Below are 53,130 nucleotides of genomic sequence, written 5' to 3'. Positions count from 1 at the left end.
GTGGTGTCGGTCGGCGCGGCCGTGCCGACCGGGGCGACCAGGATGCGGCCGGTGCCGGCGACGCGGATCTCGTTGGTGTTGTTGCCTGCCATGTGTGACTCCTTGAGAAGAGAAGGTGTGTGGTGGGTGGAGAGGTGCCTGGATATGGCGAAGGCCCTGCCGTGCCTCGGGAGGCGGACAGGGCCTGATCGGGGGAGGGCGCCGGGTGCGGCGAGCTCAGGCTGGTCGGATGACCAGCCGGACCGTGGAGTAGTAGCGGTTCGCCGACGAGCGGTTCCAGTCGGGCGCCCAGCGCGGGCCGTCGGCCTCGACGACGTCGGACACGAGAGTGGTGCCCTGCGTCGTTCCGCGCAGGGTGAGCACCGCGGAACGGACCTTCAGGGCCAGGGTGTGCGCCGCGGTCTTGTCGGGGCCGTAGACCTCGAAGTCGACCAGCGGCTGGTCCAGGTGCTGGTCGTCGATCCATGCCCCGCCGGCGCGGGAGACCAGGACGACCGGCTGGGTGCCGGTGAAGCCGCTCGGTGGAACGTTGCTCACGGTGGCGGTGGAGAGTTCGGTGCGGTCGGTCAGGTAGTCGACGACGAGGTCCTCGACGTCGGGGAAGATGACCGCGGGATCGGCCACGAGGTGGCCTCCCTTCTGTCAGACCGGCTGTCAGACCGGCGGGACCGGCTGGTGCGGACGGGCCGGTGAAAGCGGGCCCATGCGAAACGGCGGGCCGTCACCCGTCGTGGGCACAGCTCCGCCGCTGCACCAACTGTGACATGTTGCGAGCGCGAGCGCAACTTCCGGATCGCGGCCGGTCCGGCTGCCCTCGGCCGGTGCCACCATCGGGCCGGCCGTGGCCGCCCGCCCTTGCCGTGTTCCGCGTCGCGGGCCCCGAGAAGCGGAAAGCCCCGCCGCATCGGTGGGATACGGCAGGGCAAGGGGGACGAGGAGGGTGAGGTGGGCCAGTTGTCAGTCGACGCTTGCGGATGCTCCGGCTCCAGGTCTCGCCTTCGCCTCGCCGGGCAGGAACTGTTCCACGACCCTGACGAACATCTCGCGTCGGTCCGCGGGTACGCCCAGTAGATCGGCGACCTCCTCCAGCGTCGGCCGACGGCCGAGCGCGGCGCTGGGTGTCGGGGGGGCCGGTCGGTCGTGGGGGTCGGCCAGCTCATCAGCGCTCAGCCGGCGGGAACGGATGAGCATCTCGCGCACCGGGACGCCGAGTGCCCTGGCCAGTCGGCGGGTGGTTTCGAGGTCCGGCATGCTCTGCCGCTGCAACAGGCGGGTGACGGCGGCGCGATGCACCCCCGCCTCGTCGGCGATCCTCGACTTCCCGCCACCCCGCGGGCTGTCGATGTCGTAGCCGCGTTCGCGCATCAGGTCTTCGACCCAGGCCGCGAATGCCTCCAGGTCCTGACTGGTCATGTGTTGTTCGCCTCCCTCCGGGAGCACGAGTTTAGCTTGCTTGCGCGCGCGGTATTACGTGCCTCCTGTCGCTGGTGTGAAAATCCAGCGGAGTTTGGGAGGTCCTTGGAGGAATGTGCGTGTTTGGCGGGGCTGGAGGGATCTTCGCTTTCAAATACGTTGCGAGCGCGCGCGCAATCTGTGAGGCTGGTGAGGCATGTCCGACACCCGCCCTCACCAGGGAGAGGTCCCATGTCCGTCGCCGGTCCGTGCCCACCGCACCCCCTGAGCGCGCCCCAGCCCACCCGCTTTTTCACACCTGCCGAACCCGCGGGGTGGCGGTCCGCCGCCGCCTGCGCCGGGCTGCCGCCCGACGTCGTCTTCTCCAAGAAGGTCGAGGAAGCCGCTCCCGCACTACGCGCCTGCGCCGACTGCACAGTGCGTCGTCAGTGCGAGGACGCGGTCATCCCGGCCGACAACTGGTTCGACGGCGTCTGCGGCGGCCGCCTATGGCGCTCCGGCCGAGCGGTGGCAGCCCCCGGAGGTCGCGTTGTCTGAGGCACGCCAACCCTCCGGCCGGACCGACGCCCACCCCGGGTCCGCCGTGTCCGAGGCCCGTCCGTCGTGCGCCGGGTCCGCCGGGTCCGCCGGGTCCGCTGGTTCCGAGGTCCGCCCGACGCCCGCTGAGTCCGGCAGCGCCCCGCCCCCTGACAACCGCCCCGTCGCCCACGCCGCCCTCTGGATCGGCATGCTCCTTCAGCAGTTACCGGAGCTGTCCGCCGAGCTGGTTCCGGGCCGCACCTCGCCGGCCGGCCGTCCCGGCAACATGCCCTCACCGCCGGCGGACCTCGCCGAACGTTTGCGCGAGGAACGTGCCGAGGCCTTGCTTCTCCAGCAGCGGCACGGGCAGGTCGCCCCCGGATACAGCGCGGCTCCGCTGCGCCTGCACGTTTCCGACGCCCTGCGCGACATCACCGACGGGGTGATCGAGCTGGAGGAGGCCGTCCGGGACCGGCTCGGTCTGCCGCGGGCCCGCCGGGCCCCGGTGCCAGAGCGGCTGCACCGGATCGCCGCCCTGCTCGACGGTGTGGCGGCCGACCCCGTCCTGGCCGCCCATGTGCGGGACGAGACGCGCCGCATGGCCCGGCGCTGCGCCCGGGCCCTGGGCGACACCGAGACCGTCGTCCGCATGTCCGGCCGCTGCCCCTGGTGCGACTCGGTCTCCCTGCGCGCCTTTCCCGACCGCGGCGCCGTGCTGTGCGTCAACCCCGCGTGCCGCTGCACGGACGCCCTGTGCGGTTGCCACGACGACCCCGCCTACCGGCACAGCTGGGACGAGGGGGAGTGGCGGCGTGCGGCCACGGAGCGGGAGCACGCCCGATGAGCAGCTGCCCGGACCTGCCGGCCCTGATCCCCGGCCCCCTCGCGGCCCAGGAGGCCGGCGTCGCGCCCGCGACCATCCGCAAGTGGGTCCAGCTGGGCCGCCTCGCCCCGGTCGCCAAGGCCGGGCGGGCCCAGCTCTTCCGCCTGGAGGACGTCTTCGCCGCGGAGCGGGCGGCCCGTGGCGCGACGCACCGGGCCCGCCGAGCGGCCGTACCGGCCGAGGACCCCGGCTCGCCCCACGGCCTCCACGGGATCACCGGGGTCCCCGGGATCAGAGGTCCGAAGATCACGCAGTGAGCGCATGTCGTTCACCTCGGCCTCCACCACAGAGTCGGTGCGTCGTACCCGAAGCCGTCGGCCGCCCCGAGTCGCGGGGCGGCCCCTCCTGTGGTAGAGAGGGGTGACCCGGGTGAAATCCCAGGTCATGGTCGTCCGAGGCTGCCATCCTCCTGCCTCGTTCCATTTGTTTTGACCGGAGTCTGTGCGGTAGGTACGCTCAGACCTTGTGCCTGGGGTGTGCCCTGGCTCTCGTGCGTGCCTTCAACCGCATAGCGAGCTGTGAGCGGCCACCGCAATCTGTGCTCCTTTCGCCTCACGGCGGGAGCCCGCCGGATTCGACACACCCGACCGCGTGGGTCGGCGACGTTCCAGGTTAGCTTCACCTATCGGCACACAGAAACCGGAGAAGTAGTGCCTACGATCCAGCAGCTGGTCCGTAAGGGCCGGCAGGACAAGGTCGAGAAGAACAAGACGCCCGCACTCGAGGGTTCCCCTCAGCGTCGTGGCGTCTGCACGCGTGTGTTCACGACCACCCCGAAGAAGCCGAACTCGGCCCTGCGTAAGGTCGCGCGTGTGCGTCTGACCAGCGGGATCGAGGTCACCGCTTACATTCCGGGTGAGGGACACAACCTGCAGGAGCACTCCATCGTGCTCGTGCGCGGCGGCCGTGTGAAGGACCTGCCGGGTGTTCGCTACAAGATCATCCGCGGCTCGCTCGACACCCAGGGTGTCAAGAACCGCAAGCAGGCCCGCAGCCGCTACGGCGCCAAGAAGGAGAAGTAAGAATGCCTCGTAAGGGCCCCGCCCCGAAGCGCCCGGTCATCATCGACCCGGTCTACGGCTCTCCTCTGGTGACCTCCCTGATCAACAAGGTGCTGCTGAACGGCAAGCGCTCCACCGCCGAGCGCATCGTCTACGGCGCCATGGAGGGTCTGCGTGAGAAGACGGGCAACGACCCGATCATCACGCTGAAGCGCGCGCTGGAGAACATCAAGCCGACCCTTGAGGTCAAGTCCCGCCGTGTCGGTGGTGCGACGTACCAGGTTCCGATCGAGGTCAAGCCCGGTCGTGCCAACACCCTCGCGCTGCGCTGGCTCGTCGGCTACTCCCGCGCCCGTCGCGAGAAGACCATGACCGAGCGTCTGCTCAACGAGCTTCTCGACGCTTCGAACGGCCTCGGTGCGGCCGTCAAGAAGCGCGAGGACACGCACAAGATGGCCGAGTCCAACAAGGCCTTCGCGCACTACCGCTGGTAGTCGCAGTCCACATCGAGACCGAGAGAAGACTGAAGCCTTATGGCTACCACTTCGCTTGACCTGGCCAAGGTGCGCAACATCGGCATCATGGCCCACATCGACGCGGGCAAGACGACCACCACCGAGCGGATCCTGTTCTACACCGGCGTTTCGTACAAGATCGGTGAGGTCCACGACGGCGCCGCCACCATGGACTGGATGGAGCAGGAGCAGGAGCGTGGCATCACGATCACCTCTGCTGCCACCACCTGTCACTGGCCGCTTGAGGACGTCGACCACACCATCAACATCATCGACACCCCGGGGCACGTCGACTTCACCGTCGAGGTGGAGCGCTCCCTGCGCGTGCTCGACGGTGCCGTGACGGTGTTCGACGGTGTCGCCGGTGTCGAGCCGCAGTCCGAGACCGTGTGGCGTCAGGCGGACCGTTACGGCGTTCCGCGTATCTGCTTCGTCAACAAGCTCGACCGCACCGGTGCCGAGTTCCACCGCTGTGTCGACATGATCTCTGACCGCCTGGGCGCTCAGGCGATCGTGATGCAGCTGCCGATCGGCGCCGAGGCCGACTTCAAGGGCGTCGTCGACCTGGTGACGATGAAGGCCCTGGTCTGGTCCGCCGAGGCCACCAAGGGCGAGATGTACGACGTCGTCGACATCCCGGACACGCATACCGAGGCTGCCGAGGAGTACCGCGGCAAGCTGCTCGAGGCCGTGGCCGAGAACGACGAAGAGATCATGGAGCTGTACCTGGAGGGCGCCGAGCCTTCCGTGGAGCAGCTGTACGCCGCGATCCGTCGCATCACCATCGCGTCCGGCAAGTCCAAGGACACCACGGTCACCCCGGTGTTCTGCGGTACCGCGTTCAAGAACAAGGGTGTTCAGCCCCTGCTCGACGCGGTCGTGCGCTACCTCCCCTCCCCCCTGGACGTCGAGGCCATCGAGGGCCACGACGTCAAGGACGCGGAGACGGTCGTCAAGCGCAAGCCGTCCGACGACGAGCCGCTGTCCGCGCTGGCGTTCAAGATCATGAGCGACCCGCACCTCGGCAAGCTCACCTTCGTCCGGGTCTACTCGGGCCGCCTGGAGTCCGGCACCGCCGTGCTGAACTCCGTCAAGGGCAAGAAGGAGCGCATCGGCAAGATCTACCGCATGCACGCGAACAAGCGTGAGGAGATCGAGTCGGTGGGCGCCGGCGACATCATCGCCGTCATGGGTCTGAAGCAGACCACGACCGGTGAGACGCTGTGCGACGACAAGGCCCCGGTCATCCTGGAGTCCATGGACTTCCCGGCGCCGGTCATCCAGGTCGCCATCGAGCCCAAGTCGAAGGGTGACCAGGAGAAGCTGGGCGTCGCGATCCAGCGCCTGGCCGAGGAGGACCCGTCCTTCCAGGTCCACTCGGACGAGGAGACCGGCCAGACCATCATCGGTGGTATGGGCGAGCTGCACCTCGAGGTGCTGGTCGACCGCATGCGCCGTGAGTTCAAGGTCGAGGCCAACGTCGGCAAGCCGCAGGTCGCGTACCGCGAGACGATCCGCAAGGCCGTCGAGCGCGTCGACTACACGCACAAGAAGCAGACTGGTGGTACCGGCCAGTTCGCCAAGGTGCAGATCGCGATCGAGCCCATCGAGGGCGGCGACGCCTCGTACGAGTTCGTGAACAAGGTGACCGGTGGCCGTATCCCGAAGGAGTACATCCCTTCGGTGGACGCCGGTGCTCAGGAGGCCATGCAGTTCGGCATCCTCGCGGGCTACGAGATGACCGGCGTGCGCGTCACGCTGATCGACGGTGGCTACCACGAGGTCGACTCCTCCGAGCTCGCCTTCAAGATCGCCGGTTCGCAGGCCTTCAAGGAGGCCGCGCGCAAGGCTTCGCCCGTGCTCCTCGAGCCGATGATGGCCGTCGAGGTCACCACGCCCGAGGACTACATGGGTGAGGTCATCGGCGACATCAACTCCCGCCGTGGCCAGATCCAGGCCATGGAGGAGCGGGCCGGTGCCCGCGTCGTGAAGGGCCTCGTGCCCCTCTCGGAGATGTTCGGTTACGTCGGCGACCTGCGCAGCAAGACGTCCGGCCGTGCCAGCTACTCCATGCAGTTCGACTCCTACGCCGAGGTTCCGCGGAACGTCGCCGAGGAGATCATCGCGAAGGCCAAGGGCGAGTAACGCACCGCGTTCACACGCCGTAGGCTTGACTCCGGAGCCTCTCGGGGCGAAACACCCGCGAACGTGGATGTTTCCCCCTGGGCCCGGGACTTGACAGCAAAGATCACCTGGCGCCGTCGAAGCAAGGCGTACAGAACCACTCCACAGGAGGATCCCAGTGGCGAAGGCGAAGTTCGAGCGGACTAAGCCGCACGTCAACATCGGCACCATCGGTCACATCGACCACGGTAAGACGACCCTCACGGCCGCCATTACCAAGGTGCTGCACGACGCGTACCCGGACCTGAACGAGGCCACCGCGTTCGACAACATCGACAAGGCTCCTGAGGAGCGCCAGCGCGGTATCACCATCTCCATCGCGCACGTCGAGTACCAGACGGAGACCCGTCACTACGCCCACGTCGACTGCCCGGGTCACGCGGACTACATCAAGAACATGATCACCGGTGCCGCGCAGATGGACGGCGCCATCCTGGTGGTCGCCGCCACCGACGGCCCGATGCCGCAGACCAAGGAGCACGTGCTCCTGGCCCGCCAGGTCGGCGTTCCGTACATCGTGGTCGCCCTGAACAAGGCCGACATGGTGGACGACGAGGAGATCCTGGAGCTCGTCGAGCTCGAGGTCCGTGAGCTGCTCTCCGAGTACGAGTTCCCGGGCGACGACCTGCCGGTCGTCAAGGTCTCCGCGCTCAAGGCCCTCGAGGGTGACCCCGAGTACGTCCAGACCGTCCTCGACCTGATGAAGGCCGTCGACGAGTCCATCCCGGAGCCCGAGCGTGACGTCGACAAGCCGTTCCTGATGCCGATCGAGGACGTCTTCACGATCACCGGTCGTGGCACCGTCGTCACCGGTCGTATCGAGCGTGGTGTCCTCAAGGTCAACGAGACCGTCGACATCATCGGCATCAAGACCGAGAAGACCACCACCACGGTCACCGGCATCGAGATGTTCCGCAAGCTGCTCGACGAGGGCCAGGCCGGTGAGAACGTCGGTCTGCTGCTCCGCGGCATCAAGCGCGAGGACGTCGAGCGCGGCCAGGTCATCATCAAGCCCGGCTCGGTCACCCCGCACACGGACTTCGAGGCCACGGCGTACATCCTGTCCAAGGACGAGGGTGGCCGTCACACGCCGTTCTTCAACAACTACCGCCCGCAGTTCTACTTCCGTACCACGGACGTGACCGGCGTCGTGCACCTCCCCGAGGGCACCGAGATGGTCATGCCGGGCGACAACACCGACATGCGCGTTGAGCTGATCCAGCCCATCGCCATGGAGGAGGGCCTGAAGTTCGCCATCCGTGAGGGTGGCCGGACCGTCGGCGCCGGCCAGGTCACCAAGATCCTCAAGTAAGCTCCGTTTGCCTGAGGGTCGGTTGACCCGGTAGCTCCATCGAGCTCCAGAAGGGGCCCGCACGACTTCGGTCGTGCGGGCCCCTTCGCCGTACCCGGGACCCGGCGAAGGCCGCGCGGGGGCGGCGGGGGTTGCGCGGGGGGCGGGTGAAGTCTTGGGGAACGCTGTGGGGCGCCTGGGCGAGAGGTGGGGCAACATAGGCCCCACGCCCGGGTGAAATGGCCGCTTGTGTCCGCAAGGCGCGGAAGGAGCCCCCGTAGCGTGCTGGTGTGCCCAGACCGTCGATAGCCATGAGCGGTGTCGCCGTCGCCGAGCGGCTCAGGCAGACCCCGAAGGCCCGCACGTCCGATGCCCCCGCCGCGGCCCGTAGGCGCCCCCGGCTGTATCTCGTCGACGGGATCCGGCTCGCCGCCGCCCTGCTGGTGGTGATGCACCACTTCGCGGGCACCAAGCGGGCCAACCAGCCGGGCAACGTGTTCTGGGACCGGCCGGTGCAGGACATCATGCCGACGGTGTTCCGGGTGGCCTCCTTCGGCTGGATCGGCGTCGAGATCTTCTTCGTGATCAGCGGCTTCGTGATCTGCATGTCCTGCTGGGGCCGCACACCCCGGCAGTTCTTCGTCTCGCGGGTGATCCGCCTCTACCCGGCGTACTGGTTCGCCGTCCTGTTCACCACCGGGGTGCTGATAGCCGTCCCCGGCGTCTGGGACCGGCTCGCCGCCCGTGACGTGCTGATGAACCTGACCATGCTCCAGACCGGCTCGCGGGTCCCGCACGTCGACGCCGTCTACTGGACGCTCTGGTCGGAGCTGCGCTTCTATCTGCTGTTCCTGGCCGTCGTCGCCATGGGTCTGACGTACCGCAGAGTCGTCGCCTTCTGCTGCGTGTGGGGCGCCGCCGCGATGCTGGCGCCCATCGCGAAACTCCCGCTCCTGACGCTCGTCGCCCAGCCCGACGGGGCCTGGTACTTCATCGCCGGCCTCGCCCTGTATCTGATGTACCGCTTCGGCCAGGACCTGCTGCTGTGGGGCATCCTCGGCATGAGCTGGCTGATGGCCCAGCACGAGCTGGCCGAGCGCGTCGTGTACGAGGGAGTCTCCAGCTGGCGCGGCGCGGTCGGCATCTACACCGTCTTCCTGCTGGCCATGGTCGCCATAGCCCTGGGCCGGGCGGACCGCTTCCAGTGGCGGTGGCTCGCGACCGCGGGCTGTCTGACGTACCCGCTGTACCTGCTGCACTACGTCGTCGGTACGACGCTGATCAACCGTCTGCGTGACACCATGGACGCGCGTCTGCTGGTCCTCACCCTCACCGCGGGCTTCCTGCTGCTGAGCTGGCTGGTCCACCGGTTCGTGGAGCGGCCGGTGTCGCGGGCGATGAAGCGGGGGCTCGACACCTCGTTCGCACGGCTGAGGCCGGGCAGGACCTGACTCAGGACCTGCGGCGAGCCCGCACAGCAGTGCCGCGGCCGGGGCGGCCCTGACGAGGATGCGGTGCCGGGGCCGCGGCGGCTCCGTCGGCCTGGCGACCGGGCTCCGCGGGGAGTCGCCGTCGGCAGCCGGGTCGAAGCCGGGCCCGCCGCCGCAACCTCCGTCGCCCACCGCCCACCGGACGGCCCGATGACCCTGAACCCGTTGTCCGTGTACCGCCTGCTGCCCGGCTTCGGAGACGTCCGGACGCTGCTGTTCGGCCCGTCGCTCAGCAGCGTCATCCGCCGGCAGATCCGCGGCTCCGCGGGAGAGCCTCCCGCGTCGCTGACGGCCGGGTGGGGCGGCGATCCCCGGCTGCCGCGGGCGGAGTTCCCGTCCGGGTATCCGGGCGTGCCCGTGCTGAGCGCGCGGCTCGCCGAGGCGCTGGGCGACGACCCGCGGAAGGCCGGCACGCTGACACCGGTCGGGATCGAGGGGGCCGCGAAGGACGGGTACCTCTTCTACGCCGTGGAGGCGGTCGTCGACCGCGTGGACGCGAGGAGATCCGCCAAGCCCAAGAAGTCCACGGGCCGGATGAAGCACACGGTCTTCCGTCCGGACGCACTCCCCGCCGGCCTCCCCGCCTTCCGGGTCCCCGGGTTCCCCACCGGCGTCCACTGGAACGGCTGGGCCGTCGAACGCCTCACCGAGTTGCTGGACGAGAGGCTGGAGCCCGTCTGAGCTGGTCCGACGACCCCACCCGCACCCCTGACGCACGGCGGTGCGCTCCCCTGACCTCGCCCGGCACCGGATTACGGCGCGCCACCGCCCGTGACCCCGGTTTGACCTGCGTCACTCCAGGGGTATTCTCTCCGGCTCGATTGGCGTCCGACGTGCCCCGTATGGCAGACTGTCGGAGTTGCTCGGTCGAGTGTTGATGCTGCGCGCCTCCCGCCGGGAGGACCGGAAGCGAGTCCCACAGTACTCGTCGCCCTAACTGCCTGACGGCAGCACTGGGGCGGACGTACGGGAATCTTTCGGGAAGTGCTGTGCGGCACCGGCCAGGCGCCCGGTGGGCCTTCCGCCCTCGGCTTGCGGTTCCGGCAGGGCCGTGTGCATTCCCGCAGGGATGTTCGAACAAGGGACATCTTTGTCAGCGGGAGCGCGACACGCCCGACCGCGTGGGTCGGAGGAGCGGGACCAGGAATGCCGGGTTCCGGAGCGTACGAGACAAAGGACTACTGAGTAGCCATGGCGGGACAGAAGATCCGCATCCGGCTCAAGGCCTACGACCACGAGGTCATCGACTCCTCGGCGAAGAAGATCGTCGAGACGGTGACCCGCACTGGTGCGTCGGTCGCGGGCCCGGTGCCGCTGCCCACTGAGAAGAACGTGTACTGCGTCATCAAGTCGCCGCACAAGTACAAGGACTCGCGCGAGCACTTCGAGATGCGCACGCACAAGCGCCTGATCGACATTCTCGACCCCACCCCCAAGACCGTTGACTCTCTGATGCGACTCGACCTCCCGGCCGGTGTCGACATCGAGATCAAGCTCTGAGGGTCGGTGAGCTGAGAATGGCTAAGCAGATCAAGGGCATCCTGGGCGAGAAGCTCGGCATGACGCAGGTGTGGGACGAGAACAACCGTGTTGTTCCGGTCACCGTCGTCAAGGCCGGCCCCAACGTCGTCACCCAGGTCCGTACGAACGATGTCGACGGCTACGAGTCCGTCCAGATCGCTTTCGGCGAGATCGACCCGCGCAAGGTGAACAAGCCCCTCAAGGGCCACTTCGCCAAGGCCGACGTCACTCCCCGCCGCCACCTCGTCGAGATCCGTACCGCTGACGCCAGCGAGTACACCCTCGGCCAGGAGATCACCGCCGAGGTGTTCGAGGCCGGCATCAAGGTCGACGTGACCGGCAAGAGCAAGGGCAAGGGCTTCGCCGGTGTCATGAAGCGTCACAACTTCAAGGGCCTCGGCGCCGGACACGGCACCCAGCGCAAGCACCGCTCGCCCGGTTCCATCGGTGGCTGCGCCACCCCGGGCCGCGTGTTCAAGGGCCTCCGCATGGCGGGTCGCATGGGCAACGAGCGGGTCACCACCCAGAACCTGACCGTCCACGCCGTTGACGCGGAGAAGGGTCTGCTGCTCATCAAGGGCGCGGTTCCCGGTCCGAACGGCGGCCTCGTCCTGGTCCGCACCGCGGCCAAGGGGGCCTGAGGTAACCGATGAGCACTGTTGACATCCTTTCGCCCGCGGGCGAGAAGACCGGTAGCGTCGAGCTCCCCGCGGAGTTCTTCGGCGTGGAGAAGATCAGCATCCCGCTGATCCACCAGGTCGTCGTCGCGCAGAACGCGGCTGCCCGCCAGGGCACGCACAAGACCAAGACCCGCGGTGAAGTCCGTGGTGGCGGTAGGAAGCCCTACCGTCAGAAGGGCACCGGCCGTGCGCGCCAGGGCTCGACCCGCGCGCCGCAGTTCGCCGGCGGTGGCGTCGTCCACGGCCCGCAGCCGCGTGACTACTCGCAGCGGACCCCGAAGAAGATGAAGGCCGCGGCCCTGCGCCACGCCCTCACCGACCGGGCCCGCCACAACCGCATCCACGTCGTCACCGGCGTGATCGAGGGCGAGACCCCCTCCACGAAGGCCGCTCGCGCGCTGTTCGGCAAGATCTCGGAGCGCAAGAACGTGCTCCTGGTCGTCGAGCGCGCCGACGAGGCCGCGTGGCTGTCCGCCCGCAACCTGCCCCAGGTCCACATCCTGGAGCCGGGCCAGCTGAACACGTACGACGTGATCGTCTCGGACGACGTGGTCTTCACCCAGGCCGCTCTGGAGTCCTTCGTGTCCGGCCCGAACAAGGCCAACGACACCGAAGGGAGTGACGCCTGATGGCTACGCGTCACCCGAGCATCGCCTCCAAGGCCGCCAAGGCCGCCAAGGCCGCGCGCGTCGCCAAGGCGCGTCGTCACGCCGCCGAGGGCAAGAACACGGTCGTCACCCCGGTCAGCAAGTCGTACACGGACCCCCGTGACGTGCTGGTCCGCCCGGTGGTCTCCGAGAAGAGCTACGCGCTCCTGGACGAGAACAAGTACACGTTCATCGTCGACCCGCGCTCCAACAAGACCCAGATCAAGCAGGCCGTCGAGGCGGTCTTCGAGGTCAAGGTCACCGGGGTCAACACGATCAACCGCATCGGCAAGCGGAAGCGCACCAAGACCGGTTTCGGTCAGCGCGCCGCCACCAAGCGCGCGATCGTGACCCTCGCCGAGGGCGACCGTATCGACATCTTCGGCGGTCCGACCGCCTGAGGGCGGTCCGGATCGTCCGATATCGGACGAGGACTGAGAAATGGGAATCCGCAAGTACAAGCCGACTACGCCGGGCCGTCGTGGCGCCAGCGTCGCCGACTTCGTCGAGGTCACGCGGTCCACGCCGGAGAAGTCGCTGGTTCGCCCCCTGCACAGCAAGGGTGGCCGTAACAACTCCGGTCGCGTGACCGTCCGCCACCAGGGTGGTGGCCACAAGCGCGCCTACCGTGTGATCGACTTCCGTCGTCACGACAAGGACGGCGTGCCGGCGAAGGTCGCTCACATCGAGTACGACCCCAACCGCACCGCGCGCATCGCGCTCCTGCACTACGCGGACGGCGAGAAGCGCTACATCCTGGCCCCCAAGGGCCTGAACCAGGGCGACCGGATCGAGAACGGCCCCACGGCCGACATCAAGCCCGGTAACAACCTGGCGCTGCGCAACATCCCGGTCGGTACGACGATCCACTCCGTGGAGCTTCGTCCCGGTGGCGGCGCGAAGTTCGCCCGCTCCGCCGGTGCCTCCGTGCAGCTGCTCGCGAAGGAGGGCTCGATGGCCCACCTGCGCATGCCCTCCGGTGAGATCCGCCTGGTCGACGTGCGCTGCCGCGCCACCGTCGGCGAGGTCGGCAACGCCGAGCAGAGCAACATCAACTGGGGTAAGGCCGGCCGTAAGCGGTGGCTGGGCGTTCGCCCGACCGTCCGTGGTGTGGTCATGAACCCGGTCGACCACCCGCACGGTGGTGGTGAGGGCAAGACCTCCGGTGGTCGCCACCCGGTCAGCCCGTGGGGCAAGAAGGAAGGCCGTACTCGTTCGCCCAAGAAGGCGTCGAACAAGTACATCGTCCGCCGCCGCAAGACGAACAAGAAGCGCTAGGAGCGGGTTTAGATGCCGCGCAGTCTCAAGAAGGGGCCCTTCGTCGACGACCACCTCCTCAAGAAGGTGGACGCCCAGAACGAAGCCGGCACCAAGAACGTCATCAAGACCTGGTCCCGTCGCTCCATGATCGTGCCGGCCATGCTCGGCCACACGCTCGCGGTGCACAACGGCAAGACCCACATCCCGGTGTTCGTCACCGAGTCGATGGTCGGCCACAAGCTCGGCGAGTTCTCGCCGACGCGCACCTTCCGGGGTCACGTCAAGGACGACCGCAAGTCGAAGCGCCGCTAGTAGCGGATCGCACTCAGACACGTAAGTAACTGAAGGGACAACCATGGAAGCCAGGGCCCAGGCGCGGTACATCCGCGTCACGCCCATGAAGGCCCGCCGCGTGGTGGACCTCATCCGTGGCATGGACGCCACGGAGGCCCAGGCTGTTCTGCGATTCGCTCCGCAGGCAGCCTCCGTGCCGGTCGGCAAGGTGCTCGACAGCGCCATCGCCAACGCCGCGCACAACTACGACCACACGGACGCCTCCTCGCTGTTCATCACCGAGGCGTACGTCGACGAGGGCCCGACCCTGAAGCGGTTCCGGCCGCGCGCCCAGGGCCGTGCCTACCGGATCCGCAAGCGGACCAGCCACATCACCGTGGTCGTCGCCAGCAAGGAAGGAACCCGGTAATGGGCCAGAAGGTAAACCCGCATGGGTTCCGGCTCGGTGTCACGACCGACTTCAAGTCGCGTTGGTACGCCGACAAGCTGTACAAGGACTACGTCAAGGAAGACGTCGCCATCCGTCGGATGCTGACGTCCGGCATGGAGCGCGCCGGTATCTCGAAGGTTGAGATCGAGCGCACCCGTGACCGTGTCCGCGTGGACATCCACACCGCGCGTCCCGGCATCGTCATCGGCCGCCGCGGTGCGGAGGCCGACAAGATCCGCGGTCAGCTGGAGAAGCTGACGGGCAAGCAGGTCCAGCTGAACATCCTCGAGGTCAAGAACCCCGAGACGGACGCTCAGCTGGTTGCTCAGGCCGTCGCCGAGCAGCTGTCCTCCCGTGTCTCCTTCCGCCGCGCCATGCGTAAGAGCATGCAGTCGGCCATGAAGGCGGGCGCCAAGGGCATCAAGATCCAGTGCGGTGGCCGCCTCGGCGGCGCCGAGATGTCCCGCTCGGAGTTCTACCGCGAGGGCCGTGTGCCCCTGCACACGCTCCGCGCGAACGTGGACTACGGCTTCTTCGAGGCCAAGACGACCTTCGGCCGTATCGGTGTGAAGGTCTGGATCTACAAGGGCGATGTCAAGAACATCGCCGAGGTCCGCGCCGAGAACGCTGCCGCCCGTGCGGGTAACCGCCCGGCCCGCGGTGGCGCCGACCGCCCGGCCCGTGGTGGCCGTGGTGGCGAGCGACGCGGTCGCAAGCCGCAGCAGGCTCCTGCTGCCGAGGCCCCCCAGGCCGAGGCCGCTGCCGCTCCGGCTGCTGAGAGCACCGGAACGGAGGCCTGACCGTCATGCTGATCCCCCGTAGGGTCAAGCACCGCAAGCAGCACCACCCGAAGCGCAACGGTATGTCCAAGGGTGGAACGCAGGTTGCGTTCGGCGAGTACGGCATCCAGGCGCTGACCCCGGCCTACGTGACGAACCGCCAGATCGAGGCGGCTCGTATCGCGATGACCCGCCACATCAAGCGTGGCGGCAAGGTCTGGATCAACATCTACCCCGACCGTCCCCTCACCAAGAAGCCGGCCGAGACCCGCATGGGTTCCGGTAAGGGTTCCCCGGAGTGGTGGATCGCCAACGTCAAGCCCGGACGTGTGATGTTCGAGCTGTCGTACCCCAACGAGAAGATCGCCCGTGAGGCGCTGACTCGTGCGGCCCACAAGCTGCCGATGAAGTGCCGGATCGTCAAGCGCGAGGCAGGTGAAGCGTGATGTCGGCCGGTACCAAGGCGTCCGAGCTGCGCGAGCTGGGCAACGAGGAGCTTCTGGAGAAGCTCCGCGAGGCCAAGGAAGAGCTGTTCAACCTCCGCTTCCAGGCGGCCACGGGTCAGCTCGAGAACCATGGCCGTCTGAAGGCGGTCCGCAAGGACATCGCGCGGATCTACACCCTGATGCGCGAGCGTGAGCTGGGCATCGAAACGGTGGAGAACGCCTGATGAGCGAGAAGAACGTGACTGAGAACACCGAGGCGCGCGGCTACCGCAAGACCCGTGAGGGTCTCGTCGTCAGCGACAAGATGGACAAGACCGTCGTCGTCGCTGTCGAGGACCGCGTCAAGCACGCGCTGTACGGCAAGGTCATCCGCCGTACCAACAAGCTCAAGGCGCACGACGAGCAGAACGCCGCGGGCGTCGGCGACCGTGTCCTCCTCATGGAGACCCGGCCGCTGTCCGCGACGAAGCGCTGGCGCGTCGTCGAGATCCTCGAGAAGGCCAAGTAGTTCCCGCGAGGGAATTCCTCAAGCAAGGTATTCCTGCGGACATCCCCGCAGGACAGTTCCGCCAGGCTCCGGGGGCCACTTTCTGAGTGGCCCCCGGGGAACCGGCAGACGATCAGGAGATAGACGTGATCCAGCAGGAGTCGCGACTGCGTGTCGCCGACAACACTGGTGCGAAGGAAATCCTTTGCATCCGTGTGCTCGGTGGCTCCGGTCGCCGCTACGCGGGCATCGGTGACGTCATCGTCGCCACCGTCAAGGACGCGATCCCCGGTGGCAACGTGAAGAAGGGCGACGTCGTCAAGGCTGTCGTCGTGCGCACCGTCAAGGAGCGCCGTCGTCCGGACGGCTCGTACATCCGCTTCGACGAGAACGCCGCCGTCATTCTCAAGAACGACGGCGACCCTCGCGGCACCCGCATCTTCGGCCCGGTCGGCCGTGAGCTGCGCGAGAAGAAGTTCATGAAGATCATCTCGCTCGCGCCGGAGGTGCTGTAAGCATGAAGATCAAGAAGGGCGACCTGGTCCAGGTCATCACCGGCAAGGACAAGGGCAAGCAGGGCAAGGTCATTGCCTCTTACCCGCGCGACGAGCGTGTCCTGGTCGAGGGTGTCAACCGGGTCAAGAAGCACACGAAGGCCGGTCCGACCGCCAAGGGCTCCCAGGCCGGCGGCATCGTGACCACCGAGGCGCCGATCCACGTCTCCAACGTCCAGCTGGTCGTGGAGAAGGACGGCAAGAAGGTCGTCACGCGTGTCGGCTACCGCTTCGACGAAGAGGGCAACAAGATCCGCGTTGCCAAGCGGACGGGTGAGGACATCTGATGGCTACCACCACCACTCCGCGTCTGAAGACGAAGTACCGCGAGGAGATCGCGGGCAAGCTGCGTGACGAGTTCAAGTACGAGAACGTCATGCAGATCCCCGGCCTCGTCAAGATCGTGGTCAACATGGGTGTGGGCGACGCCGCCCGCGACTCCAAGCTGATCGAGGGCGCCATCCGCGACCTCACCACGATCACCGGCCAGAAGCCTCAGGTCACCAAGGCCCGCAAGTCCATCGCGCAGTTCAAGCTGCGTGAGGGCCAGCCGATCGGTGCCCACGTCACGCTCCGTGGCGACCGCATGTGGGAGTTCCTGGACCGCACCCTGTCGCTCGCGCTGCCGCGCATCCGCGACTTCCGCGGCCTGTCCCCCAAGCAGTTCGACGGCCGTGGCAACTACACCTTCGGTCTCACGGAGCAGGTCATGTTCCACGAGATCGACCAGGACAAGATCGACCGCGTCCGGGGTATGGACATCACCGTGGTCACCACGGCGACCAACGACGCTGAGGGCCGCGCGCTCCTTCGTCACCTCGGCTTCCCCTTCAAGGAGGCGTGAGCGAGATGGCGAAGAAGGCTCTGATCGCTAAGGCTGCTCGCAAGCCCAAGTTCGGGGTGCGTGGCTACACGCGCTGCCAGCGCTGCGGCCGTCCGCACTCCGTGTACCGCAAGTTCGGCCTGTGCCGCGTGTGCCTTCGTGAGATGGCTCACCGTGGCGAGCTGCCGGGCGTGACCAAGAGCTCCTGGTAATCCCCGCCCACCCGTCGCCCGACCACCGCCTCTCAGGGGCGGACCTTCGGGCCGACTGGTTGGATTGGGATTCCTGGACCTCTCGGTAAGCAACCGGGACGGCGGAGGCTCCTCCTCGCATGGCTTAGGCTAGGGGGGTTGGGCCTCTGCCGCCCTGAACGACTTACTACGCCGTAGGTCCCCGCGCCGCACCCGTCCTGTCCAGGTATGGGGAGAGGGATGGCGCATATAGGAAACCCCGGCGAGAAAGGCCACAGGCCAATTCATGACCATGACTGATCCGATCGCAGACATGCTGACCCGTCTGCGTAACGCGAACTCGGCTTACCACGACTCCGTGGCTATGCCGCACTCGAAGATCAAGTCTCACATCGCGGAGATCCTCCAGCAGGAGGGCTTCATCACGGGCTGGAAGGTCGAGGACGCCGAGGTCGGCAAGAACCTCGTCCTGGAGCTGAAGTTCGGCCCCAACCGTGAGCGCTCCATCGCGGGCATCAAGCGGATCTCCAAGCCCGGTCTCCGGGTTTACGCGAAGTCCACCAACCTGCCGAAGGTGCTCGGCGGCCTGGGCGTGGCGATCATCTCCACGTCCCACGGGCTCCTCACCGACAAGCAGGCCGGCAAGAAGGGCGTGGGTGGGGAAGTCCTCGCCTACGTCTGGTAGCAGAAGGGAACGGAGGAAACAGCTATGTCGCGTATCGGCAAGCTCCCCATCGCGGTTCCCGCCGGCGTGGACGTCACCATCGACGGCCGTACGGTCAAGGTCAAGGGCCCCAAGGGCGAACTGACCCACACCGTCGTGGCGCCGATCGAGATCGCCAAGGGCGAAGACGGCACCCTTCAGGTGTCCCGCCCCAACGACGAGCGTCAGAGCAAGGCCCTGCACGGCCTCTCCCGCACGCTGGTGGCGAACATGATCACCGGCGTGACCCAGGGTTACGTGAAGAAGCTCGAGATCAGCGGTGTCGGTTACCGCGTGACCGCCAAGGGCTCGAACCTCGAGTTCGCGCTCGGTTACAGCCACCCGATCCTCATCGAGGCCCCCGAGGGCATCTCCTTCAAGGTCGAGGCTCCGACCCGTTTCTCGGTCGAGGGCATCGACAAGCAGAAGGTCGGCGAGGTAGCGGCCAACATCCGCAAGCTGCGCAAGCCCGACCCGTACAAGGCCAAGGGCGTCAAGTACGAGGGCGAAGTCATCCGCCGCAAGGTCGGAAAGGCGGGTAAGTAAGCCATGGCATACGGGCAGAAGATCCTGAAGGGCGACGCCTACAAGCGCGCCTCGATCAAGCGCCGCCACCTGCGGATCCGCAAGCGGATCAACGGTACGGAGGAGCGTCCCCGTCTGGTCGTGACCCGCTCCAACCGCCACATCGTGGCGCAGGTGATCGACGACCTCAAGGGCCACACCGTGGCGTCGGCGTCCACCCTGGACGCGTCGATCCGTGGGGCGGAGGGCGACAAGTCCGCGCAGGCCAAGCAGGTCGGCGCCCTGGTCGCCGAGCGTGCCAAGGCCGTCGGCGTCGAGGCTGTCGTGTTCGACCGTGGTGGCAACCAGTACGCCGGGCGCATCGCCGCCCTGGCGGACGCCGCCCGCGAGGCCGGGCTCAAGTTCTGAGCCGCTTCCGTAGCTAGCGGAAACAGAGAGAGGTAATTCCAATGGCTGGACCCCAGCGCCGCGGTGGCGGTGCCGGTGGCGGCGAGCGGCGGGACCGGAAGGGCCGTGACGGCGGCGCAGCTGCCGCCGAGAAGACCGCTTACGTTGAGCGCGTTGTCGCGATCAACCGTGTCGCCAAGGTTGTGAAGGGTGGTCGTCGCTTCAGCTTCACCGCGCTGGTCGTGGTGGGCGACGGTGACGGCACCGTGGGTGTCGGTTACGGCAAGGCCAAGGAGGTGCCGGCCGCCATCGCCAAGGGCGTTGAGGAGGCCAAGAAGCACTTCTTCAAGGTCCCCCGCATCCAGGGCACCATCCCCCACCCCATCCAGGGTGAGAAGGCTGCCGGCGTCGTGCTGCTCAAGCCCGCGTCCCCGGGTACCGGCGTTATCGCCGGTGGTCCGGTGCGTGCCGTGCTCGAGTGCGCCGGTATCCACGACGTGCTGTCGAAGTCGCTCGGCTCCGACAACGCGATCAACATCGTGCACGCGACCGTGGAGGCCCTGAAGGGCCTGCAGCGTCCCGAGGAGATCGCGGCCCGCCGTGGTCTGCCGCTCGAGGACGTCGCCCCCGCGGCTCTTCTCCGTGCGCGTGCCGGGGCTGGTGCGTAATGGCGCAGCTCAAGATCACGCAGGTGAAGTCGTACATCGGCAGCAAGCAGAACCACCGTGACACTCTGCGGTCCCTTGGTCTCAAGGGCATCAACACGCAGGTCGTCAAGGAGGACCGCCCCGAGTTCCGCGGCATGGTGCACACCGTCCGCCACCTCGTGACGGTCGAGGAGGTCGACTGATCATGGCGGAGAACAACCCGCTCAAGATCCACAACCTCCGTCCTGCCCCGGGCGCCAAGACCGCCAAGACCCGTGTCGGTCGTGGTGAGGCGTCGAAGGGTAAGACGGCCGGTCGTGGTACCAAGGGCACCAAGGCCCGTTACCAGGTTCCGGAGCGCTTCGAGGGTGGCCAGATGCCGCTCCACATGCGCCTACCGAAGCTGAAGGGCTTCAAGAACCCGTTCAAGACGGAGTTCCAGGTCGTGAACCTCGACAAGCTGGCCGCGCTCTACCCCGAGGGTGGCGAGGTCACGGTCGAGGGTCTCGTGGCCAAGGGTGCCGTGCGCAAGAACAGCCTCGTCAAGGTCCTCGGCCAGGGCGAGATCTCCGTGGCGCTGCAGGTGACGGTCGACGCCGTCTCCGGCTCCGCCAAGGAGAAGATCACCGCCGCCGGCGGTACCGTCACCGAGCTCGTCTGATTCCGTCAGGCGCCTCGATGACTTGAGCGATCCCGACCGGGGATACCCCTACAAATGGGGTATCCCCGGTTGGTCGTTCCTAGGGTGGCAGTCTCGCCGGTAAGGTGACCTGCACTGCCTACTTGCACGAGGTTCCCCACCCGGGGCACCTTGGGCGGCAGCTGACCGTTAAGTATTCGTCGAACCTCAAGACCATCACCCTTGACGCACTGGCGCGGGGGTCGCAGGAGGCACCGTGCTCACCGCGTTCGCCCGGGCGTTCAAGACGCCCGACCTGCGCAAGAAGCTGCTCTTCACGCTCGGCATCATCGTGGTGTACCGGGTCGGTACCCACATTCCGATCCCGGGTGTGGACTACCGCGCCGTGCAGGCGTGTGTGGACCAGGCATCCGCCAACCAGGGCCTGTTCGGTCTGGTCAACATGTTCAGCGGTGGTGCCCTGCTCCAGATCACGGTCTTCGCGCTGGGAATCATGCCGTACATCACGGCGAGCATCATTCTGCAGCTGCTGACCGTGGTGATCCCGCGCCTGGAAGCCCTCAAGAAGGAGGGCCAGGCCGGTACCGCGAAGATCACGCAGTACACCCGTTACCTGACGGTGGCGCTGGCCATCCTCCAGGGCACCGGTCTGGTCGCCACCGCCCGCAGCGGCGCGCTGTTCAGCGGCTGCCCGCAGGCCAGCTCGATCGTGCCGGACCAGTCGATCTTCATCACCATCACGATGGTCATCACCATGACCGCCGGTACGGCCGTCGTCATGTGGCTCGGTGAGCTTGTCACCGACCGCGGCATCGGCAACGGCATGTCCATCCTGATGTTCATCTCGATCGCCGCGACCTTCCCCTCGGCCCTGTGGGCCATCAAGGAGCAGGGCGACCTCGCGGACGGCTGGATCGAGTTCGGCACCGTCATTCTCGTCGGCCTGGTCATGGTCGGCCTGGTGGTCTTCGTGGAGCAGGCACAGCGCCGGATCCCGGTGCAGTACGCGAAGCGCATGATCGGTCGCCGCGCCTACGGCGGTACGTCCACGTACATCCCGTTGAAGGTGAACCAGGCGGGTGTGATTCCCGTCATCTTCGCTTCTTCGCTGCTCTACATCCCGGCCTTGATCGCGCAGTTCTCGAACAGCACGTCGGGCTGGAAGACCTGGATCGAGTCCAACCTCGTCAATGGTGACCACCCGATCTACATCACGATGTACTTCTTGCTCATCGTGTTCTTCGCCTTCTTCTACGTCGCCATCTCCTTCAACCCCGAGGAAGTTGCCGACAACATGAAGAAGTATGGTGGCTTCATCCCGGGCATCCGGGCTGGCCGACCGACCGCTGAGTATCTTTCGTACGTGCTCAACCGGATCACCTGGCCGGGCTCGCTGTACTTGGGTCTGATTGCTCTCGTGCCGACGATGGCGTTGGTTGGTTTTGGGGCGAACCAGAACTTCCCCTTCGGCGGGACCAGCATCCTGATCATCGTGGGTGTCGGTCTTGAGACGGTGAAGCAGATCGAGAGCCAGCTCCAGCAGCGCAATTACGAAGGGTTCCTCCGCTGATGCGAATCGTCCTCGTCGGGCCGCCGGGCGCGGGTAAGGGTACGCAGGCCACTCGCCTGGCCGAGAAGCTGCGCGTGCCGCACATCTCCACGGGCGACCTGTTCCGCGCCAACATCAGCCAGCAGACCGAGCTCGGCAAGCTCGCGAAGTCCTACATGGACGCCGGCAATCTCGTCCCCGACGAGGTCACCATCGCCATGGCCAAGGACCGCATGGAGCAGCCCGACGCCGAGAACGGTTTCCTGCTCGACGGCTTCCCGCGCAACGTCTCGCAGGCCGAGGCACTGGACGAGCTGCTGCAGACCGAGGGCATCAAGCTGGACGCGGTGCTGGACCTGGAGGCCCCCGAGGAGGAGGTCGTCAAGCGGATCGCCGGTCGGCGCATCTGCCGCAACGACTCCGCGCACGTCTTCCACGTGACGTACAAGAAGCCTGCCGAGGACGGCGTCTGTGACGTCTGCGGCGGCGAGCTGTACCAGCGCGACGACGACTCCGAGGAGACGGTCCGCACGCGGCTGGAGGTCTACCACACGCAGACCGAGCCGATCATCGACTACTACAAGTCGCAGGGCCTGGTCGTCACGATCGAGGCCATGGGCCCGGTCGACGAGGTCACCGAGCGCGCGCTGAGCGCGCTCAAGCGCGAAGACGCGTAGAGGTTCGTCTCTGCCGCAGCCGCGGTCCCCTTCGACGGGGCCGCGGCTGCGGCGCGCTCAAGGGGCGCGAGAACGGCGCGAGCGCCCCGGCGCCTCCCGCGGTCCGAATTCAGCCCCGGCCACCCGCCACGTATCGTGGACAACGCCCCTCCCCGGTCCCAGAAAGGCCACGCCGACATGGTGCAGATCAAGTCCCCCGAGCAGATCGCCAAGATGCGCGCGGCGGGCCTGGTCGTCGCGGCCATCCACGCGGCGACGCGTGAGGCGGCCGTGCCGGGAGCCACCACCAAGGACCTGGACGAGGTCGCCCGCAAGGTCCTCGCCGAGCACGGCGCGAAGTCGAACTTCCTGGGCTACGGCGGCTTCCCCGCGACGATCTGCACCTCGGCCAACGAGGTCGTCGTCCACGGCATCCCCTCCGACGAGGTCGTCCTCAAGGACGGCGACATCATCAGCATCGACTGCGGTGCGGTCGTCGACGGCTGGCACGGTGACGCCGCCTACACGGCCTTCGTGGGCTCCGGTCACGCTCCGGAGCTGATCGAGCTCTCCCGGGTGACCGAGGAGTCGATGTGGGCCGGTATCGCCGCGATGAAGCAGGGCAACCGCCTGGTGGACATCTCCAAGGCGATCGAGACGTACATCCGCCGCCAGCCGAAGGCCGGCGGCGGCCGCTACGGGATCATCGAGGACTACGGCGGCCACGGCATCGGCACCGAGATGCACATGGACCCGCATCTGCTGAACTACGTCGACCGGCGCCGCGGCAAGGGCCCGCGTCTGGTCCCCGGTTTCTGCCTGGCCATCGAGCCGATGGTGTCCCTGGGCACCCCGCGCACCGAGGTGCTGGAGGACGACTGGACGGTCATCACGACCGACGGCACCTGGTCCTCGCACTGGGAGCACTCCGTCGCCCTGACCGAGCAGGGTCCGCTGGTGCTGACCGCCCCCGACGGCGGCCGGGCCAAGCTGGCCGAGTACGGGATCACGGCCGCGCCGGACCCGCTTGCGTAATGATCTCCTTCATGGGGCAGACTTCCCCGATTCGTCTTTCCGGGTGCGCTGACGTAGACTGACTCGTCGGCTCTTGTGTACCCGCATGTCTGCATGCCTTCTGGCGAAAGATGTCGCGAGTCCTCGCACAAGAGTCGATCAAGGTAGTCGATTCGAAGGGCGAAGCGTGGCCAAGAAGCAAGGTGCCATCGAGATCGAGGGCACTGTCGTCGAGTCTCTGCCGAACGCCATGTTCAAGGTCGAGCTCCAGAACGGCCACCAGGTCCTGGCACACATCAGCGGCAAGATGCGTATGCACTACATCCGCATCCTCCCTGACGACCGGGTCGTGGTGGAGCTGTCTCCGTACGACCTGACGCGTGGCCGGATCGTCTACCGGTACAAGTAGATCTTGCCCAGGTCCTGCGCGAGCGGGGCTGCCGGCAACTGACCCGGAGAACCTCACCCAATGAAGGTCAAGCCGAGCGTCAAGAAGATCTGCGACAAGTGCAGGGTGATCCGCCGTCACGGCCGGGTCATGATCATCTGCGACAACCCGCGCCACAAGCAGCGCCAGGGCTGATCGCACACAGATCTCACCCTCTGCATCTCTATCGCAGAGTTTCGCGCGACGCGAGCTGAGTTTTGTTCATAGGCAGAACCCAGACCCTGTGCGGTCTGACACCCCCGGTTCGGAGGCCGGGGACCCAGTTCGTACCTGGTACGGCGGCTGGGAGTCGGTTCTGCGGAAGACCTCCGAAGATCACCAGGAGCCATTGAATGGCACGCGTTTCCGGTGTTGACATCCCGCGCGAAAAGCGCGTGGAGGTCGCCCTCACCTACGTGTTCGGCATCGGCCGGACCCTTTCGCAGGAGACGCTGGCTGCGACCGGCGTCGACCCGAACACCCGCGTTCGCGACCTCTCCGAGGAGCAGCTCGTCGCGATCCGCGAGTACGTGGACAGCAACATCAAGACCGAGGGTGACCTCCGTCGCGAGATCCAGGCCGACATCCGCCGCAAGGTCGAGATCGGCTGCTACCAGGGTCTGCGTCACCGCCGTGGCCTGCCCGTCCGCGGTCAGCGCACCAGCACCAACGCCCGCACCCGCAAGGGCCCGCGTCGCGCCATCGCCGGTAAGAAGAAGCCGGGCAAGAAGTAGTCCGCAGCGGACTCGCCGTCCAGCGGTCTTCGCTGTAGGACCGACCACCTCCCGTAGGAGTAATAGATGCCCCCCAAGGGTCGTCAGGGCGCTGCCAAGAAGGTGCGCCGCAAGGAAAAGAAGAACGTCGCTCACGGCCACGCGCACATCAAGAGCACGTTCAACAACACGATCGTCTCCATCACGGACCCGTCCGGCAACGTGATCTCCTGGGCCTCCGCCGGCCACGTCGGCTTCAAGGGCTCCCGGAAGTCCACGCCGTTCGCCGCGCAGATGGCCGCCGAGTCGGCTGCCCGCCGCGCCCAGGAGCACGGCATGCGCAAGGTCGACGTGTTCGTGAAGGGCCCGGGTTCCGGTCGCGAGACCGCGATCCGCTCCCTGCAGGCCACGGGCCTCGAGGTCGGCTCCATCCAGGACGTCACCCCGACCCCGCACAACGGCTGCCGCCCTCCGAAGCGCCGTCGCGTCTGACGACCGCGCTTCAGGGCTTGCTGCGTTCCGGCCTCTCGGCCGGGGGTGTGGGGGTTGTCCCCCACATGTGACAGCCGGGCGGTACGTCCCTTTGGGGCCGTGCCGCCCGTACCCTTGCAGTACCCGTATCCGTCATGGGTGCGGTTTCCGTCGGGCGTCAAATAGCGGGCGTCCACGAAAGAAGGATCTGATCCACACATGCTGATCGCTCAGCGTCCCTCGTTGACCGAAGAGGTCGTCGACGAGTTCCGCTCCCGGTTCGTGATCGAGCCGCTGGAGCCGGGCTTCGGTTACACCCTCGGCAACTCCCTCCGCCGTACCCTCCTGTCCTCGATCCCGGGTGCCGCCGTCACCTCGATCCGGATCGACGGCGTGCTGCACGAGTTCACCACCGTGCCGGGCGTCAAGGAGGACGTCACCGACCTGATCCTCAACATCAAGCAGCTGGTCGTCTCCTCGGAGCACGACGAGCCGGTCGTGATGTACCTGCGCAAGCAGGGCCCGGGTCTGGTCACCGCCGCCGACATCGCGCCCCCGGCGGGTGTCGAGGTGCACAACCCCGACCTCGTCCTCGCCACGCTCAACGGCAAGGGCAAGCTGGAGATGGAGCTGACCGTCGAGCGCGGTCGCGGCTACGTCTCCGCCGTGCAGAACAAGCAGGTGGGCCAGGAGATCGGCCGTATCCCGGTCGACTCCATCTACTCGCCGGTGCTCAAGGTCACGTACAAGGTCGAGGCGACCCGTGTCGAGCAGCGCACCGACTTCGACAAGCTGATCGTCGACGTCGAGACCAAGCAGGCGATGCGTCCGCGTGACGCCATGGCCTCCGCCGGTAAGACCCTGGTCGAGCTGTTCGGTCTCGCCCGCGAGCTGAACATCGACGCCGAGGGCATCGACATGGGCCCGTCCCCCACGGACGCCGCCCTTGCCGCCGACCTGGCGCTGCCGATCGAGGAGCTGGAGCTCACGGTCCGCTCCTACAACTGCCTCAAGCGCGAGGGCATCCACTCCGTGGGTGAGCTCGTGGCTCGTTCCGAGGCCGACCTGCTGGACATCCGCAACTTCGGTGCGAAGTCCATCGACGAGGTCAAGGCGAAGCTGGCCGGCATGGGCCTGGCCCTCAAGGACAGCCCGCCCGGATTCGACCCGACCGCTGCGGCTGACGCCTTCGGCGCGGATGACGACGCGGACGCCGGGTTCGTCGAGACCGAGCAGTACTAAGCACTTCGCGGGGAGGCCGTACCGCGTCTGCGGGCCGGTTTCGGCCGGTCGCGCCCACGCGGCGGAGCCGCACATCGACAGGTGCCCCGCGCCCCTTCCGGGAGCGCCCTTCGGGGCGACTCCCGGATCTCTGACGGACAACCGTCCGCTCAGATACTGACCCCGGTACCTCGTACGGCCGGGGCAGACACACAGGAGAAGAACCATGCCGAAGCCCACCAAGGGTGCCCGTCTGGGCGGCAGCGCCGCGCACGAGAAGCTGCTCCTCGCGAACCTGGCGAAGAGCCTCTTCGAGCACGGCCGCATCACCACCACCGAGGCGAAGGCCCGCCGCCTGCGCCCGTACGCCGAGCGTCTGGTCACCAAGGCGAAGAAGGGCGACCTTCACAACCGCCGTCAGGTGCTCCAGGTCATCACGGACAAGAGCATCGTCCACACGCTCTTCACCGAGATCGGCCCGCGGTACGAGAACCGTCCCGGTGGCTACACCCGCATCACCAAGATCGGTAACCGTCGTGGCGACAACGCGCCCATGGCTGTCATCGAGCTGGTCGAGGCGCTGACGGTTGCCCAGCAGGCGACCGGTGAGGCCGAGGCCGCCACGAAGCGTGCGGTCAAGGAGGCGGAGGAGACCAAGGTCGAGGAGACCAAGGCCGACGACGCCGTTGAGGCTTCCGCCGAGGAGTCGAAGGACGCGTAAGCGTTCTGCGGGGTGGCTGCGCGGTTTGCGGCTGCGGCTTTGGTCGTGGCTTGTCGCGCAGCTCTCCGCGCCCCTTCCAAACGGGGCGTTCGCGGGCCTGCTCCTTTCGAGGAGCGGGCCCGCTTCTGTGTTCCTGAGAGGATCTCCACGTGAGTGATGAAGCAGCGCCCGGTTACGTCCGTGTCCGTCTCGACCTGTCCTATGACGGCTCCGAGTTCTCCGGGTGGGCCAAGCAGGCCGGTGGGCGGCGTACCGTGCAGGGGGAGATCGAGGACGCCCTGCGGACGGTGACCCGGTCGCGGGAGACCTATGAGCTGACGGTCGCCGGGCGGACCGATGCCGGGGTGCACGCGCGGGGGCAGGTCGCGCATGTGGACCTGCCGGAGGCGGTGTGGCGCGAGCATCACGAGAAGCTGCTCAAGCGGATGGCCGGGCGGCTGAGCCGGGACGTACGGGTGTGGGCGCTGCGGGAGGCCCCCAGCGGGTTCAACGCGCGTTTCTCGGCGGTCTGGCGGCGCTACGCCTACCGGGTCACCGACAACCCGGGCGGGGTCGACCCGCTGCTGCGGGGGCATGTGCTGTGGCACGACTGGCCGCTCGACGTCGACGCGATGAACGAGGCGGCCCGGGGGCTGCTGGGGGAGCACGACTTCGCGGCGTACTGCAAGAAGCGTGAGGGTGCCACGACGATCCGGACGCTGCAGGAACTGAGCCTGGTCCGGGGCGAGGACGGGATCGTCACCGCCACGGTCCGCGCCGACGCCTTCTGCCACAACATGGTCCGCTCCCTGATCGGCGCCCTGCTCTTCGTCGGCGACGGCCACCGCCCGGCCGACTGGCCGGCCAAGGTGCTCGCCGCGGGTGTGCGGGACTCCGCGGTCCATGTCGTACGGCCGCACGGGCTGACGCTGGAGGAAGTCGGTTACCCGGCCGACGAGTTGCTCGCGGCGCGGAGCAAGGAGGCCCGGAATCGACGTTCTCTGTCTGGTTCATCCGGGTGTGAAACCTGTTAGTTACCTCCTCTTCACCGATAAATATCGGGCCATATGGCGACTTACCTGACGTAACCATTCACTTTTCCCTTACGGCATTCACACCTCTCGTATAGCCTTGCCGTGCTCGGCCATAGGTTCGAATGGGGAGGCCGGGCGAGGGGTGGGGGTCGATGGGTCGGTTAGACCCGGGGTGGGTTGCTTCGCCATGAGTTCAGTGGGTCCCGTACGGGCCGAAGGGCGTCGTGCCGTGCGCCAGAACGGCGGCCGCCGCAGGGCGGGTCGCGCGGGGACGGGCTCGCTGGGCCTGCTGCCGCTGCCGCCGTCGGACCGTGAGAAGTACTCGTACGCGCGCCGGTATCTGTGGATTCTGACCATCAGTTCGCTGGTCAGTTTCTGCTGTCTGACGATGAGCCAGTTCAAGCTCGCGCAGTCCACGCCGCTGCTGTGGATCTACACGCCGCTGCTGGTGTTCACGGTCCTCTACTACCTGGTGTCGCTGCGGGTGAACGGCTTCACCCGCGACTTCGACATCGGCCACCACAAGCGCCTGGTGCACAACTGGCGGCCCCAGGTGTATCCGACGGTGGACGTGTTCCTGCCGGTGTGCGGCGAGCCCATCGAGGTGCTGCACAACACCTGGCGGCATGTGCGGGAGATGGCCGACCACTACCCGGGCCTCTGCGTCCCGTTCGTGCTCGACGACTCCGCCAGCCCCGAGCTGGAGGCCATGGCCCGCGACTTCGGGTTCCGCTACGGCACCCGGGACAACCGCGGCTGGTTCAAGAAGGCCGGCAATCTGCACTACGGCTTCGCCCGGTCCACCGGTGAGTTCATCCTCATCCTGGACGCGGACTTCACCCCGCGCGCCGACCTGCTGGAGGAACTGCTGCCGTACATGGCGGAGGACCCGCGCATCGGCATCGTCCAGTCGCCGCAGTACTTCCGCGTGCTGGACTCGCAGAACTGGATCGAGCGCGGCGCCGGAGCCGTGCAGGAACTCTTCTACCGCTCCGTGCAGGTCTCCCGGCAGGGCAGCGACGGCGCGATCTGCGTCGGCAGCTGTGCGATCTACCGGCGTGCCGCGCTGGAGACCAACGGCGGTACGACGCTGATCGAGCACTCCGAGGACGTGCACACCGGCTTCGACCTGCGCAACCTCGGCTGGGACCTGCGTTATGTGCCGATCGCGGTGTCGACGGGCGTGTGCCCCGACAGCGCGGGCGCCTTCTTCAACCAGCAGTACCGCTGGTGCTCCGGCTCCATGAGCCTGCTCGGCAGCGAAAAGTTCTGGCGGGCGAAGATCAGGCTGTCCAGCCGGCTCTGCTACATGTCCGGCTTCTTCTACTACATCCACACGGCGCTGTTCACCTTCGCCGCCCCGGTGATCCCGATCGTGCTGCTGCTGGCCATGCCGGAGAAGCTGATGGTGGAGCATCTGCTCCTGGTGGCGCCCAGCATCGTCTACACCACGATCGTCTTCCCCATGTGGCACAAGGCGCCCTACCGGCTGGAGGCATGGGCCGCCCGCATGATGTACGGCTGGGCGCACGTCTTCGCCATCTGGGACATCCTGCGGAGGAACCGCATGGGATGGCAGCCCACCGGCTCCTCGGGGGCCAAGAAGAACAAGACCCGGCGGTTCTGGATCGGCATGTGGGTCTGGAGCGGCGGCACGGCCCTGATCTGGGTCCTCGCTGCGGTGTACCGCACCTTCACCATGGACGCCCCCGACTTCGCGCTGATCCTGTCCTCCGGGCTGTTCTACGCGCTGGTCGTGGGACGCGTCCTGGTCCAGCCCCGCGCGGAGGCGACGGCCTGATGCCCTTCCCCACCCGTACCCGTACGGCAGCCGTCTCGGCCTGTCTGACCCTGCTGCTCGCGCTCAGCGGCTGCTCGCTGCTCGGCGAGGACGACGACGGCCCGGCCGGCGGCGGCGACAAGTCCGGCGGCCAGGTCTCCGAGGGCGCCGAGGAGAGCGTCCCCTACGACGTCATGCCCCTGCTCAGGCCGGAGAAGAAATACTTCGGCGCCGCCGTCGAGGGCGCGCCGAACTCCATGGACGGCTACCGGGCCTACTCCGACATGGTCGGCAAGAAGCCGAACCTGATCGAGTACTACGCCGCCTGGGGCGACGGCTTCGACGCCACAGGTGTGCGCAACGCCTGGGGCCAGGACGCCCTGACGCTGGTGTCCTGGGAGCCGTTCGACGTCTCCCTCAAGGACATCGCCGCCGGCCGCTCGGACGCGTACCTCAAGGAGTACGCCACCGCCGTCCGCAAACTGAACCTGCCCGTCGTGATCTCCTTCGCCGACGAGTTCAACGGCCACTGGGAGAAGTGGGGCACCAAGTACACGACCCCCGAGGACTTCGTGGCCGCCTGGCGGCACATCCACGAGGCGTTCATCGAGGTCGGCGCCACCAACGTGATCTGGGCCTGGTCGCCCAACATCGTCAACCCGGTCGCGAGCGTCCGTCTGAAGCCTTACTACCCGGGCGACGGCTATGTCGACTGGGTCGGGCTGATCGGCTACTGGACCATCGAGCAGCCCAACGCGTTCGACAGCGTCTTCGGGCCGACCCGTGACCAGGTGCGCACCTTCACCAAGAAGCCGATGATCCTTCTGGAGACCGCCGCCATGCCCGGTGAGCGGCGCCGCGCGGACATCCAGATCCTGTTCGAGAGCGTGGCGGCGGACGAGGACCTGCTCGGCTTCATCTGGTTCAACCACAACAAGCGTGCCGACTGGCGGCTGGAGGCGAGCCCGCTGGCGCTGGAGGAGTTCAAGCGCCTGGCCGCCGACGACCGGTTCGGCTTCGACGTACGGAAGCCGTGATGACCTCCCGACACGAGCACTACACGCCGCAGCCGTACGACCCCTACGCGGAGGACGAGCAGACCGGCGTCTGGTTCAACTCCGACGGGTACATCCCCCAGCAGCCGCAGAGCCGGCCGCCGCACGAGCAGGATTACGGGCAGCGGTACGAGCAGGCCTATCAGGACACGGAGCAGCAGCCGTACGAGCCGGCCTATCAGGACACGCAACACCAGCCGTACGAGCAGTCGTATCAGCGGCCGCCAGGCCCTGATGCCCACCAACAGCCCTACCTCGACCCGACCCAGCAGCCATACGTGCAGGCGTACCACCAGCAGGACACCGCCCACGTCACCCAGCTCCACCCGTACCAGCAGCAGCCGCACGAGGGCGGTGTCCCCGAGCAGCCGGACGGCCACGACGACCCCGGCGCGCACCTGCCGCAGGCCGCCATCGCGCAGGAGGAGCCGCCGCAGGCCGCGTACCACGTGCCCGAGACGCCCGAGGCGGGCTGGGACGACAAGCCCAGCCGGCGCCGCGACTGGGTCAGCCGGGGCATCCTGCTCGTCGTCCTGGCGATCCAGGCGGTGCTCTCGCTCCGGCTGTCCAACACGGCCTTCCAGGACGAGGCCCTCTACCTGAGCGCCGGCCACAACATCATCGATCACTGGACCAACGGCACACCGCTGAACAACGGCTACGAGAAGTACTTCTCCGGCGCCCCGACGCTGTACCCGGTGGCTGCCGCCTTCGTGGACGGCTTGTTGGGCCTGACCGGCGCCCGCCTGCTCAGCCTGGCCTGCATGCTCGGGTCGACCGCCCTGCTGTACTCCTTCACCCGGCGCCTGTTCAACGAGCGGGTCGCGCTGGCGGCCGCGGCGCTGTTCGCGGTCACCCAGCCCAGCATCGTGCTCGGCTTCTTCGCCACCTACGACGCCCCCGCTATCTTCCTGCTGGCGCTGTCGGCGTGGATCATCGTGCGCACCGGCCGGGCTCCCGTGGTGGCGGTGCTGCTCGCCGCGCCGGTGATGGTGCTCGCGGTCGCCGTGAAGTACGCCTCCGCGCTCTATCTGCCCACGCTGGTGGTGCTCGCCGCGCTGACCGCCTGGCACCACCGGGGCTGGGCCTGTGTGGTGCGGGCCTTCGTGCTGGGCCTGGGCACGGCCGCCCTGGTCGGCGTCGGTCTGCTGTACACGGACGTGCTCGCCGGTGTGCGGCAGACCACCACCAACCGCCAGCACGGCACGGACTCGACGTGGTCGCTGATCGAGAAGTCCGCCGAGTGGGGCGGGCTGATGTTCGCGACCGCCGTCGCGGGTTCGATCGCGTATGTGCTGCGCGGCCGGATGAACGAGTCCCCGCGCTCCTACGGTCTGATGGGCCCCGGCTGGCGCTGGCGCGCGGTGCTCGGCCTGGTGCTGACCTGCACCGCGCTGTTGGCACCGGCGTACCAGATCCGGCTGCATACGGCGGTCTCGCTCTACAAGCACCTGGACTTCGGTCTGCTCTTCGCCGCGCCGATGGCCGGGGTCGGGGTGATCCGGCTGGTCGGCAAGCACTTCCGCTATCCGCAGCTGGGCATCCTGATCTGGGTGTCGGCGCTGTGCCTGGGCGTCTCCCAGTCCGAGTGGCGCTTCGGGTTGTGGCCCGACTCCAGCTTGATGGCCCGGGCGATCGAGCCGTACATGAAACCGAACGGCCACTACCTCGGTGCGACCTACGAGGTGCCGACCTACTACCTGAGGGACAAGACCAGCCACTCGCAGTGGTCGTCGACGTACGGCTTCGGCTACTCCGACAAGAAGGGCAGGCCCCACGAGGGCAGGGAGGCGTACAGCCTGGCCATCAAGGACGGGTATTTCGACCTCATCCTGCTGGACGGCATCGCCACCCCGGACCTGGAGAAGTTCCTCGCGCGGGAGATCACCGACAGCGGCAACTACCGCCTGATCGGCAGGGTTCCCTACCAGGTTTCGGGCGGGACCGGTTTCTACCAGATCTGGGCCAAGTCCTCCTGACCGGCGAGGGGGCCGACGGGGGGACGACCAGTGGCCGCAGTACCGGGCGCAGGGCTGGCCTGCGCCCACAGGGGAGGGAAGAGAATGACGTACGACCCGGAGGGCATCCGCGTCACCATAGTGATGCCCACCTACAACGAGGCGGGCAATCTGCCGCGCATGGCCGAGGCGGTGCTGTCGCTGCCTCTGCCCGGACTGCATCTGAAGATCGTCGACGACTCCAGCCCGGACGGCACGGGTCGCATCGCCGAGGAGCTCGCCGAGAAGTACAACGCGGACGGCCCGCGCATGAGCGTGCTGCACCGCACCGAGAAGGACGGGCTCGGCCGCGCCTACGTGGCCGGGATGAGCGCCGCGCTCGCCGAGGGCGCCGCGTACGTGGTCCAGATGGACGCCGACGGCTCCCACCCGGTGGAGGCCGTCCCGCGCATGCTGGAGCGGGCGGTGACCGAGGGGGTCGGCCTGGTGATCGGCAGCCGGTACGTCGAGGGCGGCGCCCTGGACGAGGACTGGGGCCGGCACCGGGTGCTGCTCTCCCGGTTCGCCAACCGCTACGCCCGCACGGTGCTCGGCACCGACATCCGCGACATCACCGCCGGCTTCAACCTGTGGGCGGCCGCCACGCTGCACGACGTGGACCTGTCCGCCCTGGACAGCGCGGGCTACAGCTTCCAGGTGGAGCTGAAGTACAAGGCCGTGCGCGCCGGGCACCGGGCCGTGGAGATCCCGATCCGCTTCGAGGAGCGGATGGAGGGCACGTCGAAGATGACGCTGCGGACGCAGCTGGAGTCGGCGGTCGTGCCGATCCGGCTGCGCCTGAAACACCGCTGAGCGGCACGGTGCCCGGGTCCGGGGGCCCGGGGCCCGGCCACCGTCCCGGCTACTGCTGGGCGGCCGCCGAGGCCTGCGCCTCGCCGCGGCGGCGGATCTGGCGGAAGGTGAACTCCGCCAGATCGTCACCCTGCGCGAACACCTGGGTGTCCTTGGTGGTGACGTCCTTGCCGTTGGTGAAGCCGGCCACCGTGAAGTACGCGTAGCGGCCGTAGCTGTTGGTGGTGGAGCGGCAGACGGCGCCGTCGCAGAAGTTCTTGACACCGTTGCCGGACAGGGCGCGCACGAGGCTCTTGGAGTCGGCCTGGCCCTTGGCCGCGGTGGCCTGGTCCTCGGTGTCGAAGACGGCCACGCCGACGGTCACCGCGACGTCGCCCTTGACGTACGTCACCCGCAGCAGGCGCCGGCAGTCGTTGGCCTTGAGGACCTTGGGGAGCGTGCCCTGGGTGCCCGTGGCGCAGTTCTTGCCGTCCGCGGTCGGGCCCTTGCGGTAGACGGTCTCGCCCATGGTCAGCTGGGTGCCCGGGAAGAGGATGTCCGGGCTGAGCGGGGCCGTGTCCTTGTTCTTGGACGCGATGAAGTCCTTCGGGTCCAGCGGCGGCGGGGCCGTGGTGGGCTCGAAGGAGGGCGCGGGGCCGGTGGAGCTCGGGATGTCCGCCGTCGAGGGCAGCCGTGAGGCCGGCTGGCCCGCCTCCGCGCCGCCGTCGTTCGCCGAGACCACGGCGACCGCGACCGCCGTGCCCACCGCCACGGTGGCCAGCGCGCCCCCGACGATGAACAGCAGCCGCCGCCGCTTGTTGCGTGCCTCCGACGCCTCCGCCAGTGCCGCCCAGTCCGGGGTTCCGTCGCCGCCGCTGCTCCAGGTCTGCTGTTGCGAATGCGGTTTCCAGGGATCCCACTGGGACTGGGGTCCCCCCTGCCCATAGCTCATGGGGCGCATCTTAGAGGGGACGGCGCGCCGCCAGACCAGTAGAGTGGGTGTCTTGCGCAGTCGGCACCGGCGGCGTCCCACCTCGTTTTGACCCGGGCGTGGCGTCGTAGGTATCCTGCGTGTTCGTTGTGTATTGGCTTGCTCATTCTCACGGGACGGGCCCTTACACCGGTCCACCGGGCCGATGACCAGCGACCAGCACGCGGTTTGCGTCACCGCAGTGCGGTCTCGGCTGTCGTGATCGTCTTCGGTGACCTGTCAGGACCATTCACTGAAGAAGCGAAGGCTACGAACCGTGCGTACGTACAGCCCCAAGCCCGGCGATGTGACGCGCCAGTGGCACGTCATCGACGCCCAGGACGTTGTCCTCGGCCGTCTCGCCAGCACCGCCGCCTCCATCCTGCGCGGCAAGCACAAGCCGATCTACGCCCCTCACGTCGACACCGGTGACTTCGTCATCATCATCAACGCCGACAAGGTGCACCTGTCCGGCAACAAGCGGACCCAGAAGATGGCGTACCGCCACTCCGGCTACCCGGGTGGTCTGCGCTCCGTCCGCTACGACGAGCTGCTGGCGAAGAACCCCGAGAAGGCCATCGAGAAGGCCGTCAAGGGCATGCTCCCCAAGAACACCCTGGGCCGTCAGATGCTCTCGAAGCTGAAGGTCTACTCGGGCGACCAGCACCCGCACGCTGCCCAGCAGCCGGTGCCGTTCGAGATCACCCAGGTCGCGCAGTAAGTCCGGCCACCCCCTAAGACCGAAGAGAATCTGAGGAGCATCGTGGCCGAGACCACTGCCGAGCAGCCGCTCGAAGAGCTTGACATCGACAGCTACACCACCGAGTCCGAGGTTCCGGTGGAGGGTGAGTACACCTCCGAGTCCCTCGCCTCGCGCTTCGGTGAGCCCCAGCCGGCCGCCGGCCTGGGCCGCCGCAAGAACGCCATCGCCCGTGTCCGGATCGTCCCGGGCACCGGCAAGTGGAAGATCAACGGTCGCACCCTCGAGGACTACTTCCCGAACAAGGTGCACCAGCAGGAAGTCAACGAGCCGTTCAAGGTTCTCGAGCTCGAGGGCCGCTACGACGTCATCGCCCGCATCGCGGGTGGCGGCGTCTCCGGTCAGGCCGGTGCGCTCCGTCTCGGTGTCGCCCGCGCGCTGAACGAGGCCGACGTCGACAACAACCGCGGCCCGCTGAAGAAGGCCGGCTTCCTCAAGCGCGACGACCGTGCGGTCGAGCGCAAGAAGGCCGGTCTGAAGAAGGCCCGCAAGGCTCCGCAGTACAGCAAGCGTTAAGCTTCGCTGCCTGCTCGTACGACTGCGGGGCCCTTGCCCCGCCTGCGTACTTCGAACGCCCCGGCGGCACGCCACAGTGCCGTCGGGGCGTTCGTTTATCCCAGCGATGGGCGTATAACGACACAAGACGTTCTGCGGCTTGTGTGATGTGACGCCCCGGGCATCGAGGGCCCGGGGAAGGGCAGCCGTGCGGGCCGCACCGGCACGGTTTCCCGAACGGACGCTTTTCTCAGGAGGACAAGTGGGACGACTCTTCGGCACGGACGGCGTGCGCGGTGTCGCCAACGCGGATCTGACGGCCGAGCTGGCCCTCGGTCTCTCCGTCGCGGCGGCTCATGTGCTGGCCGAGGCGGGGACCTTCGAGGGCCACCGGCCGACCGCGGTGGTCGGACGGGACCCGCGCGCGTCCGGGGAGTTCCTGGAGGCCGCCGTCGTGGCGGGTCTGGCCAGTGCCGGTGTGGACGTGCTGCGGGTCGGCGTGCTGCCGACGCCCGCCGTCGCCTACCTGACCGGCGTGCTCGGTGCCGACCTGGGCGTCATGCTCTCCGCCAGCCACAACGCCATGCCCGACAACGGCATCAAGTTCTTCGCCCGCGGCGGCCACAAGCTCGCCGACGAGCTGGAGGACCGGATCGAGTCCGTCTACGAGGAGCACCGCACCGGCGCGCCGTGGGACCGGCCGACCGGATCGGGCGTCGGACGGGTGCGCAGCTACGACGAGGGCTTCGACAAGTACGTCGCCCACCTCCTCGGCGTGCTCCCGAACCGGCTCGACGGGCTGAAGATCGTCCTCGACGAGGCGCACGGCGCGGCCGCGCGGGTCTCGCCCGAGGCGTTCTCCCGGGCCGGCGCCGAGATCGTCACCATCGGGGCCGAGCCGGACGGGCTCAACATCAACGACGGCTGCGGTTCCACCCACCTCGGCAAGCTCAAGGCCGCGGTCGTCGAGCACGGGGCCGCCCTCGGCATCGCGCACGACGGTGACGCGGACCGCTGCCTCGCCGTGGACCACACCGGTGAGGAGATCGACGGCGACCAGATCCTCGCCGTCCTCGCCCTCGCCATGCGCGAGCGAGGGGTGCTGCGGGCGGACACGGTTGTCGCGACCGTCATGTCCAACCTCGGCTTCAAGCTGGCGCTGGAGCGGGAGGGCATCCAGCTGCTGCAGACGGCGGTCGGTGACCGCTATGTGCTGGAGGAGATGAAGGCCCACGGGTACGCGCTCGGCGGTGAGCAGTCCGGTCACGTGATCATCCTCGACCACGCGACGACCGGTGACGGCACGCTGACCGGGCTGATGCTGGCCGCGCGGGTCGCCGAGACGGGGCGTTCGCTGCGGGAGCTGGCGGGGGTCATGGAGCGGTTGCCGCAGGTGCTCGTCAACGTGCCCGATGTGGACAGGTCCCGGGTGTCGACCTCCGTGGAGCTGGCCGCGGCCGTTTCCGAGGCGGAGCGGGAGTTGGGGGCGACCGGGCGCGTGCTGCTGCGGCCGTCCGGGACGGAGCCGTTGGTCCGGGTCATGGTGGAGGCGGCCGACATCGATCAGGCGCGGTCTGTGGCGGGGCGGCTGGCCGATGCGGTGAAGTCCGCGCTGGGCTGATTCGGGGGCCGGGCCGGGGGTGCCGGGTTCTGTGCGTGGCGGGCTGATCGTTCGTCGGGGTTGATCGCGCAGTTCCCCGCGCCCCTTGAGGGCTTCGCCCTCGGTCGCGCGGTTCCGCGCGCTCCTGGGTTGAGTGGGGTTCTGTGCGTTGTGGGCTGCGGGTCGTCGTGGTCTGCTGCGCCCGCGCGGCGGAGCCGCATGTCGAGCAGAGCCCCGCTCCCCTGGGTGGGGCGGGGTTCTGGGGGTTCTGCGGGGCTGAGCCGCGTATGGAGCGGAGCCCCGCGTCCCCGGGCGGGCGTTTGCCCTCAGGCTCGGTGTGTGGTGCTGCGTTGTCTGGCCCAGAACCATTTCTGGGTCAGGAGGGTCAGGGTGCCCGCGGTGATGATTCCGCCGAGGTTGGCCAGGAGCTGGGCCGTGGAGCCCCAGGTCTGGGAGTAGTCGGCGTAGGTGAAGGCCATCGCGGCGTTGGCGGCCGCCGGAACGGTGGTGACCGAGATGGCCACGCCGATCAGGGCACCCGACTTGGCCGAGGTCAGGGACAGGGTCCCGGCGATGCCGGCGAGGAACGCCACCACGAAGGACATCATGTCGGGCTGCCAGATGAAGGCGGTGTTGGGACGGTCCGCCTCGATCATGTCCTTCTCGAACAGGCCGAGGGCGTCCATCAGCCAGCCGAAGCCGGCGGTCAGCAGCATGGCGACGGCGAACCCGGCGAGCAGCGCCCACAGCGAGCGCCACACGAGCCGCGGGGTGCGCTGCACCAGGGCCGTGCAGATGCCGGCCAGCGGCCCGAACTCCGGGCCGACGGCCATGGCCCCCACGATCAGGATGGCGTTGTCGAGCATGACACCGCAGGCCGCGAGCATCGTGGCCACGGTCAGGAAGCTGACGTACGTGAAGCTGAGGGTCGACTCCTCATGGGTCACATCCGTCAGGTGCTCCCACAGGACCGCGTCGGCCGCCTCGCCTGGTGCCTCCTTCTCGGCCTTGTCCGCCCGCTTGGACAGCGACAGGTCGATGTTCTCGACGGCGATCGAACCCGTCGCGTCGAGCCGCAACTCCTGAAGACTGCCGATGAGTTCGTCGGCGGCCTCGCGGGCCACGTCGCACATGACGACATCCCCGGCGGGGTTGCGGGCGGCGCCCGGCACCACGACCAAATGCGTGGTGCCGACCGTCTTCTCGATCAGCCGGACCACGACCTCGGTCTTCTCGGCCGGTGTGATCAGGCGCAGATGCAGCATGCGCCCTTTCTAGCAGGCGCCCCTCAGAGCTTTCGCAGGGACAGCTTCTGCACCTTGTGGTCCGGGCCCTTGCGGAGGACCAGGGCGGCGCGGCCCCGGGTGGGGGCGATGTTCTCGACCAGGTTGGGCTTGTTGATGGTGCGCCACATCGCGCGCGCGTAGTCCATCGCCTCGTCCTCGGAGACCTGGGTGTACTTGCGGAAGTACGAGGACGGGTTCTGGAACGCCGTCTCGCGCAGCCGCTTGAAGCGGTTGAGGTACCAGCGCTCGATGTCCTCGACCCGGGCGTCGACGTACACGCTGAAGTCGAAGTAGTCGGCGAGGCCGACCCGGGTGCGGCCGTCCTTGCCGGGCAGGGCGGGCTGCAGGACGTTCAGGCCCTCCACGATCAGGATGTCCGGGCGGCGCACGGTGAGCTTCTCGCCGGGGACGATGTCGTAGATCAGGTGGGAGTAGACCGGCGCGGTCACCTCGGCCTTGCCGGCCTTGATGTCGGCGACGAACCGGGTCAGCGCCCGGCGGTCGTAGGACTCCGGGAAGCCCTTGCGCGACATCAGGCCGCGCGCCTGGAGCTCATGGGTGGGCAGCAGGAAGCCGTCGGTGGTGACCAGCTCCACGCGCGGGTGCTCGGGCCAGCGGGACAGCAGCGCCTGCAGGAGGCGGGCCACGGTCGACTTGCCGACCGCGACCGAACCGGCGACCCCTATGACGAAGGGCGTGCCGGACTGCGAGCCCTGTTCGCCGAGGAAGGTGTTCAGCGCGCCGCGCAGTCCGTCGGTGGCGCCGACGTAGAGATTGAGCAGCCGGGACAGCGGCAGGTAGATGTCACGCACCTCGTCGAGGTCGATGACATCGCCGAGGCCGCGCAGCTTCTCGACCTCTTCGGCGCTGAGCGGAAGCGGCGTCTTGTCACGCAGCGCGCTCCACTCGGCGCGGGTGAGGTCGACGTAGGGAGTCGCCTCCGGCCTGGGCCGGTGGGCGCTCCGGGGCATCGAGGAGACCGGAGAGATCACAGTCCATTGTTAACGGAGTTTGAACGGCGTGGTGGGTGTGCTCCGTCACCTTGGATCCGGGCTCCATCGGGGGTGGACGGGGCGGAAGCGGCGCCGCGAGGGGCGGAACCGGGCTGATTATTTCCGAAATCGGGCACGCGGCACCGTGTTCGGGCACCTCTTCGATCGTAGGCTGCGGAACATGTGCGGAATCGTGGGATACGTAGGGCCGCAGTCGGCGCTGGACGTCGTGATGGCCGGGCTGAAGCGTCTGGAGTACCGGGGCTACGACTCGGGGGGTGTCGCCGTGCTCGCGGACGGCGGACTGGCCGCCGCGAAGAAGGCCGGAAAGCTGGTCAACCTGGAGAAGGAGCTGGCCGAGCACCCGCTGCCGGCCGGTTCCACCGGTATCGGGCACACCCGCTGGGCCACCCACGGCGGCCCGACCGACGCCAACGCCCACCCTCACCTGGACAACGCCGGCCGGGTGGCCGTCGTGCACAACGGGATCATCGAGAACTTCGCGCTGCTGCGGGCCGAACTCGCCGAGCGCGGCCACCGGCTGGCGTCGGAGACGGACACCGAGGTGGTGGCGCACCTGCTGGCGGAGGAGTTCTCCGCGACCGCCGATCTGGCGGCGGCGATGCGGCTGGTGTGCCGTCGGCTGGAAGGCGCGTTCACGCTGGTCGCGGTGCACGCCGACGAGCCGGACGTGGTGGTGGGGGCGCGGCGGAACTCGCCGCTGGTGGTGGGTGTCGGCGAGGGCGAGGCCTTCCTGGCCTCGGACGTCGCCGCCTTCATCGCCCACACCCGCTCGGCGATCGAGCTGGGCCAGGACCAGGTGGTGGAGCTGCGCCGGGACGGCGTCACGGTGACCGGCTTCGACGGCAGCCCGGCCGAGGTGCGCTCCTACCACGTCGACTGGGACGCGTCGGCCGCGGAGAAGGGGGGCTACGACTACTTCATGCTCAAGGAGATCGCCGAGCAGCCCAAGGCGGTCGCCGACACCCTGCTGGGCCGCATCGACGCGGCCGGTTCGCTCACCCTCGACGAGGTCCGCATCGGCGCCGCCGAGCTGCGCGAGGTGGACAAGGTCGTCATCGTCGCGTGCGGCACGGCGTACCACGCGGGGCTGATCGCCAAGTACGCCATCGAGCACTGGACGCGCATTCCCTGCGAGGTGGAGCTGGCCAGCGAGTTCCGCTACCGGGACCCGATCCTGGACTCCCGCTCGCTGGTGATCGCGATCTCCCAGTCCGGCGAGACCATGGACACGCTGATGGCCCTGCGGCACGCCCGTGAGCAGGGCTCCAAGGTGCTGGCCATCTGCAACACCAACGGCTCGACGATCCCGCGCGAGTCCGACGCCGTGCTCTACACGCACGCCGGGCCGGAGGTGGCGGTCGCCTCGACGAAGGCGTTCCTGACGCAGCTGGTCGCCTGCTATCTGGTCGCCCTGTATCTGGGCCAGGTACGCGGCACCAAGTGGGGCGACGAGATCCGGGCCGTCGTGCGGGACCTGGCGAAGATCTCCTCGGAGGTGGAGGAGGTCCTGCGGACCATGGAGCCGGTCCGGGCGCTGGCCCGCTCCCTGGCCGACCGTGACACCGTCCTGTTCCTCGGCCGGCACGTGGGCTATCCGGTGGCCCTGGAGGGTGCGCTCAAGCTGAAGGAACTCGCCTATATGCACGCCGAGGGCTTCGCGGCGGGCGAGCTCAAGCACGGCCCGATCGCGCTGATCGAGGAGGGCGTGCCGGTCGTGGTGGTCGTACCGTCGCCGCGCGGCCGTTCCGTGCTGCACGACAAGATCGTGTCCAACATCCAGGAGATCCGGGCGCGGGGTGCCCGCACGATCGTGATCGCCGAGGAGGGGGACGAGGCGGTCGTGCCGTACGCCGACCATCTGATCCGTGTCCCCGCGACCCCGACGCTCCTTCAGCCCCTGGTGGCCACGGTCCCGCTCCAGGTCTTCGCCTGCGAGCTGGCCACGGCCCGGGGCAACGAGGTGGACCAGCCGCGGAACCTGGCGAAGTCGGTGACGGTGGAGTAGGGCCCGGCGGGGCCGACGGCGGGCTTCCGGCTCAGCTCCGGGTGTCCCGCCAGGCCTCCGTGAGGGCGTCCGCCACGTCGTGGGCCCCCACGGGGGCGCCGTCGGCCGCGTACCGGCCCGCCAGACCGTGCAGGTACGCGGCCACGCTTCCGGCGTCACGGGGCGGGAGCCCTGCCGCCAGCAGGGAGCCGGCCAGGCCCGAGAGGACGTCGCCGCTGCCCGCCGTGGCCAGCCAGGGGGTGCCGGTGGGGTTCACCCGGACCGGGCCCGCTGCCTCGGCGACCAGCGTGGTCGAGCCCTTCAGCAGGATGGTCGCCCCGTACCGGCGCGCCAGTTCGCGGGCCGACCTCAGGCGGGCGCTCTCGACCTCTTCGCGGGTCACCCCGAGGAGCGCGGCCGCCTCTCCGGCGTGCGGGGTCATCAGGGTCGGGGCCTCGCGGGAGGCCACCGTCGCCCGGTCCGCCAGGCGCAGGCCGTCCGCGTCGATCAGCACGGGCACGTCCGAGGCCAGCACCTCGGCGACCGTGTCCGTGTCGTCGGCGATGCCGGGGCCGACGACCCAGGCCTGGACGCGCCCGGCCATCGCGGGGCCGCGCTCCGACACCAGCGTCTCGGGGAACCGCGCGAGCACCGACGCGCCGGCCGGGCCGACATAGCGGACCGCGCCCGCGCCGCCCCGCAGGGCGCCCGCGACGGCGAGGACGGCCGCCCCCGGGTAGCGGGCGGAACCCGCCGCGATGCCGACCACGCCCCGCCGGTACTTGTCGCTCTCGGGGGAGGGCAGCGGCAGCAGCCGGGCCACGTCCTCGTGCTGCAGGGCCTCCAGCTCGGCGTCCTGCGGCAGTTCGAGCCCGATGTCGACGAGCCGCACCGAACCGGCGTGGTCGCGCGCCGGGTCGATCAGCAGGCCCGGCTTGTGGGTGCCGAAGGTGACCGTCAGATCGGCGCGGACCGCGGCGCCGTGCACCTCGCCCGTGTCGGCGTCCACCCCGCTCGGCAGGTCGACGGCGACGACGGCGGCCCGCGCACGGCCGGCGGCCTCGGTGAGGCGCTCGGCCTCCGGCCGCAGCCCGCCCTTGCCGCCGATGCCCACGATGCCGTCGAGCACCAGGTCGGCCCGCTCGATCGGCGCGTGGGCCGCGGCCGGGTCCGTCACCGTGCCGCCCGCCCGGCGCAGGGCCGCCAGCCCTTGCGCATGGGCCCGTTCGGGGGAGAGCAGCACCGCCGTGACACCCGCGCCCCTGCGGGCCAGCCGGGCACCGGCGTAGAGGGCGTCACCCCCGTTGTCGCCGGAGCCGACCAGGAGGACGACCCGGCTGCCGTAGACCCGGCCGAGCAGTCCGGCACAGGCGGCGGCCAGTCCGGCGGCGGCCCGCTGCATCAGCGCGCCCTCCGGAAGACGTGCCATCAGGCTCCGCTCGGCGGCCCTCACCGACTCCACGCTGTACGCAGTACGCATGACGACGAGTCTGCCGTGAGCTCACGACGATCACCACCGCCACGGGACAGACGGGGCGTCAGCCCTTCGCGTTTACTGCCGCCGCCCGGCACGTCGGCCGTGAGCCTGCGGCGGCCACCACCGCCGTCGGACAGACAGGCCGTCAGCCCTCGGCGGTCACTACCGCCGCCCGGCACGTCGGCCGTGAGCCCTCAGTGTTCACCACCGCCGTCGGGCACGTCGGCTGTGAGTCTGCGGCGGGCCGGTATCGCCATCGGGCAGACAGGGCGTCAGCGCTCGGCGTTCGCCGCAGCCGCCCGGCGTGTCGGCTGTGAGCGCGCGGCGGTCACTACCGCCGCCCGGCACGTCGGCCGTGAGCCCTCGGCGTTCACCACCGCCGTCGGGCACGTCGGCCGTGAGCCTGCGGCGGGCCGGTATCGCGGGCAGACAGGGCGTCAGCGCTCGGCGTTCGCCGCAGCCGCCCGGCACGTCGGCCGTGAGCCCTCAGTGTTCACCACCGCCGTCGGGCACGTCGGCTGTGAGCCTGCGGCGGGCCGGTATCGCGGGCAGACAGGGCGTCAGCGCTCGGCGTTCGCCGCAACCGGCTGGCACGCCAGCCGTGAGCCCTCGGCGTTCACCACCGCCACCGGGCACGTCGGCCGTGCGCCATCGGCGGCCGCCATCGCTCCCGGGCAGACGGACCGTCAGCCCTCCGCGATTACCACCGCCGAGGCTACGCCCGCGTCGTGGCTGAGCGACACGTGCCAGGTGCCGACGCCCAGTTCGGCCGCGCGGGCGGCGACCGTGCCGGCCACCCGCAGCCGCGGCCGGCCGCTGTCCTCGACATAGACCTCCGCGTCCGTCCACAGCAGTCCGGGCGGGGCACCCAGGGCCTTGGCCAGGGCCTCCTTCGCCGCGAACCGGGCGGCCAGCGAGGCGATGCCCCGGCGCTCCCCGCTGGGCAGCAGCAACTCGCTGTCGTTGAAGAGGCGTTGGGCGAGTCCGGGCGTGCGTTCCATGGCCGCGGCGAACCGGTCGATCTCCGCCACGTCGATACCGACCCCGATGATGCTCATGCCGAGCACCTTAGGGGCTGTCCCCCGGATCACGCGGGCGTCGCGGGTGCCGCGTACGTCCGGGTGACCCCGCCGCGCGGCGGCCCCGGCCCGTCATGGGCGGCGGTTTTCCTGATCGTGTGATCAGTCGTGTGCATCGCACCAACCGTGGGGACCGTGGATCGCTCGTGTGCCGGAGCGTCGCCGTCCTCCTCGCCGCTACGGCCCTGCTCCCCGCCGCCGCGGCCGCCGCGGCCGAGCACCCGCCGCCCGCCCCCGCCCCCGAGGCCCGGATCGCACTCGTGCCCGGTGCCGCGCGGGCCCGGCCACCGGACACGCCCGACCAGGCCCTGCCGCCCCGCGTCCACACCCCCTCCGCCCGCGAGGACGCCGTGGAGCCCAGGGCGGCGGCCGCCGGGGCCTACGACCTCGTCGAGTACGTCCCCCTCGGCGAGGCCCTCGCCCGGGCGACGTGCAGCAAGCAGACCGGGCCCTATCAGCGTCAGGTCGAGAAGTGGCTGAAGCTGAAGGTGGACGGCAGACAGTCGGCGGCCGACTGCAAGGCCATCCGGGCGTTCCAGCTGAAGTACCGGATCACACCGGCGATCGGCTTCGCCGGGCCGGTCACCTGGGCGCGGATGCAGCTCGTCGGCGCGCGCGGGAACCCCAACGCGGCCGGGAAGTGCCCGGTGCGGACCCACCGGGTCGCCTGTGTCGACCTCAGCCGCGAGCTGACGTGGGTGCAGAAGGGGAGGAAGGTCGTCTACGGGCCGGTGTCGATCCGCAGCGGCCGGACCGGCTACCGGACGCGGACCGGCTGGCACACCGTCTACTGGCGGCACAAGAACCATGTGTCGACGCTCTACGGCCAGCCCATGCCCTACTCCCAGTTCTTCAGCGGGGGCCAGGCCTTCCACGCCGTGTACGGGACGATCTTCACCACCGTCGGGTCGATGGGCTGCGTCAACCTGCGGCTCGGGGACGCCAAGAAGCTGTGGCGCGTGCTGAAGAAGGGGGACCGGGTGTATGTGTGGGGGCGGCGGCCGGGCACGTGAGCGGGGGCCCGCCCGGGAGCTCTGAGACACTGGGCGGGATGACTGAGACTGCAAGCCTGCCCTCCGCACCGCTGCGTGCCCGCGCCGAGATCGACCTGGCCGCGCTGCGGTCCAATGTGCGTACCCTGCGCGCGAAGGCGTCCGGCGCGGCCGTGATGGCCGTGGTGAAGTCCGACGCCTACGGCCACGGCGCGCTGCCCTGCGCCCGCGCGGCCCTGGCGGCGGGGGCGACCTGGCTGGGCACGGCCACGCCGGAGGAGGCACTGGCGCTGCGCGCGGCCGGGCTGCGCGACGTCAGGATCATGTGCTGGCTGTGGGTGCCCGGCGGCCCCTGGCGCGAGGCGATCGAGGCCGACCTCGATGTGTCCGTCGGCGCTCTGTGGGCCCTGCGCGAGGTCGTCGCGGCCGCCCGTGCGGCGGGCCGCCCCGCGCGGGTTCAGCTCAAGGCCGACACCGGGCTCGGGCGCGGCGGCTGCCAGCCGGGCGACTGGGCCGAGCTGGTCGCCGAGGCCCTGCGCGCCGAGCGCGAGGGGCTGATCCGGATCACCGGGCTGTGGTCGCACTTCGCCTGCGCCGACGAGCCCGGCCATCCCTCCATCGCCGCCCAGCTCACCGGTTTCCGCGAGATGCTGGCCCACGCCGAGGGCCAGGGGGTGCGCCCCGAGGTGCGGCACATCGCCAACTCGCCCGCCGCGCTCACCCTGCCCGAGTCCCACTTCGACCTGGTCCGCGCGGGCATCGCGCTCTACGGCGTCTCGCCCAGCCCCGAACTGGGCACCCCCGCCGAGCTGGGCCTGCGCCCGGTGATGACGGTGTCGGCGTCCCTGGCCCTGGTCAAGCACGTGCCCGCCGGCCACGGCGTGAGCTACGGCCACCACTACACCACCACCGGAGACACGACCCTCGCCCTGATCCCGGTCGGCTACGCGGACGGCATCCCGCGCCACGCCTCCGGCGCCGGACCCGTCCTCGTCGGCGGCAAGTGGCGTACGGCGGCGGGGCGTATCGCGATGGACCAGTTCGTCGTCGACCTCGGCGGGGACGAGCCGGAGGCGGGCGCCGAGGCGGTCCTGTTCGGCCCCGGCGACCGCGGCGAGCCCACCGCGCAGGACTGGGCGAACGCAGCGGGCACCATCGCCTACGAGATCGTCACCCGGATCGGCGGCCGCGTCCCGCGTGTCTACGTCGACGGGGAAGCGGACGCGTAACCCGCGCGGCGCACAGCACCACGGCAACACCACGGCAACAGCTCGTCGGTAGAACGGCAGCAGCACCCCGGCACGGACAGCGGCACACCGAGTGAGGAGCGGTACGTGAGCGAGAGCAGCGCGGAGGCCGTCGTGGCCGCCGCCTCCGCCGCGGGAGCGGCCGGGAACTGGCGCCGGGCCACCGGGATCGCGGGCGTCGCGATAGGCGTCGTCGCGGCGGGCGCGGCGGCCGGTGTCGCCCTGGAGCGGATGACCGTGGGACGCGGCATGCGCCAGAAGGCACGCCTCGCCCTGGACTCGGCGGGGCCGTACGGGGCGCTGCGCGGCACTCCCGGCAAGGCGTACGCCGACGACGGCACCGAGCTGTACTACGAGGTCGACGACATCGACCCGCAGGGCGAAACCGCACCGCGCCGGCGGCGGCTGTTCGGCCGCAAGGCACCCGCGCCCGTCACGGTCGTCTTCAGCCACGGCTACTGCCTCAACCAGGACTCCTGGCACTTCCAGCGGGCCGCCCTGCGGGGTGTCGTACGGACCGTGCACTGGGACCAGCGCAGCCACGGCCGGTCCGGGCGCGGGCACGCGCAGATCGAGCGGGACGAGCCGGTGACCATCGACCGGCTCGGGCAGGATCTGAAGACGGTGATCGACGCGGCCGTGCCGGAGGGGCCGATCGTGCTGGTCGGGCACTCCATGGGCGGGATGACGGTGATGGCGCTGGCCGCGCAGTTCCCGGAGCTGGTGCGGGAGCGGGTGGTGGCCGTGGCGCTGGTCGGTACGTCGTCGGGGCGGCTCGGTGAGGTGAACTTCGGGCTGCCGGTCGCCGGGGTGAACGCGGTGCGCAGGGTGCTGCCCGGTGTGCTGAAGGCGCTCGGGCAGCAGGCCGAGCTGGTGGAGAAGGGCCGGCGGGCGACGGCCGACCTGTTCGCCGGGGTCATCAAGCGGTACTCCTTCGCGACCCGGGACGTCGACCCGGCCGTCGTCCGGTTCGCCGAGCGGATGATCGAGGGCACCCCGATCGACGTGGTCGCGGAGTTCTACCCGGCCTTCACCGAGCACGACAAGACCGAGGCGCTCGCCCACTTCCGGGACCTGCCGGTGCTGGTGCTGGCGGGCGTGCGGGACCTGGTCACGCCGAGCGAGCACAGCGAGGCGATCGCCGACCTGCTGCCGGACGCGGAGCTGGTGCTCGTCCCGGACGCCGGGCACCTGGTGATGCTGGAGCACCCGGAAGTGGTCACCGACCGGCTCGCCGACCTGCTCACCCGTGCGGGGGCCGTCCCGGCAGGGGCTACGGTGGGTGGCTATGGAAGCAGCAGCACCGCACAGCCCGGCTGAGGCCCGGCTGACCGTCACTTCCCCCGATCAGATGCGTGAGCTCGGGCGGCGCCTGGCCAAGGTGCTGCGCGCGGGTGACCTCGTCATGCTCAGCGGGGAGCTCGGGGCGGGCAAGACCACCCTGACCCGCGGGCTCGGGGAAGGGCTCGGCGTGCGGGGGGCTGTCACCTCGCCGACGTTCGTCATCGCCCGGGTGCATCCCGCGCTCGGGGACGGGCCTCCGCTCGTGCACGTGGACGCGTACCGCCTCGGCGGCGGCCTGGACGAGATGGAGGACCTCGATCTCGACGTCTCGCTGCCGGAGTCCGTGGTCATCGTGGAGTGGGGCGAGGGGAAGGTCGAGGAGCTGACCGACGACCGTCTCCAGGTGGTCATCCACCGGGCCGTGGGGGAGACGACCGACGAGGTGCGGCAGGTGACGCTGACCGGCCTCGGTGAGCGGTGGGCCTCGGTGGATCTCACCGTTCTGGCCGCCTGAGATCCGAGCGGTCCGGCGCGCCCCCGGAGAGTTCACCCGGGCTTTCCGACAAAGCGTCGGGAAGATATTGCGTCCTCGGTCGTCGGCGTGGTCACATGGTAGCCAGCCCGTGGTTAGGTCTGCCTAACCACGCCCGCCCCCAGTTCCAGGAGGCGTCCGTGCAGGCCATCGAACGTGACGAGAACACGCCCCGCGTGATGCCCGCGGTGTCCATGCGCGACCTGCTCGCGGCCTGTGCCGCCGCGGAAGCGGTCTCCACACCGCCCCGCGAGCCCGCGCCGCTGCCCGTGGAACGTCCCGAGGCGGCCTAGCCTCCCTGGTTGCCGGACCCCGGACCCCGGACCCCATGCCCGATGCCCGACGCCCGACGCCGACGTCTAGCGGATGACGACGACCTTGTGGCCGATCGTCGCGAAGGACCACATCGCGTCGCCGTCCGCGCGGGACCCGCGGATGCCGCCCGTCCTCACCCGCGGGTCGGGCGGCGGGGTGGAGCCGTCCACGGCCGCGCTGAAGCCGACCGCCACGCCGCCCACGTTCGCGAAACGCACGACGTGCTCGATGGGCGTGCCGTCCGTTCCGGTGACCCGGTTGGACCGGGAGGTGACGCGGTAGGTGCCGGGCGCGGGATCGACGCTGCCGGGGGCGACGGCGAAGGTGCGGCGGACCTTGTTGCCGGTGCCGACCAGCCAGATCCGGTTGTCGTCCAGCGAGTACACGACGCGTACCCCCGCGCCGGAGCCGGACGGCAGGGCGACGGGATGCCTCCTGTCCCGGGGGGCCTTGGTGAACGAGACGTCGCTGGGGGAGGCGGGGTGCGCGTGGTCCAGCTCCGGGGGGACGTTCGCGGAGGCCTGGTAGGCGAGGAAGCCGACCGTCACCAGGGCCGCCGCGGTGAGGCCGAGCACGAACCCCGGGCTAGAGCTTGTCACGGTCGTCCACCTCTGCGTCGTACGTCCTGATTTGTGGTGACGTTAGCAGCCGCCGTCCGGCCCATCGGGACGGCCGTGTCCGCAGCGTGGTGGCCGTAGGCTGTTTGCGTGCTCTTGCTCGCTCTGGATACCGCCACCCCCGCCGTGACCGTCGCCCTGCACGACGGCGCGGATGTCATCGCCTCGTCGAGTCAGGTCGACGCGCGCCGGCACGGCGAGCTGCTGCTGCCCGCCGTCGACCGCGTCCTGGCCGGGGCCGGGCTGCGGCTCGACGCCGTCACCGGCATCGTCGTCGGCATCGGCCCCGGCCCCTACACGGGACTGCGCGTCGGGCTGATGACCGCCGACACCTTCGGGCTCGCGCTCGGCGTGCCCGTGCACGGTGTGTGCACGCTCGACGGCCTCGCCTACGCCGCGGACCTGGAGGGCCCCTTCGTCGTGGCGACCGACGCCCGGCGCAAGGAGGTCTACTGGGCCCGGTACGCCGACTCGCGGACCCGGGTCACCGATCCGGCCGTCGACCGGCCCGCCGACATCGCCGAGCAGGTCGCGGACCTGCCCGCGGTCGGCGCGGGCGCGCTGCTCTACCCGGACACCTTCCCCCGCGCCCACGCGCCCGAGCACGTGTCCGCCGCCGCCCTGGCCGGCCTGGCCGCGGAGCGGCTCGCGGCCGGTGCCGAGCTGTCCGAGCCGCGCCCGCTGTATCTGCGCCGCCCGGACGCCCAGGTGCCCAAGAACTACAAGGTGGTCACCCCGAAGTGACCGCACCCGTGACGACCCTGCGCGAGATGCGCTGGTGGGACATCGATCCCGTGCTGGCCCTGGAGAAGGAGCTCTTCCCGGAGGACGCCTGGTCCCGCGGGATGTTCTGGTCCGAGCTGGCCCATGCGCGCGGGCCCGGGTCGACCCGTCGCTATGTGGTCGCCGAGGAGGGGGGCCGGCTCGTCGGCTACGCGGGCCTGGCCGCCTCCGGCGGGCTCGGGGACGTGCAGACCATCGCCGTGGCCCGCGCCCACTGGGGCACCGGCCTCGGCGCGCGGCTGCTGACCGAGCTGCTGAGGGCGGCGACCGCCTTCGAGTGCGCCGAGGTCATGCTCGAGTGCCGGGTGGACAACGTCCGCGCGCAGCGGCTCTACGAGCGCTTCGGCTTCGAACCCATCGGGTTCAGGCGCGGGTACTACCAGCCGGGGAACGTGGACGCCCTGGTGATGCGCCTGACCACCGCTTCCGACAGCGGCCCCGCCGCGGGCGCGGCCACCGTACAAGGAACCGAGAATCATGACTGACGAACCCCTCGTGCTGGGGATCGAGACCTCCTGCGACGAGACCGGTGTCGGTGTCGTGCGCGGCACCACCCTGCTGGCCGACGCGATCGCCTCCAGCGTCGACGAGCACGCCCGGTTCGGCGGCGTTGTTCCCGAGGTGGCCTCGCGCGCCCATCTTGAGGCGATGGTGCCGACCATCGAACGCGCCCTGAAGGAGGCCGGGGTCGGCGCCCGGGACCTCGACGGCATCGCGGTCACCGCGGGTCCGGGTCTCGCGGGCGCGCTGCTGGTCGGCGTCTCGGCCGCCAAGGCCTACGCCTACGCCCTGGGCAAGCCGCTCTACGGCGTCAACCACCTCGCCTCGCACATCTGCGTCGACCAGCTGGAGCACGGCCCGCTGCCCGAGCCGACGATGGCCCTGCTGGTCAGCGGAGGTCACTCCTCGCTGCTGCTGTCCTCGGACATCACCTCCGACGTCCGCCCGATGGGCGCCACCATCGACGACGCGGCCGGCGAGGCCTTCGACAAGATCGCCCGGGTGCTGAACCTGGGCTTCCCGGGCGGCCCGGTCATCGACCGGTACGCCACGGAGGGCGACCCGCGGGCCATCGCGTTCCCGCGCGGTCTGACCGGGCCGCGCGACCCGGCGTACGACTTCTCCTTCTCCGGCCTGAAGACGTCCGTGGCGCGCTGGATCGAGGCCAAGCGGGCCGCCGGCGAGGAGGTGCCGGTGCGCGACGTGGCGGCGTCCTTCCAGGAGGCGGTCGTGGACGTGCTGACCCGCAAGGCCGTACGGGCCTGCAAGGACGAGGGCGTCGACCACCTGATGATCGGCGGTGGCGTGGCCGCCAACTCCCGGCTGCGCGCCCTCGCCCAGGAGCGCTGCGAGCGCGCCGGGATCCGGCTGCGGGTGCCGCGGCCCAAGCTGTGCACCGACAACGGCGCGATGGTGGCCGCCCTCGGCGCCGAGATGGTCGCCCGCAACCGGGCCGCCTCCAGCTGGGACCTCTCGGCGGACTCCTCCCTGCCGGTGACCGACACACACGTCCCCGGGCACGACCACGACCATGTGCACGAGGTCGGCGAGGAGAACCTGTACCCGTGACGGTCGCCCTGATGTGGGAGGCGCGGGCCGTGCCCGGCCGGGGCCCGGAGCTGCTCGCCTGGGCCCGCGCCCAGGCGCTCCCGGTCGAACCCCTGCGCCGGGAGACCCTGCGCGCACCCCAGGACCGGGTGCTGGTGATCACCTGGTGGGAGGCCGCGTACGACGCCGAGCTGCCCGAGCTGGCGGAGCCCGCCCCGGAGCTGGTGACCCGGGCGGTGCACCGGTGGCGCTTCGAGTCGGTCGACAGCCCCTAGGCCCGACGCGCTGTCGTGGCGCGTGCCCGGACCGTCACCGTACAGGCGGGGCGCGACAGTTGAGTTGAACAGGCAACTAAGCGCGAAGTGTGGCATTTCGGTCCTATATGTGAATAGCGTGGGACCACACTGCCGAGATCCGCATGAGGTTCAGGACCGCCACCCCGAATCCATGTCCCTTCGACCTGGAGGAGGCTCATCGGTCATGCTTCGACGCCGTGGCATCATCGCCCTTCTCGCCGTGCTGCTCGTCAGCGTCTTCGGTGGCCTCGCGCTGGCGCAGAGCGCCCACTTCGTGCGTGCGAGTGCCAGTGGTCCGAGCGGCAGCGGCACGCTCTCGGTCAACTTCAAGATGGCGGGGCTCGGTGAGGCCGTGACGACGACCGTCACGGCCTCGGCCAACGCGACCGCCGTCTACGCCTGCCAGAACAACGGGGGCAATTTCCCCAGCGATCCCAGGAAACAGCAGGCGAGTGGACCCGTCGGCGCCAGTGGTGACTTCACCTCGGGCAAGAACGGTCAGGTCACCGGTTCCCTGACGCTGTCCCCGCCGGCCAGTACCCTCGACTGCCCGGGCGGGCAGCGCGTGGTCCTCGCCGCCGTCGGCTTCACCAACGTGTCGGTTTCCGCCGAGGACGCCGGCCAGAGCATCCCCGGCACGTTCTCCCGGGTCTTCTTCCGGATCTGACCCGCACAGCGCTCAGGAGGACACCCTGCCCGGCCGGAAGGCTCCGGCCGGGCAGCTGTGCGCGGGTCAGGACCGTTCCGACACCCGCGTCTCGCACAGCAGTTGACGGTCCGGGCCCAACTGCCGCTCGGGGCCGGTCAGCCGCAGACGGGCGCGGTGGGCGACGTCCGCGCTCGACGGGCCCAGCCGCAGGTCCAGTTCGCCGGGTTCGACGATCCGCCGCCCCCGGGCGTCCGTGAAGGACGACAGGTCGGCGTGGAAGCGGAAGGTCACCCCGGCCGCCGCGCCCGGCTCCAGCTCCAGCCGCTGATAGCCGGTCAGCCGGACGTCCGGGCGGGTGACCGAGGCCACCGGGTCGTGCAGCTAGAGCCAACGCCGTTCAGTTAAGGGCGGGGGCTGTTCGTCAAGGCCCGTGAACGAGGCAGCGGAGCTGCTGTAGAAGAGGGTTGTCCTCCAAGACATC

The 53,130-nt window shown here is 69.3% G+C and carries 66 protein-coding genes and 2 pseudogenes (1 of these 68 only partly in view); 58 read left to right on the top strand and 10 right to left on the bottom strand.

Annotated features, from left to right (window positions below):
• The 3 genes from ABZZ79_RS24975 to ABZZ79_RS24965 all read right to left on the bottom strand — a co-directional run.
• Positions 1-92 carry the beginning of a phage tail protein gene (locus ABZZ79_RS24975; RefSeq protein WP_356692167.1) on the bottom strand. It extends 478 nt beyond the left edge of the window, so 92 of the gene's 570 nt are visible here — the first part of the coding sequence; its start codon is at positions 90-92; its stop codon lies beyond the left edge, outside the window.
• Between the two features lie 124 nt (positions 93-216).
• Complete coding sequence (locus ABZZ79_RS24970; protein ID WP_356692165.1) at positions 217-624, bottom strand: hypothetical protein; 408 nt, start codon at positions 622-624, stop codon at positions 217-219.
• Positions 625-957: 333 nt separating this feature from the next.
• Positions 958-1,413: a helix-turn-helix transcriptional regulator gene (locus ABZZ79_RS24965; protein WP_356692163.1), complete on the bottom strand. Its 456-nt coding sequence runs from the start codon at positions 1,411-1,413 to the stop codon at positions 958-960.
• A gap of 231 nt (positions 1,414-1,644) precedes the next feature.
• Between ABZZ79_RS24965 and ABZZ79_RS24960 the strand changes: the two genes are divergently transcribed.
• From ABZZ79_RS24960 to ABZZ79_RS24745, 44 genes and pseudogenes are all read left to right on the top strand, one after another.
• Positions 1,645-1,950 carry a WhiB family transcriptional regulator gene (locus ABZZ79_RS24960; RefSeq protein WP_356692161.1) on the top strand — a complete coding sequence of 102 codons (306 nt, stop codon included), beginning with the start codon at positions 1,645-1,647 and terminating at the stop codon, positions 1,948-1,950.
• 190 nt (positions 1,951-2,140) lie between these two features.
• Positions 2,141-2,776: a hypothetical protein gene (locus tag ABZZ79_RS24955; RefSeq protein WP_356692159.1), complete on the top strand. Its 636-nt coding sequence runs from the start codon at positions 2,141-2,143 to the stop codon at positions 2,774-2,776.
• Positions 2,773-2,955 (top strand): annotated as a pseudogene (locus tag ABZZ79_RS24950) (hypothetical protein); the annotation flags it as partial. The gene ABZZ79_RS24955 and the pseudogene ABZZ79_RS24950, both read left to right, overlap by 4 nt.
• A 510-nt stretch (positions 2,956-3,465) precedes the next feature.
• A complete protein-coding gene (rpsL, locus tag ABZZ79_RS24945; RefSeq protein WP_003948652.1) occupies positions 3,466-3,837 on the top strand; it encodes a 30S ribosomal protein S12 in 372 nt (123 codons plus the stop codon).
• Positions 3,838-3,839: 2 nt separating this feature from the next.
• Positions 3,840-4,310, top strand: coding sequence for a 30S ribosomal protein S7 (gene rpsG, locus ABZZ79_RS24940; protein ID WP_003992340.1), 471 nt, complete (start codon positions 3,840-3,842; stop codon positions 4,308-4,310).
• Positions 4,311-4,349: 39 nt separating this feature from the next.
• Positions 4,350-6,476 carry an elongation factor G gene (gene fusA / locus ABZZ79_RS24935; RefSeq protein ID WP_356692157.1) on the top strand — a complete coding sequence of 709 codons (2,127 nt, stop codon included), beginning with the start codon at positions 4,350-4,352 and terminating at the stop codon, positions 6,474-6,476.
• Positions 6,477-6,633: 157 nt separating this feature from the next.
• Positions 6,634-7,827 (top strand): elongation factor Tu, encoded by a 1,194-nt coding sequence (gene tuf, locus ABZZ79_RS24930; protein ID WP_356692155.1) that lies wholly within the window; start codon positions 6,634-6,636, stop codon positions 7,825-7,827.
• A gap of 269 nt (positions 7,828-8,096) precedes the next feature.
• Positions 8,097-9,257: an acyltransferase gene (locus ABZZ79_RS24925; RefSeq protein ID WP_356692153.1), complete on the top strand. Its 1,161-nt coding sequence runs from the start codon at positions 8,097-8,099 to the stop codon at positions 9,255-9,257.
• A 189-nt stretch (positions 9,258-9,446) separates the two neighbouring features.
• Positions 9,447-9,977, top strand: coding sequence for a hypothetical protein (locus ABZZ79_RS24920; protein ID WP_356692151.1), 531 nt, complete (start codon positions 9,447-9,449; stop codon positions 9,975-9,977).
• 510 nt (positions 9,978-10,487) lie between these two features.
• Positions 10,488-10,796 carry a 30S ribosomal protein S10 gene (rpsJ, locus tag ABZZ79_RS24915; protein WP_003948644.1) on the top strand — a complete coding sequence of 103 codons (309 nt, stop codon included), beginning with the start codon at positions 10,488-10,490 and terminating at the stop codon, positions 10,794-10,796.
• 17 nt (positions 10,797-10,813) lie between these two features.
• Complete coding sequence (gene rplC, locus ABZZ79_RS24910; RefSeq protein WP_020135811.1) at positions 10,814-11,458, top strand: 50S ribosomal protein L3; 645 nt, start codon at positions 10,814-10,816, stop codon at positions 11,456-11,458.
• An 8-nt stretch (positions 11,459-11,466) separates the two neighbouring features.
• Complete coding sequence (rplD, locus tag ABZZ79_RS24905) at positions 11,467-12,126, top strand: 50S ribosomal protein L4 (RefSeq protein ID WP_356692148.1); 660 nt, start codon at positions 11,467-11,469, stop codon at positions 12,124-12,126.
• Complete coding sequence (gene rplW / locus ABZZ79_RS24900) at positions 12,126-12,545, top strand: 50S ribosomal protein L23 (RefSeq protein ID WP_356692146.1); 420 nt, start codon at positions 12,126-12,128, stop codon at positions 12,543-12,545. Before rplD ends, rplW begins: the two co-directional genes overlap by 1 nt.
• Positions 12,546-12,585: 40 nt before the next feature.
• Positions 12,586-13,422, top strand: coding sequence for a 50S ribosomal protein L2 (gene rplB, locus ABZZ79_RS24895; RefSeq protein WP_356692144.1), 837 nt, complete (start codon positions 12,586-12,588; stop codon positions 13,420-13,422).
• A gap of 12 nt (positions 13,423-13,434) precedes the next feature.
• Positions 13,435-13,716 (top strand): 30S ribosomal protein S19, encoded by a 282-nt coding sequence (gene rpsS / locus ABZZ79_RS24890; RefSeq protein ID WP_356692142.1) that lies wholly within the window; start codon positions 13,435-13,437, stop codon positions 13,714-13,716.
• 43 nt (positions 13,717-13,759) lie between these two features.
• The gene (gene rplV / locus ABZZ79_RS24885; RefSeq protein ID WP_356692140.1) at positions 13,760-14,107 is read left to right on the top strand and encodes a 50S ribosomal protein L22; all 348 of its coding nucleotides are present in this window, start codon (positions 13,760-13,762) and stop codon (positions 14,105-14,107) included.
• On the top strand, positions 14,107-14,928 hold the full coding sequence (gene rpsC, locus ABZZ79_RS24880) for a 30S ribosomal protein S3 (RefSeq protein WP_356692138.1): 822 nt from the start codon (positions 14,107-14,109) through the stop codon (positions 14,926-14,928). Before rplV ends, rpsC begins: the two co-directional genes overlap by 1 nt.
• Positions 14,929-14,933: 5 nt before the next feature.
• Complete coding sequence (gene rplP / locus ABZZ79_RS24875) at positions 14,934-15,353, top strand: 50S ribosomal protein L16 (protein WP_009190136.1); 420 nt, start codon at positions 14,934-14,936, stop codon at positions 15,351-15,353.
• Positions 15,353-15,577 carry a 50S ribosomal protein L29 gene (rpmC, locus tag ABZZ79_RS24870; RefSeq protein WP_189214790.1) on the top strand — a complete coding sequence of 75 codons (225 nt, stop codon included), beginning with the start codon at positions 15,353-15,355 and terminating at the stop codon, positions 15,575-15,577. The genes rplP and rpmC overlap by 1 nt, the downstream gene beginning before the upstream one ends.
• A complete protein-coding gene (gene rpsQ / locus ABZZ79_RS24865) occupies positions 15,577-15,861 on the top strand; it encodes a 30S ribosomal protein S17 (protein WP_356692135.1) in 285 nt (94 codons plus the stop codon). Before rpmC ends, rpsQ begins: the two co-directional genes overlap by 1 nt.
• Before the next feature lie 125 nt (positions 15,862-15,986).
• Positions 15,987-16,355, top strand: a complete 369-nt coding sequence (rplN, locus tag ABZZ79_RS24860; RefSeq protein ID WP_055718836.1) for a 50S ribosomal protein L14 — start codon at positions 15,987-15,989, stop codon at positions 16,353-16,355.
• Positions 16,356-16,357: 2 nt separating this feature from the next.
• A complete protein-coding gene (gene rplX, locus ABZZ79_RS24855) occupies positions 16,358-16,681 on the top strand; it encodes a 50S ribosomal protein L24 (protein WP_356692133.1) in 324 nt (107 codons plus the stop codon).
• The gene (rplE, locus tag ABZZ79_RS24850) at positions 16,681-17,238 is read left to right on the top strand and encodes a 50S ribosomal protein L5 (protein WP_158923772.1); all 558 of its coding nucleotides are present in this window, start codon (positions 16,681-16,683) and stop codon (positions 17,236-17,238) included. The genes rplX and rplE overlap by 1 nt, the downstream gene beginning before the upstream one ends.
• Positions 17,239-17,243: 5 nt before the next feature.
• Positions 17,244-17,429, top strand: coding sequence for a type Z 30S ribosomal protein S14 (locus tag ABZZ79_RS24845; RefSeq protein ID WP_003948630.1), 186 nt, complete (start codon positions 17,244-17,246; stop codon positions 17,427-17,429).
• A 265-nt stretch (positions 17,430-17,694) separates the two neighbouring features.
• Positions 17,695-18,093, top strand: coding sequence for a 30S ribosomal protein S8 (gene rpsH, locus ABZZ79_RS24840; RefSeq protein ID WP_004984520.1), 399 nt, complete (start codon positions 17,695-17,697; stop codon positions 18,091-18,093).
• Between the two features lie 24 nt (positions 18,094-18,117).
• Positions 18,118-18,657, top strand: a complete 540-nt coding sequence (gene rplF, locus ABZZ79_RS24835) for a 50S ribosomal protein L6 (RefSeq protein WP_356692130.1) — start codon at positions 18,118-18,120, stop codon at positions 18,655-18,657.
• Positions 18,658-18,660: 3 nt separating this feature from the next.
• Positions 18,661-19,044 carry a 50S ribosomal protein L18 gene (gene rplR, locus ABZZ79_RS24830; RefSeq protein WP_356692128.1) on the top strand — a complete coding sequence of 128 codons (384 nt, stop codon included), beginning with the start codon at positions 18,661-18,663 and terminating at the stop codon, positions 19,042-19,044.
• Positions 19,045-19,085: 41 nt separating this feature from the next.
• Positions 19,086-19,691: a 30S ribosomal protein S5 gene (gene rpsE / locus ABZZ79_RS24825; RefSeq protein ID WP_009190144.1), complete on the top strand. Its 606-nt coding sequence runs from the start codon at positions 19,086-19,088 to the stop codon at positions 19,689-19,691.
• Positions 19,691-19,873: a 50S ribosomal protein L30 gene (gene rpmD, locus ABZZ79_RS24820; protein ID WP_003974250.1), complete on the top strand. Its 183-nt coding sequence runs from the start codon at positions 19,691-19,693 to the stop codon at positions 19,871-19,873. The genes rpsE and rpmD overlap by 1 nt, the downstream gene beginning before the upstream one ends.
• 2 nt (positions 19,874-19,875) lie before the next feature.
• A complete protein-coding gene (gene rplO, locus ABZZ79_RS24815) occupies positions 19,876-20,331 on the top strand; it encodes a 50S ribosomal protein L15 (RefSeq protein WP_003974249.1) in 456 nt (151 codons plus the stop codon).
• A gap of 235 nt (positions 20,332-20,566) precedes the next feature.
• Positions 20,567-21,880, top strand: coding sequence for a preprotein translocase subunit SecY (gene secY / locus ABZZ79_RS24810; RefSeq protein ID WP_356692125.1), 1,314 nt, complete (start codon positions 20,567-20,569; stop codon positions 21,878-21,880).
• Positions 21,880-22,536: an adenylate kinase gene (locus tag ABZZ79_RS24805; RefSeq protein ID WP_356692123.1), complete on the top strand. Its 657-nt coding sequence runs from the start codon at positions 21,880-21,882 to the stop codon at positions 22,534-22,536. Before secY ends, ABZZ79_RS24805 begins: the two co-directional genes overlap by 1 nt.
• A gap of 177 nt (positions 22,537-22,713) precedes the next feature.
• Entirely contained in the window at positions 22,714-23,550 is an 837-nt protein-coding gene (map, locus tag ABZZ79_RS24800; protein ID WP_356692121.1) for a type I methionyl aminopeptidase, read from the top strand.
• Positions 23,551-23,716: 166 nt separating this feature from the next.
• A complete protein-coding gene (gene infA / locus ABZZ79_RS24795) occupies positions 23,717-23,938 on the top strand; it encodes a translation initiation factor IF-1 (RefSeq protein WP_003948620.1) in 222 nt (73 codons plus the stop codon).
• A gap of 60 nt (positions 23,939-23,998) precedes the next feature.
• The gene (gene rpmJ, locus ABZZ79_RS24790; RefSeq protein WP_003948619.1) at positions 23,999-24,112 is read left to right on the top strand and encodes a 50S ribosomal protein L36; all 114 of its coding nucleotides are present in this window, start codon (positions 23,999-24,001) and stop codon (positions 24,110-24,112) included.
• 197 nt (positions 24,113-24,309) lie between these two features.
• The gene (rpsM, locus tag ABZZ79_RS24785; protein WP_018543922.1) at positions 24,310-24,690 is read left to right on the top strand and encodes a 30S ribosomal protein S13; all 381 of its coding nucleotides are present in this window, start codon (positions 24,310-24,312) and stop codon (positions 24,688-24,690) included.
• A 66-nt stretch (positions 24,691-24,756) separates the two neighbouring features.
• Positions 24,757-25,161 carry a 30S ribosomal protein S11 gene (gene rpsK / locus ABZZ79_RS24780; protein ID WP_003956432.1) on the top strand — a complete coding sequence of 135 codons (405 nt, stop codon included), beginning with the start codon at positions 24,757-24,759 and terminating at the stop codon, positions 25,159-25,161.
• 198 nt (positions 25,162-25,359) lie between these two features.
• The gene (locus ABZZ79_RS24775; RefSeq protein WP_003966937.1) at positions 25,360-26,382 is read left to right on the top strand and encodes a DNA-directed RNA polymerase subunit alpha; all 1,023 of its coding nucleotides are present in this window, start codon (positions 25,360-25,362) and stop codon (positions 26,380-26,382) included.
• Positions 26,383-26,587: 205 nt separating this feature from the next.
• Positions 26,588-27,082 carry a 50S ribosomal protein L17 gene (gene rplQ, locus ABZZ79_RS24770; protein WP_356692119.1) on the top strand — a complete coding sequence of 165 codons (495 nt, stop codon included), beginning with the start codon at positions 26,588-26,590 and terminating at the stop codon, positions 27,080-27,082.
• A 149-nt stretch (positions 27,083-27,231) separates the two neighbouring features.
• On the top strand, positions 27,232-28,095 hold the full coding sequence (truA, locus tag ABZZ79_RS24765; RefSeq protein ID WP_356692117.1) for a tRNA pseudouridine(38-40) synthase TruA: 864 nt from the start codon (positions 27,232-27,234) through the stop codon (positions 28,093-28,095).
• Positions 28,096-28,483: 388 nt separating this feature from the next.
• Positions 28,484-29,896 (top strand): glycosyltransferase family 2 protein, encoded by a 1,413-nt coding sequence (locus ABZZ79_RS24760; protein ID WP_356692388.1) that lies wholly within the window; start codon positions 28,484-28,486, stop codon positions 29,894-29,896.
• The gene (locus ABZZ79_RS24755; RefSeq protein ID WP_356692115.1) at positions 29,896-30,912 is read left to right on the top strand and encodes a glycosyl hydrolase; all 1,017 of its coding nucleotides are present in this window, start codon (positions 29,896-29,898) and stop codon (positions 30,910-30,912) included. The genes ABZZ79_RS24760 and ABZZ79_RS24755 overlap by 1 nt, the downstream gene beginning before the upstream one ends.
• Entirely contained in the window at positions 30,912-32,909 is a 1,998-nt protein-coding gene (locus tag ABZZ79_RS24750; protein ID WP_356692113.1) for a glycosyltransferase family 39 protein, read from the top strand. Before ABZZ79_RS24755 ends, ABZZ79_RS24750 begins: the two co-directional genes overlap by 1 nt.
• Before the next feature lie 84 nt (positions 32,910-32,993).
• Positions 32,994-33,740, top strand: a complete 747-nt coding sequence (locus ABZZ79_RS24745; protein ID WP_356692111.1) for a polyprenol monophosphomannose synthase — start codon at positions 32,994-32,996, stop codon at positions 33,738-33,740.
• 49 nt (positions 33,741-33,789) lie between these two features.
• Here ABZZ79_RS24745 and ABZZ79_RS24740 read toward each other — a convergent pair whose 3' ends face one another.
• A complete protein-coding gene (locus tag ABZZ79_RS24740; RefSeq protein WP_356692109.1) occupies positions 33,790-34,671 on the bottom strand; it encodes a hypothetical protein in 882 nt (293 codons plus the stop codon).
• A 295-nt stretch (positions 34,672-34,966) separates the two neighbouring features.
• Here ABZZ79_RS24740 and rplM point away from each other — a divergent pair, with 295 nt between their 5' ends.
• From rplM to glmM, 3 genes are all read left to right on the top strand, one after another.
• Entirely contained in the window at positions 34,967-35,410 is a 444-nt protein-coding gene (rplM, locus tag ABZZ79_RS24735; RefSeq protein ID WP_019526965.1) for a 50S ribosomal protein L13, read from the top strand.
• 42 nt (positions 35,411-35,452) lie between these two features.
• Positions 35,453-35,965, top strand: a complete 513-nt coding sequence (rpsI, locus tag ABZZ79_RS24730) for a 30S ribosomal protein S9 (RefSeq protein WP_103812805.1) — start codon at positions 35,453-35,455, stop codon at positions 35,963-35,965.
• Between the two features lie 241 nt (positions 35,966-36,206).
• Positions 36,207-37,565: a phosphoglucosamine mutase gene (gene glmM / locus ABZZ79_RS24725; RefSeq protein ID WP_356692106.1), complete on the top strand. Its 1,359-nt coding sequence runs from the start codon at positions 36,207-36,209 to the stop codon at positions 37,563-37,565.
• A gap of 305 nt (positions 37,566-37,870) precedes the next feature.
• On the opposite strand, the gene ABZZ79_RS24720 is transcribed toward glmM, so the two are convergent.
• Together ABZZ79_RS24720 and coaA are read right to left on the bottom strand one after the other, a co-directional pair.
• Positions 37,871-38,809: a DUF389 domain-containing protein gene (locus ABZZ79_RS24720; protein ID WP_356692104.1), complete on the bottom strand. Its 939-nt coding sequence runs from the start codon at positions 38,807-38,809 to the stop codon at positions 37,871-37,873.
• A 23-nt stretch (positions 38,810-38,832) separates the two neighbouring features.
• Positions 38,833-39,822, bottom strand: coding sequence for a type I pantothenate kinase (gene coaA, locus ABZZ79_RS24715; RefSeq protein WP_356692102.1), 990 nt, complete (start codon positions 39,820-39,822; stop codon positions 38,833-38,835).
• Between the two features lie 181 nt (positions 39,823-40,003).
• Here coaA and glmS point away from each other — a divergent pair, with 181 nt between their 5' ends.
• Positions 40,004-41,851 carry a glutamine--fructose-6-phosphate transaminase (isomerizing) gene (gene glmS / locus ABZZ79_RS24710; RefSeq protein WP_356692100.1) on the top strand — a complete coding sequence of 616 codons (1,848 nt, stop codon included), beginning with the start codon at positions 40,004-40,006 and terminating at the stop codon, positions 41,849-41,851.
• 31 nt (positions 41,852-41,882) lie between these two features.
• Here glmS and ABZZ79_RS24705 read toward each other — a convergent pair whose 3' ends face one another.
• Both ABZZ79_RS24705 and ABZZ79_RS24700 read right to left on the bottom strand, forming a co-directional pair.
• The gene (locus tag ABZZ79_RS24705) at positions 41,883-43,310 is read right to left on the bottom strand and encodes an NAD(P)H-hydrate dehydratase (protein WP_356692098.1); all 1,428 of its coding nucleotides are present in this window, start codon (positions 43,308-43,310) and stop codon (positions 41,883-41,885) included.
• Positions 43,311-43,993: 683 nt separating this feature from the next.
• Positions 43,994-44,365 (bottom strand): holo-ACP synthase, encoded by a 372-nt coding sequence (locus ABZZ79_RS24700; protein ID WP_356692096.1) that lies wholly within the window; start codon positions 44,363-44,365, stop codon positions 43,994-43,996.
• A 131-nt stretch (positions 44,366-44,496) separates the two neighbouring features.
• Between ABZZ79_RS24700 and ABZZ79_RS24695 the strand changes: the two genes are divergently transcribed.
• The 5 genes from ABZZ79_RS24695 to ABZZ79_RS24675 all read left to right on the top strand — a co-directional run bounded on the left by ABZZ79_RS24695 (position 44,497) and on the right by ABZZ79_RS24675 (position 48,734).
• Positions 44,497-45,399: a L,D-transpeptidase gene (locus ABZZ79_RS24695; RefSeq protein WP_356692094.1), complete on the top strand. Its 903-nt coding sequence runs from the start codon at positions 44,497-44,499 to the stop codon at positions 45,397-45,399.
• 38 nt (positions 45,400-45,437) lie between these two features.
• A complete protein-coding gene (gene alr / locus ABZZ79_RS24690) occupies positions 45,438-46,607 on the top strand; it encodes an alanine racemase (protein WP_356692092.1) in 1,170 nt (389 codons plus the stop codon).
• 105 nt (positions 46,608-46,712) lie between these two features.
• Entirely contained in the window at positions 46,713-47,945 is a 1,233-nt protein-coding gene (locus tag ABZZ79_RS24685) for an alpha/beta hydrolase (protein ID WP_356692090.1), read from the top strand.
• A complete protein-coding gene (gene tsaE, locus ABZZ79_RS24680) occupies positions 47,914-48,423 on the top strand; it encodes a tRNA (adenosine(37)-N6)-threonylcarbamoyltransferase complex ATPase subunit type 1 TsaE (RefSeq protein WP_356692088.1) in 510 nt (169 codons plus the stop codon). The genes ABZZ79_RS24685 and tsaE overlap by 32 nt, the downstream gene beginning before the upstream one ends.
• 158 nt (positions 48,424-48,581) lie before the next feature.
• Positions 48,582-48,734, top strand: a complete 153-nt coding sequence (locus tag ABZZ79_RS24675; protein WP_356692402.1) for a hypothetical protein — start codon at positions 48,582-48,584, stop codon at positions 48,732-48,734.
• A 66-nt stretch (positions 48,735-48,800) separates the two neighbouring features.
• On the opposite strand, the gene ABZZ79_RS24670 is transcribed toward ABZZ79_RS24675, so the two are convergent.
• Entirely contained in the window at positions 48,801-49,355 is a 555-nt protein-coding gene (locus ABZZ79_RS24670; protein WP_356692086.1) for a hypothetical protein, read from the bottom strand.
• Positions 49,356-49,463: 108 nt separating this feature from the next.
• Here ABZZ79_RS24670 and tsaB point away from each other — a divergent pair, with 108 nt between their 5' ends.
• The 5 genes from tsaB (at position 49,464) to ABZZ79_RS24645 (ending at position 52,667) form a co-directional block, all read left to right on the top strand.
• A complete protein-coding gene (gene tsaB / locus ABZZ79_RS24665; protein WP_356692084.1) occupies positions 49,464-50,117 on the top strand; it encodes a tRNA (adenosine(37)-N6)-threonylcarbamoyltransferase complex dimerization subunit type 1 TsaB in 654 nt (217 codons plus the stop codon).
• Positions 50,114-50,641, top strand: coding sequence for a ribosomal protein S18-alanine N-acetyltransferase (rimI, locus tag ABZZ79_RS24660; RefSeq protein WP_356692082.1), 528 nt, complete (start codon positions 50,114-50,116; stop codon positions 50,639-50,641). Before tsaB ends, rimI begins: the two co-directional genes overlap by 4 nt.
• Positions 50,634-51,725 (top strand): tRNA (adenosine(37)-N6)-threonylcarbamoyltransferase complex transferase subunit TsaD, encoded by a 1,092-nt coding sequence (gene tsaD / locus ABZZ79_RS24655; protein WP_356692080.1) that lies wholly within the window; start codon positions 50,634-50,636, stop codon positions 51,723-51,725. Before rimI ends, tsaD begins: the two co-directional genes overlap by 8 nt.
• A complete protein-coding gene (locus ABZZ79_RS24650) occupies positions 51,722-51,979 on the top strand; it encodes a hypothetical protein (protein WP_356692078.1) in 258 nt (85 codons plus the stop codon). The genes tsaD and ABZZ79_RS24650 overlap by 4 nt, the downstream gene beginning before the upstream one ends.
• 205 nt (positions 51,980-52,184) lie before the next feature.
• Positions 52,185-52,667, top strand: a complete 483-nt coding sequence (locus ABZZ79_RS24645) for a hypothetical protein (RefSeq protein ID WP_356692076.1) — start codon at positions 52,185-52,187, stop codon at positions 52,665-52,667.
• A 66-nt stretch (positions 52,668-52,733) separates the two neighbouring features.
• On the opposite strand, the pseudogene ABZZ79_RS24640 reads toward ABZZ79_RS24645, so the two are convergent.
• Positions 52,734-53,036: pseudogene (locus ABZZ79_RS24640) on the bottom strand (fibronectin type III-like domain-contianing protein); the annotation flags it as partial.
• Positions 53,037-53,130 lie beyond the last annotated feature (94 nt).

This window comes from Streptomyces sp. NPDC006458 (genome assembly GCF_040612135.1).
Lineage (GTDB): Bacteria > Actinomycetota > Actinomycetes > Streptomycetales > Streptomycetaceae > Streptomyces.
The sequence above is the reverse complement of the archived record's forward strand: the minus strand, read 5'-3'. Positions and strand labels throughout refer to the sequence as shown.

What these genes read in the sequence shown, in the direction of transcription:
- rpsM (WP_018543922.1), top strand. Translation starts at nt 24,310, where the DNA reads ATGGCACGCGTTTCCGGTGTTGACATCCCGCGCGAAAAGCGCGTGGAG.
- rplV (WP_356692140.1), top strand. Translation starts at nt 13,760, where the DNA reads ATGGAAGCCAGGGCCCAGGCGCGGTACATCCGCGTCACGCCCATGAAG.
- ABZZ79_RS24645 (WP_356692076.1), top strand. Translation starts at nt 52,185, where the DNA reads ATGCTTCGACGCCGTGGCATCATCGCCCTTCTCGCCGTGCTGCTCGTC.
- ABZZ79_RS24745 (WP_356692111.1), top strand. Translation starts at nt 32,994, where the DNA reads ATGACGTACGACCCGGAGGGCATCCGCGTCACCATAGTGATGCCCACC.
- rpsG (WP_003992340.1), top strand. Translation starts at nt 3,840, where the DNA reads ATGCCTCGTAAGGGCCCCGCCCCGAAGCGCCCGGTCATCATCGACCCG.
- rpmD (WP_003974250.1), top strand. Translation starts at nt 19,691, where the DNA reads ATGGCGCAGCTCAAGATCACGCAGGTGAAGTCGTACATCGGCAGCAAG.
- fusA (WP_356692157.1), top strand. Translation starts at nt 4,350, where the DNA reads ATGGCTACCACTTCGCTTGACCTGGCCAAGGTGCGCAACATCGGCATC.
- ABZZ79_RS24805 (WP_356692123.1), top strand. Translation starts at nt 21,880, where the DNA reads ATGCGAATCGTCCTCGTCGGGCCGCCGGGCGCGGGTAAGGGTACGCAG.
- rplD (WP_356692148.1), top strand. Translation starts at nt 11,467, where the DNA reads ATGAGCACTGTTGACATCCTTTCGCCCGCGGGCGAGAAGACCGGTAGC.
- tsaD (WP_356692080.1), top strand. Translation starts at nt 50,634, where the DNA reads ATGACTGACGAACCCCTCGTGCTGGGGATCGAGACCTCCTGCGACGAG.
- ABZZ79_RS24955 (WP_356692159.1), top strand. Translation starts at nt 2,141, where the DNA reads ATGCTCCTTCAGCAGTTACCGGAGCTGTCCGCCGAGCTGGTTCCGGGC.
- rplX (WP_356692133.1), top strand. Translation starts at nt 16,358, where the DNA reads ATGAAGATCAAGAAGGGCGACCTGGTCCAGGTCATCACCGGCAAGGAC.
- ABZZ79_RS24960 (WP_356692161.1), top strand. Translation starts at nt 1,645, where the DNA reads ATGTCCGTCGCCGGTCCGTGCCCACCGCACCCCCTGAGCGCGCCCCAG.
- rpsS (WP_356692142.1), top strand. Translation starts at nt 13,435, where the DNA reads ATGCCGCGCAGTCTCAAGAAGGGGCCCTTCGTCGACGACCACCTCCTC.
- ABZZ79_RS24760 (WP_356692388.1), top strand. Translation starts at nt 28,484, where the DNA reads ATGAGCCAGTTCAAGCTCGCGCAGTCCACGCCGCTGCTGTGGATCTAC.
- rplR (WP_356692128.1), top strand. Translation starts at nt 18,661, where the DNA reads ATGGCATACGGGCAGAAGATCCTGAAGGGCGACGCCTACAAGCGCGCC.
- rpmC (WP_189214790.1), top strand. Translation starts at nt 15,353, where the DNA reads ATGTCGGCCGGTACCAAGGCGTCCGAGCTGCGCGAGCTGGGCAACGAG.
- rpsQ (WP_356692135.1), top strand. Translation starts at nt 15,577, where the DNA reads ATGAGCGAGAAGAACGTGACTGAGAACACCGAGGCGCGCGGCTACCGC.
- rpsE (WP_009190144.1), top strand. Translation starts at nt 19,086, where the DNA reads ATGGCTGGACCCCAGCGCCGCGGTGGCGGTGCCGGTGGCGGCGAGCGG.
- rplF (WP_356692130.1), top strand. Translation starts at nt 18,118, where the DNA reads ATGTCGCGTATCGGCAAGCTCCCCATCGCGGTTCCCGCCGGCGTGGAC.
- rpmJ (WP_003948619.1), top strand. Translation starts at nt 23,999, where the DNA reads ATGAAGGTCAAGCCGAGCGTCAAGAAGATCTGCGACAAGTGCAGGGTG.
- rplQ (WP_356692119.1), top strand. Translation starts at nt 26,588, where the DNA reads ATGCCGAAGCCCACCAAGGGTGCCCGTCTGGGCGGCAGCGCCGCGCAC.
- ABZZ79_RS24700 (WP_356692096.1), bottom strand. Translation starts at nt 44,365, where the DNA reads ATGAGCATCATCGGGGTCGGTATCGACGTGGCGGAGATCGACCGGTTC.
- ABZZ79_RS24740 (WP_356692109.1), bottom strand. Translation starts at nt 34,671, where the DNA reads ATGAGCTATGGGCAGGGGGGACCCCAGTCCCAGTGGGATCCCTGGAAA.
- rpsC (WP_356692138.1), top strand. Translation starts at nt 14,107, where the DNA reads ATGGGCCAGAAGGTAAACCCGCATGGGTTCCGGCTCGGTGTCACGACC.
- rpsH (WP_004984520.1), top strand. Translation starts at nt 17,695, where the DNA reads ATGACCATGACTGATCCGATCGCAGACATGCTGACCCGTCTGCGTAAC.
- ABZZ79_RS24750 (WP_356692113.1), top strand. Translation starts at nt 30,912, where the DNA reads ATGACCTCCCGACACGAGCACTACACGCCGCAGCCGTACGACCCCTAC.
- map (WP_356692121.1), top strand. Translation starts at nt 22,714, where the DNA reads ATGGTGCAGATCAAGTCCCCCGAGCAGATCGCCAAGATGCGCGCGGCG.
- tsaE (WP_356692088.1), top strand. Translation starts at nt 47,914, where the DNA reads ATGGAAGCAGCAGCACCGCACAGCCCGGCTGAGGCCCGGCTGACCGTC.
- ABZZ79_RS24705 (WP_356692098.1), bottom strand. Translation starts at nt 43,310, where the DNA reads ATGCGTACTGCGTACAGCGTGGAGTCGGTGAGGGCCGCCGAGCGGAGC.
- rplO (WP_003974249.1), top strand. Translation starts at nt 19,876, where the DNA reads ATGGCGGAGAACAACCCGCTCAAGATCCACAACCTCCGTCCTGCCCCG.
- ABZZ79_RS24755 (WP_356692115.1), top strand. Translation starts at nt 29,896, where the DNA reads ATGCCCTTCCCCACCCGTACCCGTACGGCAGCCGTCTCGGCCTGTCTG.
- rplW (WP_356692146.1), top strand. Translation starts at nt 12,126, where the DNA reads ATGGCTACGCGTCACCCGAGCATCGCCTCCAAGGCCGCCAAGGCCGCC.
- rplP (WP_009190136.1), top strand. Translation starts at nt 14,934, where the DNA reads ATGCTGATCCCCCGTAGGGTCAAGCACCGCAAGCAGCACCACCCGAAG.
- rplB (WP_356692144.1), top strand. Translation starts at nt 12,586, where the DNA reads ATGGGAATCCGCAAGTACAAGCCGACTACGCCGGGCCGTCGTGGCGCC.
- ABZZ79_RS24965 (WP_356692163.1), bottom strand. Translation starts at nt 1,413, where the DNA reads ATGACCAGTCAGGACCTGGAGGCATTCGCGGCCTGGGTCGAAGACCTG.
- ABZZ79_RS24920 (WP_356692151.1), top strand. Translation starts at nt 9,447, where the DNA reads ATGACCCTGAACCCGTTGTCCGTGTACCGCCTGCTGCCCGGCTTCGGA.
- rplE (WP_158923772.1), top strand. Translation starts at nt 16,681, where the DNA reads ATGGCTACCACCACCACTCCGCGTCTGAAGACGAAGTACCGCGAGGAG.
- ABZZ79_RS24775 (WP_003966937.1), top strand. Translation starts at nt 25,360, where the DNA reads ATGCTGATCGCTCAGCGTCCCTCGTTGACCGAAGAGGTCGTCGACGAG.
- rpsJ (WP_003948644.1), top strand. Translation starts at nt 10,488, where the DNA reads ATGGCGGGACAGAAGATCCGCATCCGGCTCAAGGCCTACGACCACGAG.
- ABZZ79_RS24845 (WP_003948630.1), top strand. Translation starts at nt 17,244, where the DNA reads ATGGCGAAGAAGGCTCTGATCGCTAAGGCTGCTCGCAAGCCCAAGTTC.
- alr (WP_356692092.1), top strand. Translation starts at nt 45,438, where the DNA reads ATGACTGAGACTGCAAGCCTGCCCTCCGCACCGCTGCGTGCCCGCGCC.
- rplC (WP_020135811.1), top strand. Translation starts at nt 10,814, where the DNA reads ATGGCTAAGCAGATCAAGGGCATCCTGGGCGAGAAGCTCGGCATGACG.
- ABZZ79_RS24720 (WP_356692104.1), bottom strand. Translation starts at nt 38,809, where the DNA reads ATGCTGCATCTGCGCCTGATCACACCGGCCGAGAAGACCGAGGTCGTG.
- glmS (WP_356692100.1), top strand. Translation starts at nt 40,004, where the DNA reads ATGTGCGGAATCGTGGGATACGTAGGGCCGCAGTCGGCGCTGGACGTC.
- rpsK (WP_003956432.1), top strand. Translation starts at nt 24,757, where the DNA reads ATGCCCCCCAAGGGTCGTCAGGGCGCTGCCAAGAAGGTGCGCCGCAAG.